General features: G+C 62.4%; 51 protein-coding genes (2 of these 51 only partly in view). 38 read left to right on the top strand and 13 right to left on the bottom strand.

What is annotated here, in order from left to right; genetic code table 11:
* Both ACTNB1_RS10310 and ACTNB1_RS10305 read left to right on the top strand, forming a co-directional pair.
* Positions 1-1,143: the 3' portion of a DNA topoisomerase III gene (locus ACTNB1_RS10310; protein WP_441169255.1), read on the top strand. It extends 1,041 nt beyond the left edge of the window; the window shows 1,143 of its 2,184 coding nt (coding positions 1,042-2,184); its start codon lies off the left edge, out of view; its stop codon occupies positions 1,141-1,143.
* A gap of 24 nt (positions 1,144-1,167) precedes the next feature.
* Positions 1,168-2,553, top strand: a complete 1,386-nt coding sequence (locus tag ACTNB1_RS10305) for an alanine/glycine:cation symporter family protein (protein ID WP_441169253.1) — start codon at positions 1,168-1,170, stop codon at positions 2,551-2,553.
* A gap of 47 nt (positions 2,554-2,600) precedes the next feature.
* Here the strand turns inward: ACTNB1_RS10305 and clpB are convergent, their stop codons facing one another.
* Both clpB and ACTNB1_RS10295 read right to left on the bottom strand, forming a co-directional pair.
* A complete protein-coding gene (gene clpB, locus ACTNB1_RS10300; RefSeq protein ID WP_441169251.1) occupies positions 2,601-5,231 on the bottom strand; it encodes an ATP-dependent chaperone ClpB in 2,631 nt (876 codons plus the stop codon).
* 79 nt (positions 5,232-5,310) lie between these two features.
* Positions 5,311-5,739, bottom strand: a complete 429-nt coding sequence (locus tag ACTNB1_RS10295; RefSeq protein WP_441169250.1) for an Hsp20/alpha crystallin family protein — start codon at positions 5,737-5,739, stop codon at positions 5,311-5,313.
* A 299-nt stretch (positions 5,740-6,038) separates the two neighbouring features.
* On the opposite strand from ACTNB1_RS10295, the gene ACTNB1_RS10290 reads away from it, so the two are divergent.
* Positions 6,039-7,406, top strand: a complete 1,368-nt coding sequence (locus tag ACTNB1_RS10290; RefSeq protein WP_441169248.1) for an MATE family efflux transporter — start codon at positions 6,039-6,041, stop codon at positions 7,404-7,406.
* 52 nt (positions 7,407-7,458) lie between these two features.
* Here ACTNB1_RS10290 and ACTNB1_RS10285 read toward each other — a convergent pair whose 3' ends face one another.
* The 5 genes from ACTNB1_RS10285 to ACTNB1_RS10265 all read right to left on the bottom strand — a co-directional run bounded on the left by ACTNB1_RS10285 (position 7,459) and on the right by ACTNB1_RS10265 (position 13,881).
* Complete coding sequence (locus tag ACTNB1_RS10285; protein ID WP_087343764.1) at positions 7,459-7,860, bottom strand: hotdog fold domain-containing protein; 402 nt, start codon at positions 7,858-7,860, stop codon at positions 7,459-7,461.
* 160 nt (positions 7,861-8,020) lie between these two features.
* Complete coding sequence (locus ACTNB1_RS10280; RefSeq protein WP_441169247.1) at positions 8,021-9,748, bottom strand: thiamine pyrophosphate-binding protein; 1,728 nt, start codon at positions 9,746-9,748, stop codon at positions 8,021-8,023.
* A gap of 53 nt (positions 9,749-9,801) precedes the next feature.
* Positions 9,802-11,286, bottom strand: a complete 1,485-nt coding sequence (locus ACTNB1_RS10275) for a sodium:solute symporter family protein (RefSeq protein WP_441169246.1) — start codon at positions 11,284-11,286, stop codon at positions 9,802-9,804.
* A 45-nt stretch (positions 11,287-11,331) separates the two neighbouring features.
* Entirely contained in the window at positions 11,332-12,081 is a 750-nt protein-coding gene (locus ACTNB1_RS10270; RefSeq protein WP_441169244.1) for an SDR family NAD(P)-dependent oxidoreductase, read from the bottom strand.
* Positions 12,082-12,159: 78 nt separating this feature from the next.
* Positions 12,160-13,881 (bottom strand): acetolactate synthase catalytic subunit, encoded by a 1,722-nt coding sequence (locus tag ACTNB1_RS10265; protein ID WP_441169242.1) that lies wholly within the window; start codon positions 13,879-13,881, stop codon positions 12,160-12,162.
* A gap of 315 nt (positions 13,882-14,196) precedes the next feature.
* Between ACTNB1_RS10265 and ACTNB1_RS10260 the strand changes: the two genes are divergently transcribed.
* Positions 14,197-16,203: a sigma 54-interacting transcriptional regulator gene (locus ACTNB1_RS10260; protein WP_441169241.1), complete on the top strand. Its 2,007-nt coding sequence runs from the start codon at positions 14,197-14,199 to the stop codon at positions 16,201-16,203.
* 65 nt (positions 16,204-16,268) lie between these two features.
* Here ACTNB1_RS10260 and murC read toward each other — a convergent pair whose 3' ends face one another.
* Positions 16,269-17,639, bottom strand: a complete 1,371-nt coding sequence (gene murC / locus ACTNB1_RS10255) for a UDP-N-acetylmuramate--L-alanine ligase (protein WP_441169240.1) — start codon at positions 17,637-17,639, stop codon at positions 16,269-16,271.
* Between the two features lie 113 nt (positions 17,640-17,752).
* Between murC and ACTNB1_RS10250 the strand changes: the two genes are divergently transcribed.
* The 33 genes from ACTNB1_RS10250 to ACTNB1_RS10090 all read left to right on the top strand — a co-directional run bounded on the left by ACTNB1_RS10250 (position 17,753) and on the right by ACTNB1_RS10090 (position 50,318).
* The gene (locus ACTNB1_RS10250; protein WP_441169238.1) at positions 17,753-18,754 is read left to right on the top strand and encodes a CCA tRNA nucleotidyltransferase; all 1,002 of its coding nucleotides are present in this window, start codon (positions 17,753-17,755) and stop codon (positions 18,752-18,754) included.
* A 42-nt stretch (positions 18,755-18,796) separates the two neighbouring features.
* Positions 18,797-19,072 carry a YabP/YqfC family sporulation protein gene (locus tag ACTNB1_RS10245; protein WP_441169236.1) on the top strand — a complete coding sequence of 92 codons (276 nt, stop codon included), beginning with the start codon at positions 18,797-18,799 and terminating at the stop codon, positions 19,070-19,072.
* A gap of 10 nt (positions 19,073-19,082) precedes the next feature.
* Positions 19,083-20,312 carry a sporulation protein YqfD gene (locus ACTNB1_RS10240; protein WP_441169235.1) on the top strand — a complete coding sequence of 410 codons (1,230 nt, stop codon included), beginning with the start codon at positions 19,083-19,085 and terminating at the stop codon, positions 20,310-20,312.
* Positions 20,309-21,274 (top strand): PhoH family protein, encoded by a 966-nt coding sequence (locus ACTNB1_RS10235; protein ID WP_441169233.1) that lies wholly within the window; start codon positions 20,309-20,311, stop codon positions 21,272-21,274. The genes ACTNB1_RS10240 and ACTNB1_RS10235 overlap by 4 nt, the downstream gene beginning before the upstream one ends.
* Complete coding sequence (locus ACTNB1_RS10230; RefSeq protein ID WP_441169232.1) at positions 21,271-21,753, top strand: hypothetical protein; 483 nt, start codon at positions 21,271-21,273, stop codon at positions 21,751-21,753. Before ACTNB1_RS10235 ends, ACTNB1_RS10230 begins: the two co-directional genes overlap by 4 nt.
* Positions 21,750-22,235, top strand: a complete 486-nt coding sequence (gene ybeY / locus ACTNB1_RS10225; RefSeq protein WP_441169231.1) for an rRNA maturation RNase YbeY — start codon at positions 21,750-21,752, stop codon at positions 22,233-22,235. The genes ACTNB1_RS10230 and ybeY overlap by 4 nt, the downstream gene beginning before the upstream one ends.
* Before the next feature lie 34 nt (positions 22,236-22,269).
* Entirely contained in the window at positions 22,270-23,163 is an 894-nt protein-coding gene (era, locus tag ACTNB1_RS10220; RefSeq protein ID WP_441169229.1) for a GTPase Era, read from the top strand.
* A gap of 65 nt (positions 23,164-23,228) precedes the next feature.
* Entirely contained in the window at positions 23,229-23,354 is a 126-nt protein-coding gene (locus ACTNB1_RS10215) for a hypothetical protein (RefSeq protein ID WP_441169228.1), read from the top strand.
* Positions 23,355-23,384: 30 nt separating this feature from the next.
* Positions 23,385-24,140, top strand: a complete 756-nt coding sequence (gene recO, locus ACTNB1_RS10210; RefSeq protein WP_441169226.1) for a DNA repair protein RecO — start codon at positions 23,385-23,387, stop codon at positions 24,138-24,140.
* A 1-nt stretch (position 24,141) separates the two neighbouring features.
* Positions 24,142-25,017, top strand: a complete 876-nt coding sequence (locus tag ACTNB1_RS10205) for a PhzF family phenazine biosynthesis protein (RefSeq protein ID WP_441169225.1) — start codon at positions 24,142-24,144, stop codon at positions 25,015-25,017.
* Positions 25,014-27,386 (top strand): endonuclease MutS2, encoded by a 2,373-nt coding sequence (locus tag ACTNB1_RS10200; RefSeq protein ID WP_441169223.1) that lies wholly within the window; start codon positions 25,014-25,016, stop codon positions 27,384-27,386. The genes ACTNB1_RS10205 and ACTNB1_RS10200 overlap by 4 nt, the downstream gene beginning before the upstream one ends.
* Positions 27,387-27,508: 122 nt before the next feature.
* On the top strand, positions 27,509-27,772 hold the full coding sequence (locus ACTNB1_RS10195; RefSeq protein ID WP_007495691.1) for an HPr family phosphocarrier protein: 264 nt from the start codon (positions 27,509-27,511) through the stop codon (positions 27,770-27,772).
* 70 nt (positions 27,773-27,842) lie between these two features.
* A complete protein-coding gene (gene uvrC, locus ACTNB1_RS10190; RefSeq protein WP_441169221.1) occupies positions 27,843-29,681 on the top strand; it encodes an excinuclease ABC subunit UvrC in 1,839 nt (612 codons plus the stop codon).
* Positions 29,678-30,841 (top strand): DUF4358 domain-containing protein, encoded by a 1,164-nt coding sequence (locus ACTNB1_RS10185; RefSeq protein WP_441169220.1) that lies wholly within the window; start codon positions 29,678-29,680, stop codon positions 30,839-30,841. The genes uvrC and ACTNB1_RS10185 overlap by 4 nt, the downstream gene beginning before the upstream one ends.
* 22 nt (positions 30,842-30,863) lie before the next feature.
* A complete protein-coding gene (gene rsmD / locus ACTNB1_RS10180) occupies positions 30,864-31,409 on the top strand; it encodes a 16S rRNA (guanine(966)-N(2))-methyltransferase RsmD (protein ID WP_441169219.1) in 546 nt (181 codons plus the stop codon).
* A 33-nt stretch (positions 31,410-31,442) separates the two neighbouring features.
* On the top strand, positions 31,443-31,940 hold the full coding sequence (coaD, locus tag ACTNB1_RS10175) for a pantetheine-phosphate adenylyltransferase (protein WP_441169218.1): 498 nt from the start codon (positions 31,443-31,445) through the stop codon (positions 31,938-31,940).
* A complete protein-coding gene (locus ACTNB1_RS10170; protein WP_441169216.1) occupies positions 31,940-32,446 on the top strand; it encodes a hypothetical protein in 507 nt (168 codons plus the stop codon). The genes coaD and ACTNB1_RS10170 overlap by 1 nt, the downstream gene beginning before the upstream one ends.
* Positions 32,447-32,723: 277 nt before the next feature.
* Positions 32,724-33,140, top strand: coding sequence for a division/cell wall cluster transcriptional repressor MraZ (gene mraZ / locus ACTNB1_RS10165; protein ID WP_441169214.1), 417 nt, complete (start codon positions 32,724-32,726; stop codon positions 33,138-33,140).
* A 1-nt stretch (position 33,141) separates the two neighbouring features.
* Positions 33,142-34,083: a 16S rRNA (cytosine(1402)-N(4))-methyltransferase RsmH gene (rsmH, locus tag ACTNB1_RS10160; RefSeq protein WP_441169213.1), complete on the top strand. Its 942-nt coding sequence runs from the start codon at positions 33,142-33,144 to the stop codon at positions 34,081-34,083.
* 31 nt (positions 34,084-34,114) lie between these two features.
* Positions 34,115-34,672 carry a hypothetical protein gene (locus ACTNB1_RS10155; protein ID WP_441169211.1) on the top strand — a complete coding sequence of 186 codons (558 nt, stop codon included), beginning with the start codon at positions 34,115-34,117 and terminating at the stop codon, positions 34,670-34,672.
* 177 nt (positions 34,673-34,849) lie between these two features.
* The gene (locus tag ACTNB1_RS10150; RefSeq protein WP_441169209.1) at positions 34,850-37,300 is read left to right on the top strand and encodes a penicillin-binding transpeptidase domain-containing protein; all 2,451 of its coding nucleotides are present in this window, start codon (positions 34,850-34,852) and stop codon (positions 37,298-37,300) included.
* 153 nt (positions 37,301-37,453) lie between these two features.
* Positions 37,454-38,893 carry a UDP-N-acetylmuramoyl-L-alanyl-D-glutamate--2,6-diaminopimelate ligase gene (locus ACTNB1_RS10145; protein WP_441169207.1) on the top strand — a complete coding sequence of 480 codons (1,440 nt, stop codon included), beginning with the start codon at positions 37,454-37,456 and terminating at the stop codon, positions 38,891-38,893.
* A gap of 120 nt (positions 38,894-39,013) precedes the next feature.
* Complete coding sequence (gene mraY, locus ACTNB1_RS10140; RefSeq protein ID WP_441169206.1) at positions 39,014-40,000, top strand: phospho-N-acetylmuramoyl-pentapeptide-transferase; 987 nt, start codon at positions 39,014-39,016, stop codon at positions 39,998-40,000.
* Positions 40,001-40,088: 88 nt separating this feature from the next.
* A complete protein-coding gene (gene ftsW, locus ACTNB1_RS10135) occupies positions 40,089-41,234 on the top strand; it encodes a putative lipid II flippase FtsW (RefSeq protein ID WP_441169260.1) in 1,146 nt (381 codons plus the stop codon).
* A 25-nt stretch (positions 41,235-41,259) separates the two neighbouring features.
* The gene (gene murG / locus ACTNB1_RS10130) at positions 41,260-42,384 is read left to right on the top strand and encodes an undecaprenyldiphospho-muramoylpentapeptide beta-N-acetylglucosaminyltransferase (protein WP_441169205.1); all 1,125 of its coding nucleotides are present in this window, start codon (positions 41,260-41,262) and stop codon (positions 42,382-42,384) included.
* A 66-nt stretch (positions 42,385-42,450) separates the two neighbouring features.
* Positions 42,451-43,713, top strand: a complete 1,263-nt coding sequence (gene murA, locus ACTNB1_RS10125; protein WP_441169204.1) for a UDP-N-acetylglucosamine 1-carboxyvinyltransferase — start codon at positions 42,451-42,453, stop codon at positions 43,711-43,713.
* A gap of 78 nt (positions 43,714-43,791) precedes the next feature.
* Positions 43,792-44,685, top strand: coding sequence for a cell division protein FtsQ/DivIB (locus tag ACTNB1_RS10120; RefSeq protein ID WP_441169203.1), 894 nt, complete (start codon positions 43,792-43,794; stop codon positions 44,683-44,685).
* Positions 44,678-45,427: a DUF881 domain-containing protein gene (locus ACTNB1_RS10115; RefSeq protein WP_441169201.1), complete on the top strand. Its 750-nt coding sequence runs from the start codon at positions 44,678-44,680 to the stop codon at positions 45,425-45,427. The genes ACTNB1_RS10120 and ACTNB1_RS10115 overlap by 8 nt, the downstream gene beginning before the upstream one ends.
* Positions 45,427-45,813 carry a small basic family protein gene (locus ACTNB1_RS10110; RefSeq protein ID WP_441169200.1) on the top strand — a complete coding sequence of 129 codons (387 nt, stop codon included), beginning with the start codon at positions 45,427-45,429 and terminating at the stop codon, positions 45,811-45,813. The genes ACTNB1_RS10115 and ACTNB1_RS10110 overlap by 1 nt, the downstream gene beginning before the upstream one ends.
* A 60-nt stretch (positions 45,814-45,873) precedes the next feature.
* On the top strand, positions 45,874-46,983 hold the full coding sequence (ftsZ, locus tag ACTNB1_RS10105) for a cell division protein FtsZ (protein WP_441169198.1): 1,110 nt from the start codon (positions 45,874-45,876) through the stop codon (positions 46,981-46,983).
* Positions 46,984-47,316: 333 nt separating this feature from the next.
* On the top strand, positions 47,317-48,243 hold the full coding sequence (locus ACTNB1_RS10100; RefSeq protein ID WP_441169197.1) for a magnesium transporter CorA family protein: 927 nt from the start codon (positions 47,317-47,319) through the stop codon (positions 48,241-48,243).
* Between the two features lie 154 nt (positions 48,244-48,397).
* Positions 48,398-49,762 (top strand): citrate/2-methylcitrate synthase, encoded by a 1,365-nt coding sequence (locus tag ACTNB1_RS10095; protein ID WP_441169196.1) that lies wholly within the window; start codon positions 48,398-48,400, stop codon positions 49,760-49,762.
* Positions 49,763-49,838: 76 nt separating this feature from the next.
* Positions 49,839-50,318, top strand: coding sequence for a GNAT family N-acetyltransferase (locus ACTNB1_RS10090; RefSeq protein WP_441169195.1), 480 nt, complete (start codon positions 49,839-49,841; stop codon positions 50,316-50,318).
* Positions 50,319-50,361: 43 nt separating this feature from the next.
* Here the strand turns inward: ACTNB1_RS10090 and ACTNB1_RS10085 are convergent, their stop codons facing one another.
* From ACTNB1_RS10085 to gdhA, 4 genes are all read right to left on the bottom strand, one after another.
* Entirely contained in the window at positions 50,362-51,960 is a 1,599-nt protein-coding gene (locus ACTNB1_RS10085; RefSeq protein ID WP_441169194.1) for a hypothetical protein, read from the bottom strand.
* Positions 51,953-52,438 carry an RNA polymerase sigma factor gene (locus tag ACTNB1_RS10080; RefSeq protein ID WP_441169192.1) on the bottom strand — a complete coding sequence of 162 codons (486 nt, stop codon included), beginning with the start codon at positions 52,436-52,438 and terminating at the stop codon, positions 51,953-51,955. The genes ACTNB1_RS10085 and ACTNB1_RS10080 overlap by 8 nt, the downstream gene beginning before the upstream one ends.
* A gap of 99 nt (positions 52,439-52,537) precedes the next feature.
* Complete coding sequence (locus ACTNB1_RS10075) at positions 52,538-54,121, bottom strand: NAD(P)/FAD-dependent oxidoreductase (RefSeq protein ID WP_441169190.1); 1,584 nt, start codon at positions 54,119-54,121, stop codon at positions 52,538-52,540.
* A 595-nt stretch (positions 54,122-54,716) separates the two neighbouring features.
* A complete protein-coding gene (gene gdhA / locus ACTNB1_RS10070) occupies positions 54,717-56,072 on the bottom strand; it encodes an NADP-specific glutamate dehydrogenase (protein ID WP_441169189.1) in 1,356 nt (451 codons plus the stop codon).
* Positions 56,073-56,356: 284 nt separating this feature from the next.
* Here gdhA and ACTNB1_RS10065 point away from each other — a divergent pair, with 284 nt between their 5' ends.
* Complete coding sequence (locus ACTNB1_RS10065; RefSeq protein WP_441169187.1) at positions 56,357-56,953, top strand: AAA family ATPase; 597 nt, start codon at positions 56,357-56,359, stop codon at positions 56,951-56,953.
* Between the two features lie 63 nt (positions 56,954-57,016).
* Here ACTNB1_RS10065 and alaS read toward each other — a convergent pair whose 3' ends face one another.
* Positions 57,017-57,289, bottom strand: partial view of an alanine--tRNA ligase gene (gene alaS, locus ACTNB1_RS10060; RefSeq protein WP_441169185.1) — the final stretch only. It continues 2,397 nt past the right edge of the window; only the last 273 of its 2,670 coding nucleotides appear in the window; its start codon lies off the right edge, out of view — the gene reads right to left on this strand; the stop codon is at positions 57,017-57,019.

Here is a 57,289-nt window from a genome sequence, read left to right as displayed (position 1 = left end):
CGGCCCCTCCAGACCCGCTACCTGGTGAACAACGCCAAGGTCAGCGACCACCACGCCATCATCCCCACCGAGGAGCAGCCCGAGCTGTGGCGGCTGTCCGGTCCGGAGCGGAACATCTACGACCTGGTGGTCCGCCGCTTCCTGGCGGTGCTGCTGCCCCCCTTCCAGTATGAGGAGGTCACCCTGAAGGTGAAGGTGGGGGACGAGGTCCTCCACGCCAAGGGGAAGATCGTGAAGGAGCAGGGCTGGAAGGCGGCCTATGACCGCTCCTTTGCCCTGGACGAGGAGGACGCCGACGAGGACGAGAAGGAGCAGACCCTCCCCGAGCTACGCCAGGGCGATAAGCTGCCCGTCCGGTGGGCCAAGACCCAGCAGGGCCAGACGGCCCCGCCCAAGCGGTACACCGAGGCCACCCTGCTCACCGCCATGGAGCATCCGGCGGCCCAGGTGAAGGATAAGGATCAGAGCCGCATCCTGGAGGAGACAGGCGGCCTGGGCACTCCCGCCACACGGGCGGATATCATCGAAAAGCTGTTCTCCGCCTTCTATATCGAGCGGCGTGGCAAGGAGCTGTGGCCCACCTCCAAGGGTATCCAGGTGGTGGGGCTGGCTCCATCTGACCTGCGGTCGGCTTCCCTCACCGCCCAGTGGGAGAAACGGCTGGGAGATATCGCCCAGGGAAAGGAGCAGGAGAACGCCTTCGTGTCGGAGATGCGGGACTTTGCCTCCCGGCTGGTGAGCCAGGTGAAGGCCAGCGACGCATCCTACCGCCACGACAACCAGACCCGCTCCCCCTGTCCCGACTGCGGCAAGTATCTGCTGCGGGTCAAGACCAAACGGGGAGAGATGCTGGTCTGTCCCGACCGGGAATGCGGTTACCGCCGCAGCGTAAAGCAGGTGACCAACGCCCGCTGCCCCAACTGCCACAAGAAGATGGAGCTGCGGGGCGAAGGGGAGAAGCAGATGTTCGCCTGCGTCTGCGGCTACCGGGAGAAGCTCAGCGACTTCAAGAAGCGCCGCTCGGAGAAATCGGCGGGCAAGGGGGATGTGCGTCGGTATCTCCAGCAGCAGGCTCAGCAGGAGGAGAAGGGGAACTCCGCCATGGCCGAGCAGCTGAAAAAGTGGCTGGAGCAGAACCAATAAACCAGAGAGAAAAGAGGAGAGCGTGTGGAGATCATCATCAATTTCATCAACTGGCTGGACGATTTCATCTGGGGCCTGCCCATGATCGTCCTGCTCTTCGGCACCCACGTGTTCATGACCGTGCGTACCGGCGTCATCCAGCGCAAGACCTGGACGGGCATCAAGCTGTCCATCACCCGCGACCCTGAGGCGCCCGGCGATGTGAGCCAGTTCCAGGCCCTCACCACCGCACTGGCCTCCACCATCGGCACCGGCAACATCGTGGGCGTGGGCACCGCCATCTTCCTGGGCGGCCCCGGCGCCGTGTTCTGGTGCTGGATCGCCGGCGTGTTCGGCATCGCCACCAAGTACGCCGAGTCCCTCATTGCCGTCAAGTACCGGGTGCGCACCCCCGACGGCAAGATGCAGGGCGGCGCCATGTACGCCCTGGAGCGCGGCCTCAATATGAAGTGGCTGGGCGTCCTCTTCGCCGCCCTGGCCGCCCTGGCCTCCTTCGGTATCGGCTGCGGCACCCAGATCAACGCCATCGCCGAGGTCATTGAGAACAACATCCCCATCGGCATCCCGCCCATCGTCATCGGCATCGTGGGCGGTATCCTCACCGGTATCGTCATCATCGGCGGCATCAGCGCCATTGCCAGCGTGTGTGAGAAGCTGGTGCCCTTCATGGCTATCTTCTATGTCCTGGGCTGCTTCATCATCCTGGGCATCAACTACGACTTCATCGGCCCCGCCGTCTCCGCCATCCTGTCCCTGGCCTTCAAGCCCGGCGCGGTGGCCGGCGGCCTGGTGGGACAGGGCCTGATGGTGGCCATGCGCTTCGGCGTGGCCCGGGGCCTCTTCTCCAACGAGTCCGGCCTGGGCTCCGCACCCCTGGTGGCCTCCGCCGCCCAGACCCGCAACCCGGTGCGTCAGGCCCTGGTGTCCGCCACCGGCACCTTCTGGGACACTGTGGTGGTGTGCCTCATGACCGGCCTGGTGCTGGTGTCCACCATCATGAAGAACCCCGATATCAATATGGACACCATTGCCGACGGCGGCCAGCTCACCACCCTGGCTTTCTCCCAGATCCCCGTGCTGGGCCCCGTCATCCTGGTGGTGGGCATCATCACCTTCGCCTGGTCCACCATCCTGGGCTGGTCCTACTACGGAGAGCGGTGCGCCCAGTACCTGTGGGGCAAGAAGGCTATCCTGCCCTATAAGATCATCTTCGTGGCCGTGGTGGTGGTGGGCCCGGTGCTGGCCCTGGATCTGGTGTGGACCATCGCCGACATCCTCAACGCCTTCATGGCCGTCCCCAACCTCATCGCCGTGCTCCTGCTGTCCGGAACCATTGCCAAAGATACCAAGCACTATCTGAGAAATCTGGACGAGGTGGACAAGACCGAGATCCCCATGGTGAATAAGTAAAAAAACAGCGCCTGCCGCGGCTGCGGCAGGCGCTGTTTCCTTATAGCTTACTGGTCCACGATCTCGCCGGTGAGGACGGTCTTGGCATCCACCGTCAGCTCGCCATTGACGCAGTCCACGGTGAGGGTGTCGCCGGGCTGGACCTGGTCGCCGATGATCTTGCGGCTGATGAGGGTCTCCACCCCGTGCTGCACGAACCGGCGCAGAGGCCGGGCACCGAAGGCGGGGTCATAGGCGCTGTCGATGATATAGCGCTTGGCGGCGTCGGTGAGTACCACCTTCAGCTGCTTCTCGCTCAAACGCTGGTTCAGCTCGTTCACCAGCAGGTCGATGATGTGGGTGATGTTGTCCTTGGTCAGGGGCTTGTAGAACACGATCTCGTCCAGACGGTTGAGGAACTCCGGTCGGAAGGAGTGGCGCAGCAGCTCCTGCACCTGGCTCTTGGCCTCCTCAGTGATCTCGCCGTTCTGGTCAATGCCGTCCAGCAGGTACTGGGAGCCCAGGTTGGAGGTGAGGATGATGATGGTGTTCTTGAAGTCCACCGTGCGGCCCTGGCTGTCGGTGATCCGGCCGTCGTCCAGCACCTGAAGCAGGATGTTGAACACGTCGGGATGGGCCTTCTCCACCTCGTCGAACAGCACCACGGAGTAGGGGTGGCGGCGGACGGCCTCGGTGAGCTGGCCGCCCTCCTCATAGCCCACATATCCCGGAGGTGCGCCAATCAGGCGGGACACGGAGAATTTCTCCATATACTCGCTCATGTCGATACGGACCATGTTCTTCTCGCTGTCGAACAGAGCTTCCGCCAGGGTCTTGGCCAGCTCCGTCTTGCCCACGCCGGTGGGGCCCAGGAACAGGAAGGAGCCAATGGGCCGGTCGGGGTCGGCAATGCCGGCCCGGCTGCGGAGGATGGCCTCGGACACAAGGCGCACGGCCTCGTCCTGGCCCACCACCCGCTGGTGGAGGATGTCCTCCAGATGGAGCAGCTTCTCACGCTCGCCCTCCATCAGCTTGGCCACGGGAATGCCGGTCCAGCGCTCGATGATGCGGGCGATCTCCTCCTCGGTGACCTTGTCCCGCAGCAGGGAACGGGCCTTGCCCTCGTTGGCGATGGCCTCCTCGGCCTCTAGCTGCTTGCGCAGCTCGGGGATCTTGCCGTACTGCAGCTCGGCGGCACGGTTCAGGTCGTACTCCCGCTGGGCCTTCTCCAGCTGGGCGTTGGCGGCCTCCAGATCCTCACGCAGCTTCTGCACCTTGCCGATGGCGTTCTTCTCGTTCTCCCACTGGGCTTTCTTGGCGTTGAACTCGTCCCGCATCTCGGCCAGCTCCTTCTGGATCTCGGCCAGATGCTCCTTGGAGATGGCGTCGTCCTCCTTCTTCAGGGCGGCCTCCTCGATCTCGTGCTGGATGATCTTCCGCTGGATGACGTCCAGCTCGGTGGGCATGGAGTCGATCTCGGTGCGGATCATGGCGCAGGCCTCGTCGATCAGGTCGATGGCCTTGTCGGGCAGGAACCGGTCGGTGATATAGCGGTCGGACAGGGTGGCGGCGGCAATGATGGCGCCGTCCTGGATCTTCACGCCGTGGAACACCTCGTAGCGCTCCTTCAGGCCACGGAGGATGGCGATGGTGTCCTCCACCGTGGGCTCGTTCACCATCACGGGCTGGAACCGCCGCTCCAGAGCGGCGTCCTTTTCGATATACTGGCGGTACTCGTTGAGGGTGGTGGCGCCGATGCAGTGGAGCTCGCCACGGGCCAGCATGGGCTTCAGCAGGTTGCCGGCGTCCATGGCGCCCTCGGTCTTGCCGGCGCCCACGATGGTGTGCAGCTCGTCGATGAAGAGGATGATGCGGCCTTCGGACTTCTTCACCTCGTTGAGGACGGCCTTTAACCGCTCCTCAAACTCGCCCCGGTACTTGGCGCCCGCGATCAGGGAGCCCATATCCAGGGCGAAGATGGTCTTGTCCTTCAGGGAGCCGGGCACGTCGCCCTTCACGATCCGCTGGGCCAGACCCTCGGCAATGGCGGTCTTGCCCACGCCGGGCTCGCCAATCAAAACGGGGTTGTTCTTGCTCTTGCGGCTCAGGATACGGATCACGTTGCGGATCTCGTCGTCACGGCCGATGACCGGGTCCAGCTTGTTCTGACGGGCCCGCTCCACCAGGTCGGAGCCGTACTTCTTCAGGGCGTTGTAGGTCTCCTCCGGGTTGTCGGAGGTCACCCGCTGGTTGCCCCGGACGCCGGTGAGGGCCTGGAGCACCCCTTCCTTAGTGATGTTGTAGGTGCGGAAGAGCTCCTTCAGGGCGCTGTTGGCCGTGTCAATCAGGGAGAGCAGCAGGTGCTCCACCGACACATACTCGTCCTTCATGGAGGAAGCGATGGACTCGGCGGTGTTCAGGCACTTGTCCACGTCCTGAGCCACGTAGATCTTGCCCTGCTCCCGGCCGGAGCCGGACACACGGGGCAGCTTTTCCACCTCCGCCTTGGCGGCGGCGGCGAAGGAGGGCACGGTGATGCCCATGTTCCCCAGCAGCTGGGGGATCAGGCCGGCCTCGTCGCTCAGCAGGGCCAGCAGCAGGTGGGGCTGCTCGATCTGCTGGTTGCCGTACTCGGTGGCCAGGCTCTGGGCGGTCTGCACCGCCTCAAGGGATTTCTGCGTATATTTCTGCGCGTTCATATCGCGTCACATCTCCTTTCATGGGGAAAAACGACAGGGAGCCGGTCAGCCACGGCTGACCGGCTCCCGGATATCCAGGTCAATCAATGGCGATCCGACGGGTCTCAGGAACCACGGGGACGGCCTTGGGCAGATTCAGCTCCAGAATGCCGTTCTGGTAGGCGGCGGTGATGCCGCTCTCATCAATGCCGGTGATGTCGAAGGAACGGGTGAAGGAGCCGTATCTCCGCTCCCGGCGGATGTAAGAGCCCTTGTCGTCCTTCTGCTCCTTGTTCTCCTTGTGCTCAGCGGAGATGGTCAGGATGCCGTCCTTCACGTCCAGCTTGATGTCCTCTTTGTTAAAGCCGGGCAGCTCAGCTTCTAAAACAAACTTGTCGCCGGCGTCCCGGATGTCGGTCCGGAAGGCGGGCAGGTTGGCGTTGCTGCTCTGGAAGAAGTTGCGGGTAAAGTTATCAAACGTATCGAACACGTTGTCGTTATTGCGCTCAAAAGGAAGCATACCAAACATAATGATCTCTCCTTAGTCTGTTGGATTTGGTGGATGAAATGCGTTAGCAGTCAAGAAAATGAATTGCTAATTTCTCCGATTTTCCATGGCGCTCATCCTCTTTCTGCCCCATTGATCCGGGGCTTATCTCGTTTTCTGATTGAGATTATAGGGCGAGACTGTGAACAAATATACATCAAATTATGTCCAAATTGTAAACATTAGCACTCTTAGGCCGAGAGTGCTAAAACGGCGCGGAGGGGTTTACGCGCCCTGGAAAAAGAGGTATAATGCCCAGGATACCGTGAAGGAGGATGGATATGCGACGGACCAACGACCTGGGCAAAGACCCGGTATTTCCCCTGGTGTGCCGCCTGGCGATCCCCACCATGCTGGCTCAGATGGTCAGTGTATTATATAGTATCGTGGATCGCATGTATATTGGAAACATTCCGGAAATCGGGGACCTGGCCCTGGCAGGCGTAGGGGTGTGCGGCCCCATCGTCACCCTGCTGGGCTCCTTTGCCACCCTGGTGGGCCTGGGAGGCTCGCCCATCCTGGCTATGCGCATGGGAGAGGGGAACGAGAAGGAAGCCCGGAAGGTGCTGTCCAACAGCTTCCTCATGCTGCTGGTGCTCTCCGGCGTGCTGACCACTCTGTTTCTGCTGCTGAAGGAGCACCTGCTCATGTGGTTCGGCGCCAGCTCCGCCACCTTCGGCTATGCCGATACCTATCTTACCATTTACACCGCCGGTACCTTCTTCGCCCTGATGGCCACGGGCATGAACAGCTTCCTCATTGCCCAGGGCTTTTCCGGTCTGGGCATGGCCACGGTGATGCTGGGCGCGGTGCTGAATATCGCCCTGGACCCGGTGTTCATCTTCCTGCTGGACCTGGGGGTGGCGGGCGCGGCCATCGCCACAGTGATCTCCCAGATGGCCTCCTGCGCCTTCGTGCTGTGGGCCCTGCTGCGGAGAAGCATGCCGGTGCCCCTGCGCTGGGGCGGCTTTGAGCGGCGGATCATGAAGAATATCGTGGCCTTCGGCCTGTCGCCCTTCCTTATTATTGCCACCGACAGTATTCTGCTGATCGTCCTCAACACCGTACTCCAGCGGTACGGCGGCCCGAAGCTGGGCGATACCCTGGTGACCTGCGCCACCATCGTGCAGAGCTACCTGCTGCTTATCACCATGCCCATGGGCGGCCTGACCCTGGGCACCCAGCCGGTCATCAGCTTCAACTACGGCGCGGGGAATGGGAAGCGCATCAAGACTGCATTAAAATCCATTGTGGGGCTGTGCCTCACCTTCTGCGCCATTATGATGATCGTCACCCACACCCTCTCACCCCTGTTCGTCCGGCTGTTTACCCAGAACGCCGAGGTGCTGGAGCGGTCGGTGGGATACATCAAGGTGTTTACCGCCATGATCCTGCCTCTGGCGGTGCAGTACCCCCTGGTGGACGAGACCACCGCCCTGGGCCATGTGCGGCTGGCGCTGTTCTGCTCCCTGTTCCGCAAGAGCGTGTTCCTGGCCTGCCTGCTGCTGCTGCCCGCCCTGGTGTCGGCGGAGGCCACCTTCCTGTCCGAGCCCATTGCCGACGCGGTGGCCGCCACGGTGACCACCATTCTGTTTCTCCATTTCTTCCCCAAAATCCTGGCGGAACGTGCCGGCGGACCGGCTGTATGATAAAAAATGCCCCGGAGCATTGCTCCGGGGCGTTTTTTGTATCCGTATGGACTTAGTGCTCTTTCCGCTGGCACTTCTTGGGGGTGACGCAGGTGCCTTCGGCGATGGCCACAACGATGGGCTCATCCAGGAAATCGGCGGCGGAGTCGCTGATGTCGGGGCGGGGAATGGCGACCTTACGGGCCTCAAACCGCATCTTACGGGAGGTGTTGCCGATGTGGGTGATCTCGCCGTACGCCTCGATGAAATCACCGGCATAAACGGGAGCCTTGAACTCAATGTTGTTGTACGCGCAGAACAGACCCTCGTCGCCGTCACACTGGATCAGCAGCTCGGTGGCCACGTCACCGAACAGGTGCACCATGTGAGCGCCGTCCACCAGGTTTCCGCCGTAGTGAGCGTCCTTGGCAGACATACGCAGGCGGATCATCGAAGTATACTTTTTCTCGTCCATGTCGATTCCACTCCTCATTCTTATTGTGAATACGCACAAAAATGGAAACAGATAGGCTACAACCATTGTACGTCGCTTTGAGGGGCTTGTCAACAGCGGATATTTATGCTATAATTTCGCTTTTTTGCTTTACCGAGAAAAAGAGGTGTATGTCGGGGAATCAGGCTTCTTTCTGGATTTTCTGCCGGGCGCTTTCCTGTATGTAGGCTACAGCCTTGGGATCGTCGGTGAATTTGCAGGCCTCGGTCTCCACTGTGGTGATGTCGATCACCGCCGGACCCTCCAACTCCAGGGCTGCCTTCAGCTTCTCCCGCAGCGTTTTGGGATCACGGATGGAGACGCCGGTGCAGTTCAGGCCTCTGGCCACGGCGGCGTAATCGATGGTCTCGGTGTCCACATCGGTGAAGCGCCCGTCCCACATGGCCGCCTGGTACCACTTGATCCAGCCCAGGATGCTGTTGTTGATGACCACCACTTTCACGTTCATGTTCTGCTCGTGGAGTACGGCCATCTCACCCAGGCAGTAGTTCAGGCCGCCGTCGCCGGTGAGTACCACCACGCTGCAGTTAGGCCGCGCCGCCGCCGCGCCGATACCGGCGGGTAGTCCGTAGCCCAGTCCGCCGGCGCCCCGGGGCAGAATGGTCCGGCGGTCGCCGTATACGTCGAAGAAGCTCCCGGCCCAGCCGCAGGAAAAGCTGGCGTCGCAGGCCAGGATGGTGTCGTCGCCGCACAGCTCGTTGAGCAGGGAGACGATCTTCTGAGGGGTGATGCGGTCCTCAGCCTCCACCACCGGGCGATTCTTCTCCTGCCAGGCCTGGCGGCGCTGGGCGATCTCCTGCTCCACCGGGGCGGCGTCCCGGCTGCTGCTCAGTCGGTCCAGCAGCAGCTGGAGGGTGGCCTTGGCGTCGCCCACCAGTCCGATGTCGGTGGTGTGCATCTTGTTCATCTCCGCCTCGTCAATGTCGATGCGGATCTCCTTCTGGCCTGCCCTGGGGATGGACCAGCCGTAGGTGGAATTCTGGCTGAATTTGAAGCCGATGGCCAGAATCACGTCTGCCTCCTCCACCATGGCCTTGGAGACGTCGTTTCCGCCCAGGCTGCCCACCACGCCCAGGGAGAGAGGGTGGTTTTCCGGCAGCACGCCCTTGCCGGTGAGAGAGGCGGCCACGGGAATGGCCAGCCGCTGGGCCAGTGCCGTGATCTCTTCCCGGGCGCCGGAGCGCCACGCGCCGCCGCCCACCAGCATCACCGGGCGCCGGGCGCTCTCCAGCAGCCGGATGGCCTCATCCACCTCGTCCCGGGAGGGAGTGGGACGGTGGGCGGGCAGACTGGTCAGTTTCTTGTTGGCGGTATAGTCCGGGCCGGTGTACTCCTCCCGGAAGGGCCGCCAGGGACACTCAATGAACACCGGGCCGGGCCGGCCGCTGGTGGCCATCTGAGCGGCGGTCTGTACCAGCTCGGGCATTTTGTTGACGTGGGGCAGGCAGGCCTGCCACTTGGTGACCGGCTTGAGCACCTCCTTGGAGTCCACCACCTGGGAGCCGGTGCCCCGGTAGCGGGCGGCCAGCCAGTCTCCCTCCATCTCCGAGCCGATGGCAATGACCGGGATGGAGGTGTTGTAGGCTTCCGCCAGGCCGGAGATGAATTTGACGGCTCCGCAACCGGCGGTGGCGTCGCATACTCCGATGCCGCCGCTCACTCTGGCGTAGGCGTCGGCGGCGAAGGTGGCGTCGATCTCGTCCTTCATCAGAATGTGCCGGATGCGGGGGGCTTCGTCCAGAATTCCATAATAGAGCGGCAGCGTCTGTCCGCCGGGTACGCCGAATACCGCGGTCACTCCGTAGTCGGCCAGCAGTCCGGCCATTACATTTCCGCCATGCTTTTTCATCTTGTTCCTTCCTTCCTGCGCTGAGTTTTCAGCGGCGCTCCAAAATTTTCAGATTAAACCTTCTTGCCTTCGGCAATCGCCATCTTCATCTCCTTGCGGGCCTCGGTATAGAGCTGGTAGCTGTCCGAGCGCTCGCCCTGCTTTGTAGTGGCCAGGGTAACGATGATCTGAGTTGCGAGGGCCACAACGCCGCCGGCATAGGTGATCTGGATCCCAAAGGGGCTGCTGCCGAAAATATATCCGTAGACGATCCATACGACGCACACGATGATGCCCAGGACCATGCTGTAAAAGATGGACTTTTCGTTGGGACGCTTCCACAGCAGGAAGAGGGTGAAGGTCAGGCCGCATACGGCGCGCACGGTCAGGGCGTTGGAGAGGATATCCACCACGTCGCTGGAGAGCAGGCCCAGCAGCTGGAACGCGATTCCGAACACCACGATCAGCAGCTTGGTGAGGAACATTTTCCGTTTTTCACTCAGAGGCTCTTTGCACAGCGGGGTATAGAGTTCCATAGCGGTGCTGGACATAACCATGATGTAGGTGGGCGCAGTGGACATGCTGGCGGCCAGCACGCCGCAGCTGGCCAGAGCGGCCATAAAGGGACCGTAATGTCCGGCGATGGTGTACCAGGCAGTGCTGGCCTCCATGTCGGGCCACAGGAATTTGCCGCAGCAGGCGGCCATGATGACCAGACCGAAGAAGAAAATGGCGAAGATGGGCATGATGGACTGGGCCTTCTGGGCGGTTTTCGCGTCCTTTGCCCCGATTGCGGCGGAGATGGAGAGCGCGTTTACCACGGTGACAAACGGCTGGATGGCCAGTGTGCCGATGATATAGGAGTTGCTTCTGGAGCCGCCGAAGAGCTTAAAGGTCCCCTGAGGCTCCAGGGCGCGGTATACTTGTCCAAAATCCCAGCCCACGGAAGTCATGACGGCCAGGAAGATCGCCACAACAGAGATGCTGAGTACGATCACATGGACCATATTGATGCGTGCCAGGCCCTTCATGCCGCCCTGCAATGCCAGAAGGATCATGGCGGCGATCGTCACGGTCATGGTGATCTCGCTGCGGATGCCCAGCAGGGATTGCAGGAGGTTGGAGACAATGACGGTCTGGGCGCTGACGGCGCTGGCGAAGGAGACGAAGATCATAACGGAAACGCAGACGGAGACCCGCTTGCTGAAGAGCTTTCCGAATATTTCGCCCAGCGAGGAGCAGCCGTATTTGTAGCAGATGGAACGATAGATGGGGATATAGGCGCAGGTCAGAGCCCAGCCGATGATATAGCCGTAAAACGTCCACTGGTAGGCGATGTCGTGCTGGATCACAGCGGACGAGTTGCCGATGATGTAGCTGGAACTGATTAGGTTTCCGCACATCAGAGAAAAGGCCATGAACAATCCCATGCTGTTCTTGCCTGTGGAATAATCTACCGCCGTTTCGTTGGGTTTACACTTCTTTGTGCGGTAGTCCAGGAAAAAAGCCATGCCAACGCAGAAGAGAAAATATCCGACGACTAAAATAATGGTTAACATAGTACCCTCCTAACAAGTTGCTGTGACTTTTGTTTGACAAACAGCTCAGGCAATATATCCGCCCAGCACATCCAGACAGGCTCCGGAAATATAGCTGGCCTGCTGAGAGGCCAGGAAAGCGATGGCGGAAGCGACCTCCGAGGGCTCTCCGATCCGCCCCAGGGGGATCTGGCTGCAGATCTCCTTCTGCACCGCTTCGGGAAGGACTCTGGTGAGCTCTGTATTGATCCGGCCCGGCGCCACACAATTCACCGTAATGTGATCCGGACCCAGTTTCTTTGCCAGGGTCATGGTCAGGCCGATGATGCCCGCCTTTGTTGCGGCGTAGTGGGCACCTGCCTTGTTTGCGCCGAACCGGCCGGCCATGGAGGCCAGGCTGATGATGCGGCCCCACTGCCGGGGCTTCATCTGTGCCACGGCCTCCTGGATGCAGAGGAACGTGCCCATGAGGTTTACCCGCATGACCTGCTCCAGCTGTTCAAACGGGATCTCCTCAAAAGGTACTTTGGGTGAAATGGCCGCGTTATTGACCAAAATATCCACAGGTCCCATTTGGGCCTTCGCTGTTTGGAACAAGTGCTTGATCTCCTGCTCTGAGCCCACGTCTGCGTGGATATAGAGCGCGGAGCCCCCTTGCCGGATGATCTCCTCCTTTGTCTCCTCGCCGCGTGCGTCGTTGATGTCGCAGACGCAGACGACGGCCCCTTCCTGTGCCAAGGCCAGGGCGGTGGCTTTGCCGATCCCCTGTCCGGCCCCGGTCACGAGGGCTCGCTTTCCCTGGATTCCTAGGTCCATAGTCTCCTCTCCTCTTCCGTGTGTTTTGGTGTGTTTGGCTGAATGTGGCGGCGCTGCATATCCCCCAACCCCCCGCGCTCAAATTTGCGGTGCGGCGGTCTGGAGCAGGGACACCGGCGGTACGCAGCGGTCGTCGGTGTGCATGTCGATGACCACGGTGCCCTCCGCGGCAAAGGCCTGCTGCAGGACTGTATCGATCTCGGCGGGATCCCGCAGGGTCAGCCCGGTCAGCCCGCAGGCCTGAGCCAGCTTGGCGTAATCCACCGGGTGGATGTAGCAGGCGTTGGTGTTGGCGCCGAACTTGGCGTGCTCCGCGTAGTACTGATAGCCCAGCAGCTCATTGTTCAGCACCACGCACACCACGTCGATGCCCTCCCGCTTGCAGGTCTCCAGCTCGCTCCACACGTGGGCGAAGCCGCCGTCTCCCGACAGGCAGAACACCTTCCGGCCCGGCTGGGCCACCTTGATGCCCATGGCCATGGGCAGCCCCCAGCCCAGACCGGCCAGCCCCCGGGGCAGATAGAATTCCCGCTTCTTTTCCGCCCGGATGTAATTGGCGATCCAGATGGAAGAGAAGCTGGCGTCGGCCACCAGAATGTGGTCGTCCTCCAGATAAGGCTCCAGCGCCGTCATCAGCCGCTCGGGCATGACGGGGGCACGGGTGTTCCCCTCGGTGACGTCCCGGATCTCCTCCAGATGCCTGGCCCGGCCCTGGGCGATCTGCTGCTCCAGCTCCGCCCGGCGGCTGCGCCGCAGGGTGGGGTCCAGCGCGGCCATTTCCCGGCTCAGGGCAGCCAGGGTTAGCTTGGCGTCCCCCAGCAGCCGGACGGAGGCCTCATAATTGCGCCCGATCTCCATGGAGTCCACGTCGATGTGGATGTAGACGGCGTTTTTGGGGAGCAGGGTCCAGCTGTCCGTGCCGTTTTGGTTGGTGCGGTTGCCTACCAGCAGCACCACGTCGGCCTCGGAGAGCATGGGCTTGAGGAACTTTGCCATGCCCCGTTTTCCGGTGATATAGCCGCTCACGCCGATGGAGAGAGGGTGGGTCTCGTCCACGCTGCCCTTGCCCATCATGGTGGTGGCCACGGGAATGTGATAGCTCTCCTGAATCTCCCGCAGTTCCGCCTGGGCTCCGGAGGAGATCACGCCGCCGCCGGCGTAGATCACCGGGGCTTTGGCCTCCATCAGCAGCCTGGCGGCCCGGCGGACCTGTTCCGGGTCTGCCGCCGTCCGGTCCAGCGGATACCGGCCCAGGGATTCCTGGCGGTACAGCGTGTGTGCATAGGCGGTGTCGTCGTTGAACAGGTCCACCGGGAACAGAAGCACCGCCGGGCCGGGCCGCCCGCCTGCGGCGGCGGTGAAGGCCATGTCGATATAGTCCTCGATCCGGTCGGCAGTCAGCACGGTCTTGACCCACTTGGCGCAGCCGGAAAAGAGGGCCTCGTGGTCCATCTCCTGAAAGGCGTTCTTTTCGTAGTCGTGGCGGGAGATCTGCTGCACGATGGCCACCACAGGATGGGACGCCTTCAGACACTCCGCCAGACCGGGTACCAGCAGGGTGGCCGCCGGCCCGTTCTGGGCGGTGACCACCGGGACCTTTCCGCTGGCCATGCCATAGCCCTGCGCCATGTACGCGCCGGAATTTTCCTGCCGGTAGCCCACCTGCCGGATGCCGGCCTCGATGCAGGCCAGCGTGATTTTGGTGGGATTGCTCTGCCCAAACAGCTCCGTTACCCCGTGCCGCTTCAGGCAGCGGGCGACGATCTGTGCATTTGTGCCCTGAACAGGGGTTCCTTTCATATCGCGCATCTCCTTTTTGGTTCATGGGGCTGCTGTCTGATAGCCGGGTGAAGTAACGGCCCTATTTTAATGCAAAGGAGATTCCAACTCGCTTTCGACCGGTGGCGGACGCCGAATTTGTGATATCCGCCCAAAAGCCCACCCGGATTTTCGCCTGATTGCATAATTTTTCGCCTGGCTGGGTGGGGGCAAAACACAAATTAGGATATCCTGAATACAATTAAAATGGACCTGATCCAATTGACTTTTTCCAAAGACCTGATATCCTGAAGAGGAAGGGCCTGTCTGAGCGGCCGGAAAGGAGACTGTCAGCCCATGCGAAAACGCGCCATCGCCGTATTTACCGAAAGCGACGTGGACCGAAACTATTTGTGTCAGACCCTCTCCCAGATCTTTTCTTCTTACCTGGATATTCTGCCTGTCACGCTGGCTACGGTCCACACCCTGCCGGAGGAGCCGGCCGCCGTGCTGGTCAATATTACTTCCTTGGCGTATGCCGGAAAGTATTTTCCCAACAGCAAGATCATATTTGTTAAGCGCTTTATCGACCAGAGCGGGCTGCAAAAACTGTTTGAGATCCCGGACGGCACGTCGGTGCTGGTGGTCAACAAGCCCCGGAAGATCGCGGAGGACCTGGTGGAGAACCTGTATCTGCTGGGTATCCACCACCTGAAATACGTGCCCTATTGGCCCGGCTGCGATCTGGATACCACGCCCTATGACATTGTGGTGTACAGCGGCTTCCGCAGCTACTGTCCGGACAATAAAAAACTGTACATTGACCTGGGCTACCGGAACATCCAGCCCTCTACCCTGACGGAGATCGTCAAGATCTATGATCTGCCCTCGGAGTTTCTGGATCAGATTCAGATCTCCATGATGAAGCAGCACGTCAATGAGTTCTATCATTTGCAGACCTCCTATGCTCAGGCTGCGTGGGGGCGCTATGCGCTGGACCGGGCGCTGGACATTTCGGATACGGTGCTTTTTCATCTGGACGAAAACCAGAACATTCTGGAGCTCAGCGGCCGGTCAGAGGGGCTGATCCGGGGCGGAAAGTCCGATGTTGTAGGCCATCCGCTGTCCAGCTGCTTCGCCGGCATGTCCTGCGCCGCGGAGCTGGAGGCGTGTCTGGCCCGAAGGGAGCCGGTGGAGCAGCAGGTCCTGTTTATCCGCAAGCGGGCCTATGTGCTGAGCATCCGCTATGAGACCTTCCGCCAGCATCAGCATTGCTTCCTCACCCTTACCCCCGCCCGCAGCCGCCCTGCCCTGGGGGAGGCGGGCTCCCATCCGGCAAAATACAGCTTTCAGGATATTCGGGGGGATTCGCCTGCCATTCAGAAGGCGATCCGGCTGGGCCGGTATTACGCGGGGGCCAACGAAACAGTCCTGATCTACGGAGAGAGCGGTACGGGCAAGGAGCTCTTTGCCCAGTCCATCCACAACGCCTCCCATCGGAAAAGCGGTCCTTTTATTGCGGTCAACTGTGCCGCCATTCCCGATACGCTCATTGAAAGCGAGCTCTTCGGCTACGAGGAGGGAGCCTTTACCGGCGCCCGGCGGGGCGGAAAGCAGGGCCTGTTCCAGAGCGCCCACCGGGGCACCATCTTTCTGGACGAGATCGGCGATGTCTCCCTCCAGGTGCAGAGCCGCCTGCTGCGGGTGCTGGAGGAGCGGGAGATCATGCCGGTGGGCTCCACACAGGTGATCCCGGTGGATGTGCGGGTCATCTGTGCAACCAACAAGGACCTGAAGCAAATGGTGCGGGAAGGCGCGTTTCGGGAGGACCTCTACTACCGCTTGAAGATCCTCTCCCTCACGCTTCCGCCGCTGCGGGAGCGCAGGGGGGATATTCCGGACATTCTGGAGGCTGTGCTGGGTCCTGCTCAGCTGCCGGAGCGAGTGACGGAGTGGGCACTGCGCTATTCCTGGCCGGGCAATGTGCGGGAGCTTCGGGCCTTTGCCAGCAATTTGTCCATTTTTTTACAGCAGAATACGCCGGAGGAACGCTCCGCTCCTCTTTTGGACGAGCTGATGGAGACGTTTTTCGGCGAGGAGGCACAGGGCCCTGTACCTGTCTGCCCGGCCTCTGCGGATCAGCTGCTGCTCCTGCGGAGCATCGACGAGCTGACCGCAGCCGGTAAGACTGCCGGGCGAGGCTCCCTGCTGCGCCTGCCTCAGGTGGCAGAGCGGGGGCTCACCGAGGCCCGGCTCAAAAAGGAGCTCCACCGGCTTTCAGAAGACGGGCTGATCGTCGTCGGGAAAACCCGTCAGGGGATAAGGCTCACCGACGCCGGACTTGCCGCGCTGACCGGAGCATAAAAAAGGCCCGTGGGAGCCCGTTTTAACGGGTTCCCACGGGTCCTGTTTGTGTTACAGGAAGGGGTTCAGCCTTTCACCAGCGCTTCGCCTGCGGTGTAGATGTCGCCGGCGCCCACCGTGAGGATGAGGTCGCCGGGCTTGGCCAGCTCCCGCAGCCGCTGAGTGACCTCCGGCAGGGTGGCGTAATACTCGCTGCCGGGGATCTGATCCGCCAGGTCCTTGGAGGAGATGCCGATGTCGTTGACCTCACGGGCGGGGAAGATCTCCGCCAGGATGGTCAGGTCGGGCTGGCGCAGCACCTGAACGAAGTCGTCAAAGAGAGCCTTGGTGCGGGTGTAGGTGTGGGGCTGGAAGGCACAGATGATCCGCTCATACCCCAGGGTGCGGGCGGCGGACAGCAGAGCCTGGAGCTCGCCGGGGTGGTGGGCATAGTCGTCATACACCTCCGCGCCGTGGAAGGTGCCCTTGTGCTCGAACCGGCGGCCGGCGCCCAGGAAGGCGTTCAGACCCTCGCTCACCGCCTGGGGAGATACCGCCAGGGCGATGGAGGCCGCGGCGGCGGCCAGGGCGTTTTTCACATTGTGCTCGCCGGGCACCTGGAGCTCCACGTGGGTGAACACCTCTCCCCGGTAGATCACGTCAAAGGCGGGCAGGCCGTTGTGCCAGGTCAGGTTGGCGGCGTGTACGTCGCCCTGCTCCAGACCGAAGGTGAGGATGGGACGCTTTTCCCCCTCCAGGGTGTGCATGGTGTTGGCGTCGTCGGCGTTGGCCACGATGAGGCCGTTCTCCGGCACACGGTCGGCGAAGGCCCGGAAGGAGTGCTCCACATCCTCCAGATCCTTGAAGAAGTCCAGGTGGTCGGCCTCAATGTTCAGAATCACCGCCACCGTGGGGAAGAAGGACAGGAAGGAGTTGCAGTACTCGCAGCTCTCCAGGATGATGGTGTCACCGTGGCCCACCCGGTAGCCGGAGCCCAGCAGAGGCAGGGTGCCGCCGATCATCACCGTGGGGTCCAGCTGGGCGGCCATGATGATGTGGGTGCACATGGAGGTGGTAGTGGTCTTGCCGTGGGTGCCCGAGATGCACAGGGCGTTCTTGTAGCCCCGCATGATGGAGCCCCAGGCCTGAGCCCGCTCAAACACCGGGATGCCCTTTGCCCGGGCGGCGGCGATCTCGGGGTTCTCGTCGTGGATGGCGGCGGTGCGGATCACCAGCTCCGCCCCTTCGATATTCTCCGCCCGGTGGCCGATGGACACCGGGATGCCCAGGGAGCGCAGATGCTCCACCGTGGCGCTCTCGTGCATGTCGGAGCCGGTGATGACCATGCCCATCTTGTGGAGCACCTCCGCCAGAGGGGACATGGATACCCCGCCGATGCCCGCCAGGTGGGCATGGCGTCCGGGAACGATGTAGTCATGTATATTGGCGTTTGCCATGGGGTTTACACACCCTTTTCTACAGATTATAATAAGTTACTGAAACAGTAACACTATATTATAAACCATTATAGGCAAATGGCAAGGGAAAAATACCGTTGGAGGTGTAGAAAATGAACCTGTGGACCCTGCCGGCGGGGGTTGTCCGCTGCCTGGACACCCTCCGGCGGGCGGGACATGCCGCCCATCCGGTGGGAGGCTGCGTCCGGGATCTGCTGCTGGGCCGGGTTCCGGGGGATTTTGATGTGTGCACCTCCGCCCGGCCGGAGGAGACCATGGCCCTCTTTGACCGCACCGTGCCCACCGGTCTGAAGCACGGCACCGTTACCGTACTGACGGAGGAGGGACCGGTGGAGGTGACCACCTTCCGCCGGGAGGGAGGCTACGCCGACGGCCGCCACCCGGACGGGGTATCCTTTGATGTGGGGCTTACCGAGGACCTGGCCCGCCGGGACTTTACCATCAACGCCATGGCCCTGGGGCCGGACGGGGAAGTCATCGACCCCTTCGGTGGCCGGGCCGACCTGGCTGCCGGGGTGGTCCGCTGCGTAGGCGACCCGGACACCCGCTTTGCCGAGGACGCCCTGCGGATGTTCCGCGCCCTCCGGTTTGCCGCCCAGCTGGGCTTTGCCATTGAGGATAACACCCTGGCCGCCATCGGGCGCAATGCCCACCGGGCCGCCCTGGTGTCGGGGGAACGGATCAAGATCGAGCTGGAAAAGACCCTCCTGTCACCCCGGCCGGAGTGGGCGGGAGAGGCCATCCGCCTGGGTCTGCTGGCCCACCTGTACCCGGTAAAAAACTGCCCCGACCTGACGGAGCTGCGGGAACTGCCGGCGGAGGTTATCCCCCGCTGGCGGGGTTTTTGTGGAAAAACCGGCTTCCCGCTGGAGCGTCTGCCGGTGGAGCGGGCGCTGAGACAGGGGGTGCTCCACCCGGAGCGGGAGGTTATCAAAACCCTGGCCCTGTCCGGCGGGGAGCTGGCCGCCCTGGGGCTGAAAGGGAAGGAGATCGGAGCCGTCCAGAAAGCCCTGGCGGAGCACATTCTGGCCCACCCGGAGGATAACCGGCGGGAAAAACTGCTGGCGCTGATCCCCTTTGGACAGGCAAAATAAGCCCCTCTCCCGCATAAGCATGGGAGACAAGGGGGCGAGACCATGGAGGAAAACCGCAGAGGATTGCTGGAAAAGACGGCGGAGGCCCTGGATCTGCCGGGAGAGATCGTGGCCGGGCTGCCCCACATCGAGCTGACGGGCAGCCATGAGCTGCGCATGGAGAACCACAAGGGTATCCTGGCCTACGGCAGCGAGGAGATCCACATCTCCGGCGGCAAGCTGATCGTGAAGGTGCGGGGGAAAAACCTGGAGCTGCGGGCCATGAACGCCGGACACCTGCTGATCACCGGCACCATCCAGGGCCTGGACCTGACCTGAGGAGGGCGCCATGCTGAAATGGGTGACCAACGCCCTGCGGGGCAAAGTATGCCTGGAGGTGGAGGGGGCCTTTCCTGAGCGGTTCCTCAACCTGTGCGCCCAGCGTGGGATCTTGTTCTGGAATGTGGAGTGGCTGGAGAGCACCCGGCTGCGGCTGACGGTCACCCGCCAGGGTGCGGGTGAGGCCGTGGAGCTGGGGGAGCGGGTGATGTGCACCGTCACCAAGGCGGGTCAAACCGGCATGCTGGCCTTTCTGGAGCGGTTCCGCCGCCGGTACGCTCTGCTGATCGGCCTGGCGCTGTCCCTGACGGCGGTGTGCGTCCTGTCCCAGTTCGTGCTGACCATCCAGGTGGCGGGCAACGAGACCGTGCCCACCGCCGTCATTCTGGCGGAGCTGCGGAGGCAGGGCCTGCGGCCTGGGGTGTTCGGGCCGGGGCTGGACGAAAAGACCATCCGCACCAAGACCCTGCTCCAGATCCCCGAGCTGTCCTGGATGAGCATCAACCTCTACGGCACCCGGGCCCAGGTGCTGGTGCGGGAGGCCACCCCGGAGCCGGAGGTGGTGGACCTGAGCCAGACGGGCAGCGTGGTGGCCCGTGCCTCGGGGATCATCACCAAAATGGACGCCCTATCCGGGGAGGCTCTGGTGGATGTGGGGGATACCGTGCTGGCGGGGGAGACCCTGATCTCCGGCACCGTCCATCTGGAAGCCCCCATGTACAGCGAGGTCCCCGACCTGGGGACCATCCAGGTCCGGGCGGAGGGAAAGGTCCATGCCCGCACCTGGCGCACCCTGGAGGCGGAGATCCCCCTGGAGGCTCAGGTGAAGACCTACACCGGTGAGGAGGAGACCTGCTGGTCGGCCACGATTCTGGGCCGGCGGATTGTTTTTTTCAGAAACAGTGGAATTCACTTCGACCAGTATGATAAAATAAGCAAAGTCTGGGAGCTGACTCTCCCCGGCGGCCAGGAGATGCCCCTGACCGTCCAGAAGGAGACCTGCCGGGCCTATACCACCGCCGCTGTGGAGATCGATGCCGATGCCGCCCGGTCTCTGCTGGAGGAGCGCCTGCTGGAGGCGCTGGAGGAGGCGGTGGGGTCGGGCGAGATCGTCAGCACTGACTATACCGCCAAAGAGGAGGACGGCGTGCTCCATGTCACCCTCCAGGCGGAGTGTACCGAGGAGATCGGGCGGTTCGTGCCCGACCAGAACACACAAGAAAACGAGGCCGATCCATGATAGAACAGACCATCAATATCGAGCGGATGGAGGACGTCATCGACGTCTTCGGGTCCTTTGACGAGAATATCAAGCTCATTGAGAGCGAGCTGGGCGTGTCGGTGGTGAGCCGGGGCGACCAGCTGAAGATCTCCGGCGAGGCGGAAAACGTCATGTACGCCGTGAAGGCCGTCCAGGGCCTGCTGGGCCTGGCGGGCCGGAAGGAGAGCATCACCGAGCAGAACGTCCGCTATATCATCAACCTGGTGCGGGCGGGCAATGAGGAGCACATCAACGACATCGCCCGGGATGTGCTGTGCGTCACCGCCAAGGGCAAGCCCATCAAGGCCAAGACCCTGGGCCAGAAGCGGTATGTGGACGCCATCAAGAAAAATACCATCACCCTGGGCATCGGCCCGGCGGGCACCGGCAAGACCTACCTTGCGGTGGCCGCCGCCGTGGCCGCGTTCCGGGACAAGCAGGTCAACCGGATCATCCTGACCCGGCCCGCCGTGGAGGCGGGGGAGCGGCTGGGCTTTTTGCCCGGCGACCTCCAGAGCAAGGTTGACCCCTACCTTCGGCCCCTGTATGACGCTCTCTTCGAGATGCTGGGCGCCGAGACCTATCAGAAGTATGTGGAGCGGGGCAACATCGAGGTGGCGCCCCTGGCCTATATGCGGGGCCGCACCCTGGACGACAGCTTTATCATCCTGGACGAGGCCCAGAACACCAGCCGGGAGCAGATGAAGATGTTCCTCACCCGCCTGGGCTTCGGCTCCAAGATCGTCATCACCGGCGACGTCACCCAGATCGACCTGCCCCGGGACACCGTGTCCGGCCTGAAGGAGGCCATGCGGGTGCTGGACGGGGTGGAGGACATCGCCATCTGCAAGCTGAACGAGGCCGACGTGGTGCGCCATGTCATCGTCCAGCGGATCATCAAGGCCTACGAGGCCGACGAGAACCGGAGGAACAAAAAATGAAACGCCTGAGCTGGTACGGGTATACGGTGGAGGTGGACGAGGAAGCCACCCGAACCTGGTATGCCCGGGCAGAGGAGTGGAGCTGCACCTGCGGCCACTGCCGGAATTTCGTGGCTCTGGCGAAGGAGCGGAAGCTGCCGCAGGAGATCCTGAGCATCCTGGACAGCCTGTCCATCCCGCCGGAGAAGGCCACCTATGTGTGCGAGCTCTACCACGACGAGAGCTGGCGGGAGAAGGGGCTGCTCTACGAGATCAGCTGGCGCGTGGCGGGCGCGGTGACCGGGCAGCCGGGGGAAAATCAGGGCAATTCCGACTGGGGGGCACCGGCAAAATTCCCTGCCTTCCAGATGATGCTGGGCTATGAGAATTACAATATCGAGCCGGAGTTTCCCGAGCCCTGCTTTGACCTGGATATCAGTTTGTACCTGCCCTGGGTGCTGGACGAGCCCGTGGAAGGGCCTGAGGAGGAAGAACCGTGAACCATGAAATTCTCATTGAGACCGAGGTAGACGGAACGGAGGAGTACGCCGACCTGCTGCGGCAGGTGATCCCCGCCGCCCTGGCTGCGGAGGGGGTAGAGGTGCCCTGCGAGGTGGACGTGCTGTTCACCGACGACGAGGGCATCCACCAGATCAACCTGGAGCAGCGGGAGGTGGACCGGCCCACCGACGTGCTCAGTTTTCCCATGTTCGACCTTCAGCCCGGGGAGCACCCCGCAGAGGAGGACGCCGACCCGGGCACCGGCCTGGTGCCTCTGGGGGATATGGTGATCTCCCTGGAGCGGGCCCGCGCCCAGGGTGAGGAGTTCGGCCACGGCACCCGCCGGGAGGTGGCCTATCTGGCCGTCCACTCGGTGCTCCACCTGCTGGGCTACGATCACATGGACGAGGGGCCGCAGAAGGCTCAAATGCGGGAACGTGAGGAGGCCATCCTGGGTCAATTGGGTATTGGCCGGGATTAAACAATAAAAAGCTCAAGAAAGTTGAGGATCACCTATGGAAATCAAAAAATCTGGTATGATAAGCATTGTGGGCCGGCCCAACGTGGGCAAGTCCACCCTGACCAACGCATTGGTAGGGGAGAAGATCGCCATCGTCTCCAATAAGCCCCAGACCACCCGCAACCGCATCTGCGCGGTGGTGAACCGCAACGACTGCCAGTATGTCTTCCTGGACACCCCGGGCCTCCACAAGGCCCGCACCAAGTTGGGCGACTACATGGTGAACGTGGTCAAGCAGAGCGTGGCCGACGTGGACGCCATCCTGCTGCTGGTGGAGCCCATTCCCCACATCGGCGGCCCCGAGGCTGAGCTCATTGCCCGCATCAAGCAGCTGGGCGTGCCCTCCGTGCTGGTCATCAACAAGATCGACACGGTGGAGAAGGCCGACCTGCTGGCGGTCATGCAGACCTACGGCCAGGCCCATGATTTTAGCGCCATCCTGCCCATCTCCGCCAAAAACGGCGAGGGTGTGGACGAGCTGCTGGACATGCTGGCGGAGTTTTTGCCGGAAGGCCCCCAGCTCTTCCCCGAGGACATGGTCACCGACCAGCCCGAGCGGCAGGTGTGCGCCGAGATCATCCGGGAGAAGCTGCTGCTCTGCCTGGACAAGGAGATCCCCCACGGCACCGCCGTGGAGGTCACCCGCTTCTCCGAGCGGGACAACGAGATCATCGATCTGGACGCCACCATCTACTGCGAGAAGGCCAGCCACAAGGGCATCATCATCGGCAAGGGCGGCGCCATGCTGAAGAAGATCTCCACCCTGGCCCGCACCGATATCGAGGCCTTCATGGGCACCAAGGTCTTTTTGCAGACCTGGGTGAAGGTGAAGGAGAACTGGAGAGACAACATCAATTTGATCCATAATTTCGGATATAAGGACGAATGAGCACATTTTACCGCTGATAAATGTTGTCCATCCGGCCAAGCTAAGTCCGGAAGGAGTGGCTGGACGTGGATCGGACGGAGCTTCTTTGGCGGCTTTTTGTACGCACCGGCCTGCCGGAGGCGTACACCCTGTACCGGCGGACGTCCCTGCAGCAGCGGGGAAAGAAACCGGAACACCCGGCGGGCGGCTGACCGCCCGCCTACATAACAGGAGGGGGAACCATGCACATCACCACCCAGGGGCTGGTGCTGCGGGAGGTCAACTACAAGGAGTCGGACAAGATCCTCACAGTGCTCACCGCCGAGGGGGGCAAGCGGACGGTGAAGGCCAGGGGCTGCCGGAGAAAGAACAGCCCTCTGGCGGCCTCCGCCCAGCTGCTGGTCTACTCCGACATGACCCTCTTCGAGTATCAGGAGCGGTTCACCCTCAACGAGGCGGAGTCCATCCGCCAGTTCTGGCACATGAAATCGGACGTGGAGCTGCTGGCTCTGGGGTCCTACTTTGCTGAGGTGATGGAGGCGGTGTCGGTGGAGGGCCGGCCCGACCCCGCCGCCCTGTCCCTGATTTTGAATTCCCTCCACGCCCTGGATAAGCTGAACAAGCCCCAGGCCCTGATCAAGGCGGCCTTTGAGCTGAAGCTCATGTGCCTGGAGGGGTACGAGCCCCTGCTGGACGCCTGCGCCGCCTGCGGCCTGCCCGACCCGGAGAAACCCCGGCTGGACCTGGTCCAGGGGGTGCTTCACTGCGCCGCCTGCAAGGACGAGGTGGGAGAGGGCGCCTCTCTTGCCCTGGAGGGGAGCACCCTGGCCGCCATGCGGCACATCGTCTACGGCGACCCCAAGCGTCTGTTTTCCTTCCAGCTGGACCCAAAGGGGCTGGACTGCCTGAGCCGGGTGTGCGAGCGATTCCTGCTCACCCAGCTGGACCGGGGGTTCAACACCCTGGACTTTTATAAACAACTGAAAGCGGGGATGTAAGATGGAACTGTACGTAGCCGACGCGTTTACCACCACGCGTTTTTCCGGCAACCAGGCCGGTGTGGCTCTGCTGGGGTCGGAGGATTTTCCTGCGGAAACCCTCATGCGTGCCCTGGCCGGTGAGCTGAAGCACTCCGAGACCGCCTTCGTGAAGCAGACCGGGGAGAAAGCCTTCCATATCCGCTATTTCACCCCGGCGGAGGAGGTGGACCTGTGCGGTCACGCCACCATCGCCGCCTTTACCGTCCTGCGGGACACCGGGGCCATTGCGCCCGGTGACTACGCCCTCCACACCCGCTCCGGCGACCTGGAGATCGAGGTGGGGAAGGACGCTGTGTGGATGGACATGGCTGCTCCCAAGGACGGGCGGACCTTTAGCGAGGCGGAGCAGGAAGAACTGTACGCCGCCTACGGCCTGACCCTGGCGGACCGTCCGGCGGGGCTGGAGCCCCAGGCGGTGAGCACCGGCCTCATGGATATCCTGCTGCCGGTGCAGACCCTGGAGACCCTGGACAAGGCGGTGCAGAACGAGGCTGAGGTCACCCGTTTGTCGGAGCATTATGACGTGGTGGGCGTCCACATGTTCTGCCCCAACACCCCCGACGCCGCCGCCCACTGCCGCAACTTCGCTCCCCTGTACGCCATCCCCGAGGAGGCGGCCACCGGCACCTCCAACGGAGCCCTGACCTATTATCTGTACCGCCGGGGCCTCATTCAGGCCGGGGCGGACAACCGCTTTGTGCAGGGGGAGAAGATGGGCAAGCCCTCCGAGATTTTGAGCCGCATCACCGAGGACGGCAGCGGCGTCAAGGTCCGGGTGGGGGGCCGTGCCCTTATTACCCTGAAATGTGAATTGATTACGGGAGAACCTACATGACCGATTTGTTTGAAAAATCCATACAAACCCTGGAGCTGCCCCGGGTGCTGGAGAAGCTGGCCGAGCAGGCGGTGACGGCGGAGGGCAAGGACCGCTGCCTGGCCCTGCGGCCCTTCACCGATGTGGACGACGTCCAGCGCGCCTTGGACGAGACCACTGCCGCGGTGAATATGACCGCCCTGCGGGGTTCGCCCTCCTTCTCCGGCGTGCGGCCCGTTCGGGCTTCCCTCCAGCGGGCCGACATGGGCGGCGCGCTGAATACCCGGGAGCTGCTGGATATCGCCGCTGTCCTCCGCTCCGCCCGCTCTGCCAAGGAGTACGGCGAGGGAGAGGGAGACCGGACCAAAACCTGCATCGACCACCTGTTCCGCTCCCTGACGGCCAACCGGTTCCTGGAGGACAAGATCACCGGGGCCATCGTGGGTGAGGACGAGATCGCCGACGCCGCCAGCCCTGAGCTGGCTGCCATCCGGCGGCACATCCGGGCCACCGCCTCCAAGGTGCGGGACATCCTCAATAAGCTGATCTCTTCCAGCCAGGCCCGCTACCTCCAGGATGCCATCATCACCCAGCGCAACGACCGCTTCGTGGTGCCGGTAAAGTCGGAGCACAAGAACGACGTGCCCGGTCTGGTCCACGACGTGTCCTCCTCCGGCTCCACCTTCTTCATCGAGCCTATGGGCGTGGTGAAGGCCAACAACGAGCTGAAGGAGCTCCAGTCCCGGGAGGAGAAGGAGATCGAGCGCATTCTGGCGGAGCTGTCCGCCGAGTGCGCCCAGTTCAAGGAGGACATTGCCCAGGACTATGATCTGCTGATCATCCTGGACGTGATCTTTGCCAAGGCCCGGCTGGCCTACCGCATGCGGGGCGCCGCTCCCCGTCTGGACCCCAAGGGCCTCTACCTGCGGAAAGCCCGCCACCCCCTGCTGGACCCCAACAAGGCGGTGTCCAACGACCTGATGCTGGGGGAGAACTTCGATACTCTGGTCATCACAGGCCCCAATACCGGCGGCAAGACGGTGACCCTGAAAACCATCGGCCTTTTGACCCTGATGGCCCAGTGCGGCCTCCACATTCCCGTGGGAGACGGCAGCTGTGTAAAAGTATTCAGCCGGGTGCTGTCCGATATCGGCGACGAGCAGTCCATTGCCCAGAATCTTTCCACATTTTCCTCCCACATGGTGAATATCGTGGGCATTCTGGAGCAGGCCGACGACGAGACCCTGATCCTGTTCGACGAGCTGGGCGCGGGCACCGACCCCGTTGAGGGCGCGGCTCTGGCCGCCGCCATCATCGAGAGCGCCCGGGAGATGGGGGCTCTGGTGGCCGCCACTACCCACTACGCCGAGCTGAAGGTGTACGCCATGACCACCAAGGGGGTGGAAAACGCCTCCTGCGAGTTCGATGTGGACTCCCTGGCGCCCACCTACCGGCTGCTCATCGGCATCCCCGGAAAATCCAACGCCTTCGCCATCTCCCAGCGGCTGGGCCTGCCCAAGGAGATCATCCAAAAGGCCGCCGCCCGCATCGACGCGGAGAACGTGCGGTTTGAGGACGTGCTCACTCAGCTGGACGAGCAGCGCCAGGAGATGGAGCGGGAGAAAGAAGCCGCTGCCAAGCTCCGCCGGGAGATGGAGGAGACCGCCAAGGCCTCCCGGGAGTACAAGGCCCAGATGGAGGCCGAGCGGCAGAAAGCGGTGGAGAAGGCCCAGGCGGAGGCCCGGGCTATCCTGGACGAGGCCAGAGATACCGCCGACCAGGTGTTCAAGGAGCTCAACGACATGCGCCGCCGCCAGAGGAAGGAAGAGGACTGGCAGCGGGTGAATGACGAGCGGGCAGCTCTGCGCCACCGCCTCAACGAGGCCGAGGGCAAGCTGGGCCAGCGGCCGGAGGAGCCGGTTCCGCCGCCCACCCGGCCCGCCAAGGCAGGGGACACGGTGGAGCTGGTGAAGATGGGCACCCAGGCCACGGTGCTCGCCGTCAACAAGGACGGCTCCCTCCAGCTCCAGGCCGGTATTTTGAAGATCACCGCCAAGCAGGACGAGGTGCGGGTGGTGGAGGGCGAGAGCATCAAATCCGCCAAGAAGGTGGTCCAGCGGGCCGAGCACAAGCTGCGCTCCCTGGGCGCCTCCCCGGAGGTGGACCTGCGTGGCATGATGACCGACGAGGCCATCGGCGCCCTGGACCTGTTCCTGGACAACGCGGTGCTTGGCAAGCTCAACGAGGTGCGCATCATCCACGGCAAGGGCACCGGCGCCGTGCGCAAGGCGGTGCGGGATCACCTGAAGCGCAGCCGGTACGTGAAGTCCTTCCGCCCCGGGCGCTACGGCGAGGGTGAGGACGGCGTGACCATCGCGGAACTGAAATAGCGCGTCTTCGTCAATCAATCCAGTTTCGTGTGCGGAATTTGTGTATTTTGTCATTGACGGTTTGGGATAAATTTGCTATCCTATTATACGAAGTATGCGAATGCATCTTGGGGGGAAACGCTATGTATATGAAAGAGGCAGTCGTGAATAATCAGGTTGGCCTGCACGCCAGACCGGCCACGTTCTTTATCCAGAAGGCCAATGAATTCAAGAGCTCCATCTGGGTGGAGAAGGACGAGCGGAGAGTGAATGCCAAGAGTCTGCTGGGCGTCCTTTCTCTGGGGATCGTCAAGGGGACTTCCATCAACCTCATTGCAGACGGCCCCGATGAGAAGGAAGCTGTGGAGGCTCTGATCGAGCTGATCTCCTCCAATTTCTCCGAGTAAGTCAACAGCGAAAGAAAAAAGCGCCGCATTGCGGCGCTTTTTTTGACCCCGGCGGAAAGGAGGGCGGGTAATGACATTTGACGAACTAAAGGAAAAGGCTCATGCCCTGCCGCTGAAGCCGGGCGTGTATATCATGCAGGATAAAAAGAATACGGTCATCTACGTGGGCAAGGCCAAGGCGCTGAAGAACCGGGTGAGCCAGTACTTTGCCAATCTGGCCACCCACACGGAGAAGACCCGTGCCATGGTGAGCCAGATCGACCACTTTGACGTGATCGTGGCCGATTCGGAGTTCGAGGCCCTGGTGCTGGAGAACTCCCTCATCAAGCGCCACCAGCCCCGGTATAATATCCTGCTGAAGGACGACAAGGGGTATCCCTATATCCGCCTGACGGTGAAGGAGGAGTACCCCAGATTTTCTCTGGCCAACAAGGCCGCCGAGGACGGCGCCCGGTATTTCGGGCCCTACGGCAGCCGTGGCAATACGCAAAATATCATCGACGCTCTGCGCATCGCCCTAAAACTGCCCTCCTGCAATCGGAAGTTCCCACGGGATATCGGGAAGGAGCGTCCCTGCCTCAACTACCACATGGGTCAGTGCGACGGCTACTGCCGGAAGGAGATGGACCAGAGCCGCTACCGGGAGGCCATCGACCAGGCCATCCGCCTGCTGGAGGGCAAGTTCCAGGAGGTAGGGGACGAGCTGAAGACGGAGATGGAACAGGCGGCGGAGGAGCTGCGGTTCGAGAAGGCCGCCGAGCTGCGGGACCGGTACAAGGCCATCGAGCTGCTGGGCAAGCGGCAGAAGGTGGTGGCGGGCTCCCTGGCGGACACCGACGTGGTGGGCTTCCACAAGGGGGAGGCCACCCGCAGCTGCTTTGTGGTGCTCCACTTTGTGGAGGGTGAGCTGGCCGCCAAGGACTGGGACCTCATTGAGACCCCCATGGAGGAAGAGACGGCGGACATCCTGTCCGCCCTGGTGCGGCAGTACTACGGCGGCCGTGGGAACCTGCCCCGGCAGATCCTGCTGCCCTGTGAGCTGGAGGACGAGGTGCCCCTGATGCGCATGTTCTCCGAGACGGCGGGGCGGAAGGTTGAGCTGGTGACTCCTCAGCGGGGCGCCAAAATGGACCTGATCCGCCTGGCCAACACCAACGCGGTGGAGGAAGTGGAGCGCTGGACCACCCGGGAGGAACGGCAGAACAAGCTGCTGGAGCTGCTGGGGAACATGCTGAACCTGCCTGCCCCGCCCCGGCGGATGGAGTCCTACGACATCTCCAACCAGGGCGCCGACGATATCGTGGCCTCCATGGTGGTGTATGTCAACGGCAAGCCCCTAAAGCGGGACTACCGCCGCTTCAAGCTGAAGGACATGGACGGCCCCGACGACTACGCCTCCATGGACCAGGTGCTGCGGCGCCGGTTCCAGCGGTATCTGGACGGGGACGAGAAGTTTGCCGACAAGCCCGACCTGCTGCTCATTGACGGCGGCGAGAACCACGCCAAGGTGGCGGTGGGGGTTCTGCATGATTTGGGTCTCAGTATCCCGGTGTTCGGCATGGTGAAGGACGACCGCCACCGCACCCGTGCCCTGGTGACCCCCGACGGCCGGGAGATCGGCATTCAGGGCAACCAGGCTATCTTTTCTCTGATCGGCCAGATCCAGGAGGAGACCCACCGCTTCGCTATCGAGTTCCACCGCCAGCAGCAGAACCAGCGGGTGAAGGGCTCGGTGCTGGACCAGATCCCCGGAGTGGGAGAGAAGCGGCGGAGCGAACTGCTCAAGCACTTCAAGAGCATCAAGAACATCAAGGCCGCCACCCTGGAGCAGCTCCAGGCGGCGGTGCCCAGAAATACCGCCCAGGCGGTGTACGACTTTTTCCGGGAGAAAGAGGGGCAGGGCGGATGAGACGGACGCTGCCTTTGGTCCTGGCCCTGCTGGTCCTGCTGACCGCCTGCGGCAAAACGGACAGCGGACAGGCCGCCCCGGCCATTGCCCCCGGCGCGGCGGAGATCGCTGAGGCGGTGCTGAACAGCCAGCCGGATACGGCGGGGCTGACGCCCCTCACCGGGGACGAGCTGACCGACTATCTCACCGCCGTGTGCGGCATCGAAACGGCCTGGTGGACCGAGGCGGCGGCCTATACCGCCTCCGGTGTGGACGCCCGGGAGATCATCGTCCTCCGGCTGAGCCGGGTGGAGGACGCGAGGAATGTGACCGCCGCTCTGGAAGCCCACCGGCAGGCCCGGCTGGGGGATTTTACCGGCTACGCGCCGGACCAGGCCGACCTGCTGGAGGACGGGACGGTGACCAGTCTGGACGGATATGCCGCCCTGCTGGTCTGTGAGGAGCCGAAGAAGGCCCAGTCCGCCCTGGAGGCGGCCGTGGGCGGGGAAGCGGTCCTGGCGGAGTCCACCCCGGACACGGCCGGTTTTGTCCCCTTCGATCCGCCCAATGAGCACGACATGACCCTCTATGATACCTCCGTCATCCTGGCGGCCTGGGAGAGCGGGGAGGAGGAGGGCCTCAGCGAGAAGGACGCCGCCATCCTGGCCCGGTGCCGGGAGCTGTTTGCGGAGCATATCACCGACGGTATGACCGACTTTGAGAAGGAGCTGGCCCTCCACGACGCACTGGTGCGCCTGGGAGAGTATGACGTGACGGTGTATGCCGACGGCAAGGGCTGGCCCGATAATACTAACCCCTACGGCCTGCTGGTGGAGGGGTACGGCATCTGCCTGGCCTACGCCACCAGCTTCCAGCTGCTGATGGACCTGGCGGGGATCGAGTGCATCACCGTAGTGGGAGCGTCGGCCGCCTCCACCACCGACCACGCCTGGAATATGGTGCGGCTGGAGGGGGAATGGTACTGTGTGGACCCCACCTGGGACGACCCCATCGGCGGTGAGAGCGTGTCGCCCAACCAGTGGGATGCGGTCCACCACGAGTATTTCAATGTGACCAGCGACTATATGCGCCAAACCGACCACCAGTGGGACTATGCCAATGTGCCCGAGGCCGACACCGTCCGGTTCTGCTGGAACGGCACCGGCCGTCTGCCCAACTGACCATAGAAAGGAAGGAATCGCCATGCGCGTCATTACAGGAATTGCCCGGGGCCGGAAGCTGAAGGAGCTGCCCGGTCTGGAGACCCGGCCCACCACCGATAAGGTGAAGGAGTCGGTGTTCAACATCGTACAGTTTGACATTGAGGGCCGGCGGGTGCTGGACCTGTTCGGCGGCACCGGCCAGATGGGCATCGAGGCCCTGTCCCGGGGCGCGGCCCACTGCACCTTCGTGGACCTGCGGAAGGAGGCCGCCGCCGTCATCCGGGAGAACCTTGCCCACACCAAGCTGGCAGAGCAGGGCAAGGTGATCCAGGGGGACTATCTGGCCTTCCTCACCGGCTGCCGGGAGAAATTCGACCTGGTGTTCCTGGATCCCCCCTACGGCACCGGAATGTTGGAAAAAGCCCTGTCGGCTATCGCCAAGATTGACATCGTGACGGAAAATGGTATAATAGTCTGCGAAAGTGCCGCCGAGGCGGCGCTGCCGGAGCTGCCCGCGCCCTATCGGATGGGACGGGATTACCGCTACGGCAAGATCAAGATCACGCTGTACCACCGGGACGCCTGAACCCCTTTCCCCGGCATGAGGATGTGAGCCCACATGAAAACCGCCATCTACCCCGGCAGCTTTGACCCCATTACGCTGGGGCATTTGAATATCATCAAGCGCGCCGCTGTCTGCTTCGACAAGCTGATCGTCTGTGTGCTGGTGAACTCGGAAAAGGTAAACCGGGGCCTGTTTACCCCGGAGGAACGGGTGGAGCTCATCCGTAAGGTAGTGGCCAAGCTGCCCAACGTGGAGGTGGACTGCTCCTCCACTCTGCTGGCAGAGTATGCCCGGCAGCGGAAGGCCTGCACCCTGGTAAAGGGCCTGCGGGCGGTGTCCGACTATGAGAACGAATTGCAGATGGCCCTCATCAACCGCAAGCTCAATCCCCGTCTGGAGACCATGTTTCTGCCTTCCAGCACGAAATACACCTACATCAGCTCCAGCGTGGTGAAGGAGATGGCCCGCTACGGGGCCGACCTGACGGATTTTCTCCCCCGGGAGATCATCGAGGACGTACAGCGGAAAATGGACAGCAGGAGGGATAGCTGATGGCTACCGGCGTAGACGAATTACTGGACATGCTCTTCGAGATGATCGACGAGGCCAAGAGCATGCCTTTGAGCAGCGATAAATGCATTCTGGAGCGGGACAAGGCTCTGGATCTGCTGGACGAGATCCGCGCCCAGTTCCCCATGGAGCTGGCGGAGGCCAAGAAGCTCATTGCCGCCCGGACGGAGTACATCAACTCCGCCAAGCGGGAGGGTGAGCTGATCCGCAAGCAGGCGGAGGACCAGGCCCGGCAGATGGTGTCCGAGGACGAGGTACTGGCCCAGGCCAAGCAGAAGGCCAACGAGATGCTCCGCACCGCCGAGGAGCGCAGCCGCGACCTGCGCAAGGCGGCCAACGACTACTGTGAGGACGCCCTCCGCCGCACTGAGGAGGCGGTGGCCGAGGCCTATGACGAGATCAAAAAGTCCCGGGCCCGGTTCCGTGCCCTGGCGGGCGGCTCCGCCCCTGCCGGCCGGCAGCCCTATGACGCCGCCGCCGACGAGTAAATCCTGTTTACGTAATATCGAAATATGGTACTTTTTCGCCACCATACCGTAAGGTATGGTGGCTTTTTTGTTTCCATTTGTAACGATGGAAAGTCGAACGCATGTTTTTCATGCTGAAAAGAAGGCGTTTACCTAGGAAAACAGGCATTTTTCTACTTAAAAAAGAAGAAAAAACTATTGCAATTCTGTTACAGAGCATTTATACTAGAGAAGAAAGTGGGGCGAAGTGGAGGAAAAACCCGCCGGATTTCAGTAAAGTGGAGGGAGAGTGAAGGGCGTGACCGGGACTTACGAGCATAGCATCGACTCCAAAGGCCGCCTGTTCATTCCCGCCAAGCTCCGGGAGGAGCTGGGCGTCACCTTCTACCTGGCCATGGGCGTGGACGCCTGCCTGGCCATTTACCCCCAGTCCACCTGGGACCGGTTTACAGAAAAGTTTGCCTCCCTGCCCATGAGTCAGTCCAAGGCCATGCGCCCGCTGTTCGCCAACGCCGCCAAGTGTGAGCTGGACAGCCAGGGCCGTATCGTCATTCCCCAGAAGCTGCGCAAGTACGCGGGTCTGGACAAGGATGTGGTCATCATCGGCGTCCACGACCGGGCGGAGATCTGGAGTGCCGACGCCTGGCTGGCTCAGGAAGAGGAAGAGATGACGCCGGAGAAAATGTCGGCTTGCATGGAGGCTTTGGGATTCTGATATGAGTGAACCGATCTATTCCCACAAGCCGGTGCTGCTGGACGAGTGCATCGAGGGGCTGGACATCAAGCCGGAGGGGATCTACCTGGACGGCACCCTGGGCCGGGCGGGCCACAGCCGGGAGATCGCCAAGCGGCTGACCACCGGCAGACTGATCTGCGTGGACCGGGACCAGGCGGCCCTGGACGCGGCCCAGGAGCGGCTGGCTTCCTGGATGGACAAGGTAACCCTGGTGCACAGCAACTTCTGCGAGCTGGACGCCATTCTGGACGGCCTGGGTCTGGAGGGCGTGGACGGCATGCTGTTTGACCTGGGGGTGTCTTCCCCCCAGCTGGACGACCCGTCCCGGGGGTTCTCCTACATGGCGGACGCCCCCCTGGACATGAGAATGGACAAGACCGATACCCTGACGGCCCGGACGGTGGTCAATGAGTGGCCCCAGGAGGAGCTGCGGCGCATCCTCTGGCAGTACGGGGAGGAGCGGTATGCCCCCGCCATCGCGGGAGCCATCGTCCGGGCCAGGGACAAGGCGCCTATTGAGACCACCCTGCAGCTGGTGGAGGTCATCCGGTCGGCCATGCCGGCCGCCGCCCTGCGGGAGAAGCAGCACCCGGCCAAGCGGAGCTTCCAGGCCATCCGCATCGCGGTGAATGACGAGCTCTCGTCGGTAGACAAGATGGTGCGCGCCGCGGTGCCCCGTCTGAACCAGGGCGGGCGGCTGGCGGTGATCTCCTTCCACTCGCTGGAGGACCGGATCGTGAAAAACGCCCTGGCGGAGTTTGCCAAGGGCTGTACCTGCCCGCCGGACTTCCCGGTGTGTGTGTGCGGGAAAAAGCCGCAGATCAAACTGGTGAATAAAAAACCCATCGTTTCCGGAGCGGCGGAGCTGGAGGAAAACCCCAGAGCCCGCAGTGCCAAGCTCCGGGTGGCAGAAAAGCTGTGAGTTTACCAAGGAGAATGGAGTGGACGCAGGAATGGCGACTGCCGTAAAGCACAGAGCACGATACAACCGATACAACGACATCCCCTATGACGCCTATGACGGCTCGGCGGTACGGCAGCTTCCCGGCGAGGAAGTGCTCCAGCCCCGTCCCATGGTGCGGCCCAAGGAGCGGGTGGTGGCCCGTCCCAAGGTCCGTGTGCGGGAGGCGGGCCGGGTGGCGCCCTTCGCTGTGGTGGGCTTTCTGGCCATCGGCGTGTTTGCCATCCTGCTGCTGTACAGCTATGTGAACCTGACGGTGATCTCCCAGCAGGTGGTGGACCTGAAGAGCGAGATGACCGAGCTGCGCTCCGAGGAGGCCAAGCTGCGGGCTCAGTACGAGCTGGCCTATGACCTGGAGGGCATCGAAGCGGCAATGACGGCCGACGGCTCCATGGTCAAGCCCCAGAGCGGACAGACCATCTATGTGGACCTCTCCGAGCCCGACTCCGTGACCCTGTTCCAGCAGGAGGATACCGCCGCCGAGGGCGCTCAGGGCTTTGTAGACAGCGTGAAATCCATCGTGAATGAGATCGTGGAATATTTCCAGTGACCCCAGCCATATATTGATTTGCAGACCCCATAAAGAGAGAACCGGGCTGCCGCCGGGCGGCCCACCCGTATGAAACGAAAACGGACGAAAGAGGGCGTAAGAAAAGAAATTTTCTTACGCCCTCCACTGTAACTATCCGTCGATTTCGGCGGAGCGACCCAAGCGAGGTGACCAGTCATGGCGTACAGAAAGAAAGACCGAGTGATCCGGCAGCAGCCGGACCGGCGGGCCAACCGCACCATCCTGATCCGCACCCTGGTTCTGATGGCGATTTTTGGCGTAGCGGTATTCGTACCGTTGTTTTTCCGGCTCTGGCAGATCCAGATCAGCGAATACGACAAGTATAAGGAACTGGTGGCGGATCAGCAGACCAAGGACAGCACGGTGGAGGCCAACCGGGGCACCATTTATGACAGCACCGGCACCCCGCTGGCCCTCAGCGCCACGGTGTACAACGTGCAGCTCTCTCCCAAGGAGATCATCGCCTGTCAGGAGGCCTATCAGGAGAAAGTGAAGGAGGCCAAGGAGAAGGGAAAGGACCCTCCGGACTATCCCGAACCCACCAACCAGTTCATCGCCGAAAATCTGGCGGCCATCCTGGACCTGGAGGTGGACGACATCCTGGCCCGGCTGGCCAAGGAGAACTCCCTGTATGAGATGATCAAATGGCGGGTAGAGCCGGAAGAGTCGGAGGCGGTGGAGCAGTTCATCACCGAAAACCATATCAGCGGCATCTACCTGATGCCCACCAGCAAGCGGTACTATCCCAAGGGCAGCCTGGCCGCCCAGGTCATCGGCTTTGTCAACCCCAACGTGGACAATACCGGCGCCTACGGCGTGGAGGCGCTGTATGAGGAGGAGCTGTCCGGCGAGAGCGGCCGTGTGGTCACCGCCAAGAACGGCGTGGGCACCGAGATGCTCTACTGGTTTGAGGACTACTATGACGCCACCGACGGCGACGACCTGACCCTGACCATCGACGCCACCATCCAGTCCTTCTGCGAGAGCATCCTGAAAAAGGGCATCGAGCAGTTTGAGGTCCAGGACGGCGGCTTCTGCATCGCCATGGACCCCAACACCGGCGAGATCCTGGCCTGGGCCAACTCTCCCACCTATGATCTGAACAACTACCGTGAGGTCTCCGATCCGGTGCTGCTGCAGTACATCGAGGATGTGAAAAACGGCGGCTACACCAAGGAGGAGGCCTATCTGAAGGCCCTGGAGGAGGGCGCCTCCTCCCAGGAGGCCTATGATAAGGCAGTGGCCGCGGCAGAAACCAACGCCCTGTACACCCAGTGGCGCAACAAGGCTATCAACGACACCTACGAGCCCGGTTCCACCTTCAAGTCCCTGGTGCTGGCCGCCGCCCTGGAGGAGGGCGTGGTCAGCGAGAGCGACCACTTCTACTGCTCCGGCAGCGTGCAGGTGGCCGACCACACCATCCACTGCTCCGACCGTGACGGCCACGGAGACCAGGACCTGGCCAAGGCGGTGGCCAACTCCTGTAACCCGGCCTTCATTGCCATTGGTCAGAAGCTGGGTGCGGATAAATTCTACGACTATCTGGAGAGCTTCGGCCTGCTGGAACCCACCGGCATCGATATGCAGGGCGAGCCCAAGAACGATCCGGTGAGTGCCGGCCTGATCTGGAGCCGGGACTACTTCACCAGCGCGGAGGGCATCTCCTCCCTGGCCACCGCTTCCTTCGGCCAGCGCCTGAAGATCACCCCCATCCAGATGCTCACCGCCGCCGCGGCGGTGGTCAACGGCGGCCACCTGATGAAGCCCTACGTGGTCAGCCAGGTCACCGACCCCAACGGCAACGTGGTCCAGTCCAACCAGCCCACCGAGGTGCGCCAGGTGGTCAGCGAGCAGACCAGCGAGCGCTGCCGGGAGATCCTGGAGAAGGTAGTGGACGGCGGCACCGGTAAGAACGCCCGGGTAGAGGGCTACCGCATCGGCGGCAAGACCGGTTCCTCCGAGACCGGCGAGACCGACCACACCATCGTCTCCTTCCTGGGCTTTGCCCCGGCGGACGATCCCCAGGTCATCATCCTGCTGGCCTACGACAACCCCAAGCCCGCCTTCCCCGGCGCCAAGTCCACCGCCGGCGGCTGGTACATCAGCGGCGGCAACATGGCCGCACCCATGGCCGGCGAGCTGCTGGAGAACATTCTGGACTACCTGGGCGTGCAGAAGACCTACTCGGCCACCGCTGACGTGCTGGTGCCCAACGTCACTGGCATGAACCTGGCCACCGCTACCTCCACCCTGAAGAAGAACAACCTGACCCTGCGGACTGTGGGCGACGGCGACACCGTCACCGGTCAGATCCCCGCCAAGGGTGCATCCATCCCCGGCGGCAGCGAGGTTGTGCTCTATATGGGCACGGAGGTGCCCACCGATCAGGTGCAGGTGCCCAACGTGGTGGGCCTCACTCTGGAGCAGGCCCAGAAGAAGATGGAGGACGCCGGCCTGTATCTGAAGGCCATCGGCGCCGCCGATTACAGCGCCAGCACCGCCTACGAGCAGGAGACTGCCGCCGGTACCCTGGTGGACCGGGGCACTGCCATCGAGGTGCGCTTCAGCGACTCCACCGCCAGCGGCGGTGGCGGCTCCGGCCTGTGATCAAAAAAACGATGAAGCAGTTTTCACACCATGGCAAAGCCCAGTGAAACGGGTTTGCCATGGAGAGGAGCCGCAAGGAAGCGAAGCGCGGTTTGGGCGTCAGCCCGAACAAAGCGATGCGGACTTTGCGGCGACGATTTGGAGGGTGCATGCATGAAGCTAAACCAACTGCTCAAGTCGGTCCCCATCACGGACCGGCGGGTTGGGGATGTGGATGTATCGGCAATCAGCTATGACACCCGTACCATGACCCCCGGCTGCCTCTTTGTGGCGCTGCCGGGATACAAGACAGACGGCCACCGGTACATTGCCCAGGCCCTGGAACAGGGGGCGGCGGCGGTGCTCTGCCAAAGCCCCCCGGCCGGGGAGGGCCCCTGGCTGGTGACTCCCGATCCCCGGGCGGCTCTGGCCGCCGTCTCCGCCAACTGGTTCGGCCATCCGGCGGAGGAGCTGACGGTGCTGGCGGTGACCGGCACCAACGGCAAAACCACGACCACCTATCTGCTGAAAGCCATGCTGGAAGGGGTGCTGGGGGCCAAGGTTGGCCTCATCGGCACCAATCAGAACATGATCGGGGAGGAGATCCTCCCCGCCCACCGCACCACCCCGGAGTCCTGGGAGGTGCAGAAGCTGCTGCGGGACATGGCGGACGCCGGCTGCACCCACGTGGTGATGGAGGCCTCCTCCCACGCCCTGGTGCTCCACCGGCTGGACGGTATTCGCTTCAAAGCGGGCATCTTCACCAACCTGACCCAGGATCACCTGGACTTCCACCGGACCATGGAGGCCTACCGGGACGCAAAAGGTCTGCTGTTCCGCCAGTGCGAGAGGGCGGTGCTCAACCTGGACGACGAGGCGGGGCGCTACTATGCCTCCACCGCCCCCTGCCCGGTGTTCACCTACTCCGAGCGGCGGGACGAGGCGGACCTCACCGCCAAAAACCTGCGGCTCTTTCCCCAGCGGGTGGAGTTTGAGGCGGTGACCATGGACGCCATCGCCCGGGTGCGGCTGGCCATCCCCGGCGGCTTCACCGTGTACAACGCTCTGGGCGTCCTGGCCTGCGGCGTGACCCTGGGCCTGCCTCTGACCGACTGCGCCCGCGCCCTGGCTTCGGCACGGGGCGTGAAGGGCAGGGTGGAGGTGGTGCCGGTGCCGGCGGACTTTACCGTCATCATCGACTACGCCCATACCCCCGACGCCCTGGAAAACATCCTCACCACCGTACGGGACTTTACCCCCGGCCGGGTCATCTGCCTGTTCGGCTGCGGCGGCGACCGGGACCGCTCCAAGCGGCCCAAAATGGGCGCCATCGCCGGCACCCTGGCCGACGTGGCGGTGGTTACCTCCGACAACCCCCGCACCGAGGAACCGGAGACCATCATCCGGGACATTCTGGCGGGGATGGAGGACACCCCGGCCCGACGGCATGTGGAGCCCGACCGGCGGAAAGCCATCCCTCTGGCCCTGTCCCTGGCCCGGCCCGGCGACACCGTGGTGCTGGCGGGAAAAGGCCACGAAACTTATCAGGAGATAAACGGCGTGCAGCATCACCTGGACGAACGGGAGGAAATCGCCGCCTGGTTTGCCAAATAGACAAGGAAGTTTGTTACTATTTCAAGTAGAAAGCGCCGGGCGTTTGTGATAAAATACCTACCCGGTCTGAATGGAACGGATCAAATCGAGCTGTGAGAGGCTTTGGAGGTTGCAAAAGAGATGTTGAGGATCGTCATCAGTATCGTGGCGTCGTTTGTGGTGACCGCCCTGGCGGGGCGGTGGCTGATCCCCGTGCTGCGCCGGATGAAGGCGGGCCAGTCCATCAAGGAAATCGGACCCACCTGGCACATGACCAAGCAGGGCACCCCTACCATGGGCGGGCTCATGTTCATTTTCGGCACTGCCGTTATGGTAGCGGCGCTGAGCTGGCCGGATTTTGAAAACGGGATCCTGGGCGGGGCCTTCGTGTTCCTGTTTGCCCTGGTGTTCGGTATCATCGGCTATATCGACGACTATTTTAAGGTAAAGAAGCATGAGAACACCGGCCTCACCGCCCCTCAGAAGTTCCTGCTTCAGCTGGCGGCCGCCGTGCTGTTTACCGTGCTGCTGCGGAATTTCGGGTATCTGACGCCTGATCTCTACATCCCCTTCGTCAATGTGACGTTCCCTGTGCCCTGGCCTCTGTACATGATCTTTGCCGCCTTTGTGATGGTGGGCTGCGTCAACGCCGTCAACATCACCGACGGCATCGACGGCCTGGCCGCCGGCGTGACGGTGCCGGTGATGATCTTCTTCACCGCCGTGGCCGTGCTGTGGGAGCACTACGAGCTGGGCATCTTCTCCGGCGGCCTGCTGGGCGGCCTGCTGGCCTTCCTGATCTATAACTTCCACCCCGCCAAGGTGTTCATGGGCGATACCGGCTCCCTGTTCCTGGGCGGCGCGGTATGCGGCCTGGCTTTTGGGCTGGATATCCCCCTGGTGCTCATTCTGGTGGGCATCATCTACATTGCTGAGACCCTGTCCGATATCATTCAGGTGGGCTACTTCAAGCTCACCCACGGCAAGCGGATCTTCCGCATGGCGCCCCTCCACCACCATCTGGAGATGGGCGGCTGGAGCGAGGTGAAGCTGGTGACGGTGTTCACCGGCATCACCCTGCTGGCCTGCCTGGTGGCCTTCTGGGGCGTCATGGGCCGCTGGGCCTGAGTTTCATTTTTTCCGCTGAAGGAGGCGAAAGGCTTTGGCAAAACGCAAGCGCGATCTGACCATGGAACAGCAGCTGGCCAGAGGGCCTATGGATCTGCCCTTCCTCATGCTGGTGCTGCTGCTGACAGGCATCGGCACGGTCATGGTCTTTTCCGCCTCCTTCGCCACCGCCTATTATGAGGGCAGGGACCCCGCCTACTACTTCATGCGGCAGGCTTTGTTTGCCGCGGCGGGCCTGGCCATCATGTACGTGATCTCCAGGATCAATTACCAGACCTTTCGCTGGATGTCGGTGTTCGCCCTGGGCGTGGCCATCCTGCTGCTGATCGCGGTGCTGATCCCCGGCATCCACACCAACCGCGCCGACGGCGTCCGCCGGTGGATCGCGGTGCCTGGCCTGGGTACCTTCCAGCCCTCGGAGATCGCCAAGGTGGCGGTCATCATGTACTTTTCCGCCAGGCTAAGCAAGCGGAATACGGAAAAGCCCATCCGGCTCAACCCCCGGTCCAACCTCAGCGGCTTTGTGGGCTGGCTGGACAAAATCGGGTTCCTGGAGCTGGTACCCTACGGCGTCATCCTGCTGATCATCGTCTTTCTGATGAAGCTGGAGCCCCACATGTCGGGCACCATCCTCATTCTGGCCGGCGCGGCGTCGGTGCTCTTCGCCGCCGGCATCAAGTTCTATTGGTTCCTGCTGGGCGGCGGCGCCATGGGCGTGCTGCTGGCCCTGTCCATGCAGGGCTACCAGTCCACCCGCATCCTGGTGTGGAAGGACCCCTGGGCCTACAAGCAGGAGGGCGGCTATCAGATCATCCAGTCCCTGTACGCCATCGGCTCCGGTGGCCTGCTGGGCCTGGGACTGGGCAAGAGCCGTCAGAAATTCCTCTACCTGCCTGAGCCAGAAAACGACTTCATCTTCGCCATCGTCTGTGAGGAGCTGGGCTATATCGGCGCGGCCTTGGTCATCCTGCTGTTCGTGCTGCTTGTGGTCCGGGGCTACTGGCTGGCCGTCCACGCCAGAGACCGGTTCGGCGCCCTGCTGGTGGTGGGCGTCACCACCCTGCTGGCGGTGCAGGTCTTTTTGAATATCTCGGTGGTCACCAACCTGCTGCCCACCACCGGTATCTCGCTGCCCTTCTTCAGCTACGGCGGTACGGCCCTGCTGATCCAATTGGCGGAGATGGGCATGGTGCTGTCGGTATCCAGACAAATTCCGGCACCAAAACAAGAATAAGAATGTTTGAGAGGGAAGTGGAAGCATGAAGATCCTCTTTACCTGCGGCGGGACCGCAGGACATGTGAACCCTGCCGTGGCTCTGGCCCAGATGTTCCAGGCCCGGAACCCGGGCTGTGAGGTGCTGTTCGTGGGAGCCGACGGCGGCATGGAGACCCGTCTGGTGCCCAAGGAGGGCTATCCCATCGAGACGGTGACCATCACCAATTTCCGTCGGTCCTTTTCTCCGGTGGCCATCGGCCACAACTTCAAGACCCTGCTGAACATGAACAAGTCCAAGAAGCAGGCCAACGCCATTCTGGACCGATTCCAGCCCGACCTGGTGGTGGGCACCGGCGGCTACGCCTCCTACCCGGTGGTAAACGCCGCCGCCGCCCGGGGCATCCCCACCGCCGTCCATGAGTCCAACGCCGTCCCCGGCCTCACCACCAAGGCCCTGTCCAAGGTGGTGGACGTGGTGATGGTGGGCTTTGAGGAGAGCAGAAACCACTACGACGACCCCTCCAAGGTGGTGGTCACCGGCACCCCGGTGCGCAGTGACTTCTTCCAGTACACCTGGAAGGAGGCCCGTGCCAAGCTGGGCCTCACCGATGACCGGCCCCTGGTGCTCTCCGTGTGGGGCAGCCTGGGCGCCGAGGAGATGAACCGCCAGATCGTGGACTTTATTTCCCGGGAATGTGCCGACGGGGAGCCTTTCCACCACATCCACGGGGCGGGCCGGGACTACCAGACCGTGTGCCAGGCCCTGAAGGCCAAGGGCGTGAAGACCGGCGCCTCTATCGACGTGCGGGAGTACATCTACGACATGCCGGTGGTGATGGCCGCCGCCGACCTGGTGCTCTGCCGGGCGGGCGCCTCCACCATCTCCGAGCTCACCGCCATCGCCAAGCCCTCCATCCTGGTGCCGTCCCCCAATGTGGTAGCCGACCACCAGACCAAGAACGCCCGGGTGCTGGAGGGGGCCGGCGGCGCGGTGCTGCTGCCTGAGAGCGAAAGCTCCGGGGAGAAGCTGTATCAGGTGGCCGCTTCCATCCTGAATGACAAGGAGAAGCGGGAGGCCATGAGCGCCGCCCTCCGGGCCATGGCTGTGGCCGACGCGGCGGAGCAGATCTACAACACCCTTTCCGGCCTGCTGGGGCGGAAAAAGTAAAAACGAACCCCCATTCTATCCCCCGCATAGGATAGCGTACCAAAACCGAAGTGCGGAGGATGGCATATGAATACATATCTGGTGGAGGGAGGCTTCCCTCTGGAGGGCTCCGTGGAGATCCACGGGGCAAAAAACAGTGTGCTCCCCATTCTGGCGGCGGCTTTGCTGGCGCCGGGGGAGTGCATCATCCACAATTGTCCCAGGCTGTCCGACGTGGAGGCCTCCCTGGCCATCCTGCGGCACCTGGGCTGCTCCGCCCGCAGGGAGGGAGACGCTGTGGTGGTGGACGCCTCTGCGCCCACCCGGTGCGACGTGCCCGACGCCCTAATGCGGGAGATGCGCTCCTCAGTGATCTTCCTGGGCGCAGTGCTGGGCCGGATGGGACGGGCCAGAATGTGCGCCCCCGGCGGCTGCGAGCTGGGTCCCCGGCCCATCGACCTCCACCTGGCGGCCATCCGGTCTCTGGGCGGACAGATCACCGAGGCGGACGGCGGCCTGCTGTGTGAGGGAAAGCTCCACGGGGCGGACATCGTCCTGTCCCTCCCCAGCGTGGGAGCCACCGAGAACGCCATGCTGGCGGCGGTGTGCGCTGACGGCGTCACCACCATCACCAACGCCGCCCGGGAGCCGGAGATCGTGGATCTCCAGAACTTCCTGCTGGCCCTGGGAGCCAGGGTGCGGGGTGCGGGCAGCTCGGTCATCACCGTTGAGGGGGGCGTGCCCCTCCACGGCGGGTCCTATACCGTCATGGGGGACCGGATCGTGGCCTGTACCTATCTGGCGGCGGCGGCCGCCGCGGGAGGACATGTGGAGGTCACCGGTGTGGACTGGCGCAACCTGTCCACCGTCACCGCGGTGCTTACCGAGGCCGGCTGCACGGTGCGCAGCCAGCCGGGGAGGATCACCCTGGCCTGCACCAAGCCCCTGAAGGGAGTGCGGCCCATCCGCACCGCGCCCTATCCCGGCTTTCCCACCGACGCCCAGGCGCCCCTGATGGCGGCCCTGTGCAAGGGCAGCGGCTGCACGGTGTTCGTGGAGAACATGTTTGACAGCCGGTACCGCCATGTGGATGAGCTCATCCGCATGGGTGCGGATATCCGTGTGGAGGGCCGTGTGGCGGTGGTGTACGGTGTGCCCAGGCTCCACGGAGCCCGGGTCCGGGCCTCCGATCTGCGGGGCGGAGCCGCCCTGGTGGTGGCCGCTCTGGGAGCGGAGGGCGAGACCCGCGTGGAGGACCTGCACCACATCGACCGGGGCTACCAGAGCCTGGAGGGAGACCTGAGCGCCCTGGGCGCCCACATTGTTCGGGAAAAAGCGGGAAAATCGTAAGAGCTTCTTTAGACTTTTTTATCCTTTTTGTGGGATAGTATAAAGAGAACTAAGATCAAAAGACAGGAGACCAGTGGAATGGCGGCAAGACGGAACAGAAAGGGACGGCGGCGCAACCGGGGACGCTTCGGCTTCCTCTATAAGCTGCTGTCCACTCTGATCATCTTCGCCGCCATTTTGATGGGCTGCGTGGTCTTTTTTCGGGTCAACACCATGGTGGTGGAGGGGAACAGCCGCTATCCCGCGGAGGAGATCATCGCCGCCTCCGGCGTACAGCAGGGGGACAACCTGTTCACGCTGAACAAGAGTAAAATGGTGTCCCAGATCCTGACCCGCCTGCCCTATGTGGACGATCTGTCCATCGAGCGGAAGCTGCCCGACACCCTGATCTTCTACGTGACGGAGAGCGTGCCTGTTGCCTGGATCGAGAGCGACGGCACCTACTGGCTGCTGGACCACCGGTGCAAGATCCTGGAGGCGGGAGATTCCTCCCTCACCGAAGGGCTGCCTGAGGTGCTGGGCCTGACGCCGGTGGACGCCACAGTGGGCAACCGCCTGACGGTGAGCCCGGAGGAGCAGAACAAGCTGGACCGGCTGCGGGAATTCTTTACCGCCATTGCCGGGCGGCAGATGACGGGCAGCCTCACCAGCTTCATCGACCTGAGCAGTGAGAACGAGATCCGGTTCGGCTACGGCGACAACCTGACGGTGATCTTCCCGCTGAACGGGGACTTTGACCAGGAGACCTATGAGCTGAAGCGGGCGCTGGAGAGCATGGACGAGCGGGGCATTCCCCGCACCGGCACCCTGGACCAGAACTATGAGGGTCGGGAGACCCACCTGCTGCCGGAGCGCTGGCTGCCCGGCCAGACGGTGGAGGAGCCCGCCCAGACAGATACCGACAGTGAGACAGAGGAGACGGCCGCGCCGGAAGTGAGCCAGACTCCCCAGGGAGAAGATGCAAATGAGTAAAAAAGGACGCAAACGGGGCCAGCTGGCCGTGATGGTGGTGTGTGCCGTGGTAGGCTTTCTGCTGGCGGCCCAGCTGCGCAGCGTGAAGCTCAGCGGTGCGGCGGACGCCACCAACGCCGCGCGGCTGGAGACCTTACAGAGCCTGTACAACGAGCTGATGGACCAGAAGGACGGCCTGGAGGACCAGGTGAAGCAGCTCCAGAGCGAGCTGTCCCTCTACCGGGAGCAGGCCGCCTCCGGCGAGGCGGGCAGCGAGGCTCTGAAGGCTGAGGTGGACAAGCTGGAGATCACCGCCGGTCTCACCGACGTGGAGGGGCCGGGAGTTACCGTTATTCTGGAGGACTCCACCTCCTCCAACGTCACCGGGGACGAGGCCGACTATCTGATCCATGACAGCGACCTTCTCTCCGTCATCAACGAGCTGCGCTCCGCCGGGGCGGAGGCCATCTCCCTCAACGGAGAGCGCATTCTGGCCACCAGCGAGGTGCGCTGCACCGGCGCCGTGGTGACGGTGAACGGCCGGCGGTACGCCGCCCCTTACATCATTTTCGCCATCGGCGACCCGGACACCCTGTACAACGCCATGACCATGCGCAACGGCGTGGCCGACGTACTGGGTCAGTGGGGGATCACCGTGAAGGTCACCGCCAGTGACCTGCTGCTGATCCCCAAGTACAACGGAACGGTAGATTATCAATACGCCCACAGCGTGACGCCGGGCGAAGAGGAGGGTGAGGGCTGATGCTGGAGATCGTGGGCCTGCTGGTGGGTCTGGCCGTGGGACTGGTGTTCCCCTGGACCATTCCCAGTCAATACTCCCTTTACGCCGCCACCGGCCTGCTGGCCGCTCTGGATTCCGCCCTGGGCGGGTTCCGGGCCCGGGTGGTAGGAGACTTCAAGCTGGATATGTTTCTGTCGGGCACCATCGGCAACGCGGTCATCGCGGTTTTTCTCACCTGGCTGGGCCAGAGTCTGGGCCTGCCGCTGTACCTTGCGGCGGTGGTGGTGTTCGGAACGAGAATGTTCCAAAACTTTGCGGAAATCCGGCGGGAACTATTGACCTCCAGGCAAAAGAGCGCTAAAATAAATCAAGATATGGTTACTTCCGAGGAGGAGCATACAAGATAGCTCTTTTTTCCCTCTTTTTAAACAAAAATCACGAATTCGTTTCACATAGGAGGAGCAGTTATGGCGTTTGGGCTGGATACCGGTCCCGATAATGTCGTTACCATTAAGGTCATCGGCGTTGGCGGAGGCGGCAACAACGTGGTCAACCGGATGGTGAAGTCCGGGACCAAGGGCGTAGACTTTATTGCGGTTAATACGGACAAGCAGGCGCTTGCCGTTTCCAGTGCTACTTTTAAGATTCAGATCGGTGAGAAGCTCACCGGCGGCCAGGGCGCGGGCAGCGATCCCGAGGTGGGACGCAAGTCCGCCGAGGAGAGCCGCAGCGCCATCTCCAAGGCTCTGGAGGATGCCGACATGGTGTTCATCACCGCCGGTATGGGCGGCGGCACCGGCACCGGCGCGGCTCCCATCGTGGCGGATATCGCCAAGGAAATGGGCCTGCTCACCGTGGGCGTGGTCACCAAGCCCTTCAACTTTGAAGGCCGCCGCCGGATGGTCCAGGCGGAGAAGGGCATCGAGGAGCTGCGTACCCGGGTGGACAGCCTGGTCATCATCCCCAACGAGCGGCTGAAGTTCGCCACCGACCAGAAGATCACCTTTGCCAACGCGTTTGAGATCGCCGACGATGTGCTGCGCCAGGCGGTGCAGTCCATCTCCGACCTCATTAAGAACACCGGCTTCATCAACCTGGACTTCGCCGACGTGACTGCCGTCATGCAGAACGCGGGCATGGCTCACATGGGCGTGGGCCGGGCCGCCGGCAAGAACAAGGCCGAGGAGGCCGCCAAGATGGCCATTTCCAGCCCCCTGCTGGAGACCTCCATCAACGGCGCCAAGGGCGTGCTGGTCAACGTCACCGGCTCCATGGACATCGGCCTGGAGGAAGTGGAGACCGCTGCCAACCTGGTGCAGCAGGCCGCTCACCCCGACGCCCTTATCATCTTCGGTGCCGCCTTCGACGACACCCTGGAGGACGAGATCCGGGTCACCGTCATCGCCACCGGCTTCGAGGAGCGGGAGGGCACCATGCCCAGTAAGCCCTTCTCCGCCGCGGCGGAAAAGAAGGCCGAGACCCAGCAGCAGCCTCAGGAGCAGAAGCAGGAGGCTCCCGCTTCTGCCGAGGACGATCCCTTTGAGGATATCTTTAAGATCTTCAACCGGGGCCGCTGAGCAGCGCAGCAGGAAACGCCGCGCGGCAAACAGCCGCGCGGCGTTTTAGCCGGAAGCCTTGCAATCCGGCGGGAAAAGGCATATAATCAAGTTTGGACTAAGATTAGAAACAAGGGAGTGATATGCGCCGTGAGCGGTGACCCTCTGAGTCGAGCATACATTGTACGTAACACGGCGCACAGGCGACCTGTCCTGCCGGTCTGCTGACCGGCCAGGCCCCCGCGTCTGAAGCGCCGTGTGTCCGCCGGGCTTTGCCCGTCCGGACGGCAAGAAACAGGCGGCGGGGGATTTTTGTGCCCTTTTTTCCTCCGCGCCCAGAAAGGCGTGAGCGGATTGCTTTCTATTTATAAAACCATCAACGGGAAAATGACCAAGCTGGACTCCGTGCAGGACGGCTGCTGGGTCAACCTGACTTACCCCAGCGAGGACGAGCTGAATACCGTGGCGGTGACCCTGGGTGTGGAGCCCTCCTTCCTGCGGGCCGCCCTGGACGAGGAGGAGACCTCCCGTATCGACACCGAGGACGGCCAGACCCTGATCATCATCGACGTCCCCTCGGTGGAAAAGGACGACGCGGTGGTGTACTCCACCCTGCCTCTGGGCATCATCGTCACCCAAAAGCACATTATCACCGTCTGCCTGAAGGAGACCTCCATTCTGAAGGACTTTCAGGACGGTTTGGTGCGCAACGCCGAGACCCAGAAGCGCACCAGCTTCATCCTCTATATGCTGCTGCAGGTGGCCAAGCGCTTCCTGCAATACCTGAAGCAGATCGACAAGATCTACAACTACATGGAGCGGCAGCTGTACAAGTCCCAGCGTAACAAGGAGCTCATCCAGCTGCTGGACCTGGAGAAGTCGCTGGTCTACTTCAATACCTCCCTGAAGGCCAATGAGGTGACCCTGGAAAAGATCCTCCGGGGCCGCATCATTACCCTTTATGAGGAGGACCACGATCTGCTGGAGGACGTGCTGATCGAGGTGCGTCAGGCCATCGAGATGGCCAACATCTACTCCTCCATCATTTCGGGCATGATGGACGCCTTCGCCAGCGTGATCTCCAACAACCTGAACGTGATCATGAAGGTGCTGACCTCCATCACCATTCTGCTGACCATCCCCAATATCATTTTCGGCTTCTACGGCATGAATATCACCACCGGCCTGCCTCTGGACCACTTCTGGTGGATCCCCCTGGTAGTGGCGGCGGTGGTCATTGTGATCGCCGGTGTTCTGCTGAAGAAAAAGGACCTGTTCTGACCCAAGGGCCCGCTGCGGTGCAGCGGGTCCTTTTTTTGAAGGAAAGATTGCAAATTGATTCATAAAATGGTAACAAATTTGTGATATCATTTCATTTACAAAATGTCGCGGCTGACAAAGACCGCGTTGGCACGGATGAGAATGGAGGTTTTCTATGGCGAGCAATCCGAATTATTGTGATATTACCCCTGAGATCGAGGCGCTGGCGGCCCAGACCCTGCAAAACAGCAGTATCGATCCGGATGACTTTGTGAAATATGATGTGAAACGGGGTCTGCGGGACCTGAACGGCAAGGGTGTGCTGGCCGGACTGACCGAAGTCTCCGATATTGTGGCCAAGAAGATCGTCAACGGGGAAGAAGTGCCCTGTGACGGCAAGTTATATTACCGCGGCATCGATGTGGAGCAGCTGGTGGAGGGCGCCCTCAGCGAAGGCCGCTTCGGCTTTGAGGAGACTGCCTACCTGCTGCTGCTGGGGCACCTGCCCAACCAGGAGGAGCTGGACAGCTTCACCAAGCAGCTGTCCTACTACCGGTCCCTGCCCAATAACTTCGTGCGGGACGTGATCCTGAAGGCGCCCAGCCACGACATTATGAACTCCCTGGCCCGGAGCGTGCTCAACCTGGCCTCCTATGACGACCAGTGTGACGACATCTCCCTGCCCAACGTTATGCGCCAGTGCGTCCAGCTCATTTCCCTCTTCCCCATGCTCAGCGTCTACGGCTACCAGGCCTGGAACTACAAGAGCGGCAGCAGCCTGTACATCCATGCACCCCGGCCGGAGCTGTCCACCGCGGAGAACATCCTCTCCCTGCTGCGAGCGGACTCCTCCTACTCCTTCTGGGAGGCCCACGTGCTGGACATCTGCCTGACCCTCCATGCTGAGCACGGCGGCGGCAACAACTCCACCTTCACCACCCACGTGGTCACCTCCTCCGGCACCGATACCTACTCCTGCATGGCGGCCGCGCTGGCCTCCCTGAAGGGTCCCAAGCACGGCGGCGCCAACATCAAGGTGGTGCGCATGTTTGAGGACATGAAGGAGCACGTGAAGGACTGGAAGGACGAGGACGAGGTCCGGGCCTACCTCCAGGCTCTGCTGGACAAGAAGGCCTTCGACAAGGCCGGCCTCATTTACGGTATGGGCCACGCCGTCTACTCCCTGTCCGATCCCCGTGCCAACCTGTTCCAGAAATTTGTGGAGAAGCTCTCCCGCGAGAAGGGCCGGGACGAGGAGTACGAGCTCTACTCCCTGGTGGCCCGACTGGGTCCCGAGGTCATCGCCGGGGAGCGGAAGATGTACAAGGGCGTGTCCGCCAACGTGGACTTCTACTCCGGCTTTGTGTATCACATGCTGGACCTGCCTCTGGAGCTGTATACCCCCCTGTTCGCCATGGCCCGCGTGGCTGGCTGGTCCGCCCACCGCATGGAAGAGCTCATCAACATGGGCAAGATCATCCGCCCGGCCTATAAGTATGTGGGCGCGCACTCCGATTATGTGCCCATGGGCCAGCGGTAAGAAAATCCATTGAGGGCTTGACAAGCACGTTCGGCTGCCTTACCATACAGACAGAGAGAATTTGGGAGGGAACAGCATGGATTTCACCCTAGTGAAAGGCGACCCCAGCCGCCTGGAGGAATACTGCCAGGTGTTTTATGACTCCAAGCTGTACGACGCCTATTTCGCCGACAGCGATCGGCTGCCCACAGTGTTGACGGACGCGATGAATAAGGGTGAGCTCTATGTGGCCATGAGCTCCAAGAACGAGCCGGTGGGCGTCATGCATATGACCCGGGACGGTCTGGCCGGCCTGCCCTATCTGAGCCTGCTGGGCGTTAAGAAGCGCTATCGGGGCATGGGTATCGGCACCGCGCTGGTGAAGATCTTCATCGGCGTCATGGAGGCCGGGGAGGCCCCCAACATGTTTATCATGACCAGCAAATTCAACGTGCGGGCCAAGAAGCTCTATCAGTCCCTGGGGTTCGAGCCCCAGTGTCTGCTCCACGACGTGATGCGCCGCGGTGTGTCCGAGTGGCTATTCATGCGGCCCAACCGGAGATGCCCCGCCCATTAAACAAAAAAGAAAGCGCCGTTTCCTACGGGAAACGGCGCTTTTTTTATTCTGTGAGGCGCTTGACCTCCAGGTAGTAGTGCTCCTCCGCCGGGTCCAGGGTGACGGTGTTCACGCCCTTTTCCAGGTCGAAGCCGAAGTTCTGTCGAACGATGGTAATGAGCCCCCGGTCCTCCAGGGTGGCGGTCTGGGATGTGCAGGCCAGGTTGGAGCCCAGCTTCGTCACCAGGTCGTAGCCGTACACGCCCCGGTTTTTGGTGTGGGCGCAGGCGTAGTCAAAGCTGCCCGCCTTGGCAAAGGAGGCCTCCACCGTGACGCTCCCTCCGGCTGGAACGGTGACCTGAGCCGATACCCAGCTCACCCGGTCCATGGTGAAGCTCTCGCTGATAAAATCCTCGATGCAGCCGGTGCCGGTCCACTCCGACAGGTTTTCCGGCAGACCGCTCTGGTAGAACCGCTCCAGAATGACCCGATAGCAGGTCTCGAAGTCCAGGTCGGTGTACATGATGTCCTCCGTGTCCATCCGCCGGGCCAGGGCGTCCGCCAGGATGGTGCGGAAGATGGTGTCCAGATCGCTCTCGTACCGAGTCACGGTGACCCCGCTGTCCTCCAGAACAGGAGTGTCCGGATCGTTGCTACCGGAGACATAGCCTTTGGTGGTGAGGCCGGTCACGTCCTCACCCAGTACCACCAGACAGCGGGTACTGCCGTAGTCCGCTTCTCCGGGCTCCGGGATGGAGAAATCCTGCATCATAGTGCCCGCTTCCCGATCAAAGGAGCCGCCCTGGAAGCCGTAGGACAGCACGACTGTCTGATCGTAGTCCAGCTCCATGCTGGCCCGGATGGAGGGGTTGGGAGCATCCTCGCGCTCCGCCGGTCCGTAGGGGTCGGTAAACTCGTAGACGATCACCGGGATGGACGCGGGGTCCCGGAGCGGGTCCAGGGCCGTTCCCAGATAGTCCCCGCCGGAAAACAGGTCCTTATAGTCCTCCCAGCTCCCGGCGGAATACCCGCTCCAGGCGCTACCGACAGTCAGGGCGGTGTCCGCCTCCGCCCCGTCTACTGTCAGGGCGGGCCGGTACTTGGACAGATCTTCCAAAATGGAGGCGAAGGGGTAGTATACCGTCACCTCCTGGTCGGTGTCGCTGTCGTTGGTCAGGGTGTAGGAGTCGGTGACCAGAATGTGGTCATAGCTGCGGTAATAACCGCCGTCGGTGAACCACTCGTTGTACTGCTCCAGAGCCTCCTGCCGCTCGGCCTCGGTGACGCCCTCCAGAGCCGCCGCCTCTTCCTCGTTGGATACCCACTGTCGTTCCCAGGGGGCGAAGTCCAGGGTAATGTTGCGCTCCGCCGTGATGCTGTCGTTGGTTTCACCCAGCGTCAGGGGGAAGATGGGCCCGGCGTAGGACATGAAGGTGGAGGCCTCGTCGTGGCCGCCGCCTCCGGCATTGCCGCCCATCCGCACGTTGGTCACCAGCCAGGCGCCCCCCAGCACCACCACCGCCACAGCGGCGCATACCCCCATCCAGGGACGGAACCGCCGCCGGGGCCGCTTGGCCTCTCCGGCCAGAGCCGCGATCCGCGCCCGCAGCTCCGGGGAGGCGTGGAGGTCCTCCACCTGGACCATATAATCCAATCTATTCATCTTCAAACCCTCCGATCATCCGCGCCCGCAGGGCCTGCCGTCCCCGGGACAGCCAGGACAGGACGGTGTTCCGCTTGGTGCCAAGGATCTCTCCGATCTCCTTGGCGGTGTAGCCCTCAAAATAGTGCAGGTAGATGGCGTTGCGGTAGGGCTCCGGCAGAGCACGCACCTCGTCCAGCACCGAGCCGTCCAGCTCCGCCGGGGCGGGGAACTGGGGCGGCAGGGGTACCTCCTCCGACCGCTTGGCCCGGTGGAGGTTTTTGCACTTGTTGATGGCCACCCGCAGCAGCCACGCCTTCAGATGCTCCCCGTCGGCAAAGGCCTTGCCGCTGCGCAGCAGGGCCTCAAAGACCTCCTGGGTCACATCCTCCGCGTCCTGCACCGTAGGGGCGTTGTGGCAGGCCGCCCGGTAAACCGTATCCAGATAATGCTCCATTGCGTAGGAGAAGGGGGCGTCCCCCCGGAGCTGCATGGCCATGGCTCTCTCTCCTTTCTGCCCATAACACACCTGGGACGGGCGGATGATTGCATCGCAACCGAAAAAAGTGGCGCCGCAGATGCGGCAGCACTTCTGTACTTATGGCTGACCGGCTACCGCCTCGGCCACCCGGATGCCGTCTACGGCGGCGGAGGTGATGCCTCCCGCATAACCAGCGCCCTCGCCGCAGGGGTAGAGGCCCCGGACGGCAGACTGGAAGTCCTCCCCACGCAGAATGCGGACAGGGGAGGAGGAGCGGGTCTCCACGCCGGTGAGCAGGCTGTCCGGCGCGGCAAAGCCGTGGAGCTTCCGGTCAAATACCGGCAGAGCGCCCCGGAGAGTGTCCGTCACATAGTCGGGCAGACAGCGGCCCAGATCGGTGGGAGTAACGCCGGGCCGGTAGGTGGGCTCCACCGAGCCCAGAGCCCTGGAGGCCTGCCGGGCCAGGAAGTCTTTCACCGTCTGGGCGGGAGCCAGGTAACCGCCGCCGCCCAGCTGGAAGGCGGCCTCCTCCCAGTGCCGCTGGAAGGACACGCCCGCTAGCGGGTGGTCGGAGCCGAAGTCGGCGGGGTTGACCCCCACCAGGAAGCCGCCGTTGATGTTCCGGCCGTCTCTGGCCCGGCAGCTCATGCCGTTGGTCACCAGCCGCCCCTCCTCCGAGGCGGCGGCCACCACCTGGCCGCCGGGGCAGACGCAGAAGGTGAAGGCGGAGCGGCCGTTAGGCAGGTGGCAGGCCAGCTTGTAATCGGCGGCGGGGAGCGTCTCCCAGGCCGGGCCAAACTGAGCCAGGGAAATGGCGCTCTGGGGATGCTCGATGCGCACCCCGATGGCAAAGGCCTTCTGCTCCATGGGCACGCCCGCCTCGTGGAGCATCTGGAAGGTGTCCCGGGCGGAGTGGCCGGGGGAGAGCACCAGTGCGTCGCAGGGCAGGTCGTAGGCCCCCTGAGGGCCCTCCACCGTCAGTCCCGCCACCGCTCCGTCCCGGAGGGTGAGGCCGGTGAGCTGATGGCCGAAGCGCACGTCGCAGCCCAGCCGGATCAGCTCCAGCCGGATGTTTTTCACTACGTCCCGCAGCACGTCGGTGCCGATGTGGGGCTTGTGCTGGTACAGAATATCCGCCGGAGCCCCCGACGCCACCAGTTCCCGGAATACAGTGGAGATCCGGGCATCGTGGGTGCCGGTGTTCAGCTTGCCGTCGGAGAAGGTGCCCGCGCCGCCCTCGCCGAACTGCACGTTGGAGGTTGGGTCCAGCACACCGGTGGACCAGAATTTCTCTACATCGGCAGTGCGCTCCTCCACCGGGCGGCCCCGCTCCAGCACGATGGGAGTCAGACCGTTCCGGGCCAGGAACAGCGCGGCGAACAGTCCCGCCGGGCCCATGCCCACCACCACCGGCGGCAGGGAGGAGCTCCGCCGCACCGGAGGAAAGACGTAGGGGGTGCTCTGGTGCAGGCTCACGTGCTTGTCCCGGCACCGGGCCATGACTTTTTCCTCGTCGGCCACAGCCACGTCGATGGTGCAGACGTAATGGACGTCGTTCTTTTTCCGGGCGTCGATGGACTGCCGGGCCAGAGTGAGACTGGTGATGACATCCGGTTTGATCCCCAGAATACGGGCGGCCTTCTTTTTCAGTTGAGCCTCGCCCCCGTCCAGGGGGAGGGCGATATTTTGAATACGGAGCATACTGTCACCTCAAGAAAACGGCTTGTTCAATAGATATTATGATACAGGAAAGGTTCGAAAAGTACAAGCGGAAAGGTGACGGAGGTTCGCATTGGTCTGTACCCCAGGGGGTACATCCAATAGGGGGGCCGCAGCCCCCCTGATTGGCCGTTTTTAAGGGGTGGGGTGTTGGGGCGGGGGAAATTCGGAATCCCCCGCCCTGACCCTTTCTTTCCCACCGCTTTCTTTGGAAAGAAAGCGGTGCCGCCGGAGGCACTTTGATGGGGTCCCGGTGGCCGACGAAAAAGGGGCTGCGGCAATGCCGCAGCCCCCTAAAACGGTTATATTGCTGTAGACGTTTTGCTTAGTAAGAAACGCCCTGCCAGATCGTAGCGTCGGCCAGCCCCAGCCTGCGGGGCGGGCTGGGGACCCCAATAATTGAATCTGCTCGGGCGGAGTGAATCCGCCCGGCATCAAGGTTTTGCCTGGCGGCAAAACACTTGGACGGCGCTTATCGCGCCGCCCCATCTGCGATGGGGCCCCGGTGGCCGACGAAAAAGGGGCTGCGGCAATGCCGCAGCCCCCTAAAACGGTTATATTGCTGTAGACGTTCTGCTTAGTAAGAAACACCCTGCCAGATCATGGCGTCGGCCACCTTCATGAAGCCGGCGATGTTGGCGCCCGCCACGAAGTTGCCGGGCATGCCATACTCCTCGGCAAACTTGGCGGCATTGTGATAGATGTTGGTCATGATGCCGTGGAGCTTCTGGTCCACTTCCTCAAAGGTCCAGCTCAGACGCATGGAGTTCTGGCTCATTTCCAGACCGGAGGTAGCCACGCCGCCGGCGTTGGCAGCCTTGGCAGGCCCAAACAGTACGCCGTGCTCCTGGAAGTAGGCCACGGCCTCGGGAGTGGAGGGCATGTTGGCACCCTCAGCCACGGCGAAGCAGCCGTGCTCTACCAGAGCCTTGGCGCCCTCCAGAGGCAGCTCGTTCTGAGTGGCGCAGGGCAGGGCGATGTCGCAGGGGACAGTCCAGATGCCCTGGCAGCCCTCGAAATACTTGGCGGTGGGCACATAGTCCAGATAGGTCTTGATACGAGCCCGCTTGACCTCCTTGATCTCCTGGATGACCTTGTAGTCGATACCGTTCTCGTCCACGATGTAGCCGTTGGAGTCGCTCATGGCGATGACCTTGCCGCCCAGCTCGCTGGCCTTCTGGTTGGCGTAGATAGCCACGTTGCCGGAGCCGGAGATGACCACGCTGTGGCCCTGGAAGGACTTGCCGGCGGCCTTCAGCATCTCGTCGGTGAAGTAGCACAGGCCGTAGCCGGTGGCCTCGGTACGGGCCAGGGAGCCGCCGTAGGTCAGGCCCTTGCCGGTGAGGACACCGTTGAACTCGTTGCGGATGCGCTTGTACTGGCCGAACATGTAGCCGATCTCACGGGCGCCCACGCCGATATCGCCGGCGGGCACGTCGGTGTCGGGGCCGATGTGGCGCTGCAGCTCAGTCATGAAGGACTGGCAGAAACGCATGACCTCGTTGTTGCTCTTGCCCTTGGGATCAAAGTCCGCGCCGCCCTTGCCGCCGCCCATGGGCAGACCGGTCAGGGAGTTCTTGAACACCTGCTCGAAGCCCAGGAACTTGATGATGGACAGGTTGACGGAGGGATGGAACCGCAGGCCGCCCTTGGAGGGGCCGATAGCGGTGGAGAACTGCACCCGGTAGCCGCGGTTCACCTGCACCTGGCCCTTGTCGTCCACCCAGGAAACGCGGAACAGCAGGCTGCGCTCAGGCTCCACCATACGGTCGATGATGCCCATCTTGGCCAGCTCGGGCTTCTGGTTGAACACAGGCTGGAGGGTCTCCAGCACCTCACCGACGGCCTGAAGGAACTCGGGCTCATGGGCGTTCTTCTTGCATACGCCTTCGTACACATTCTGAAGGTAAGAATTGGTGATCGTAAATGCCATATTGCCAAACCCCTTTGTATGGCGGCCTCAGCAGACCCGCCGAATTTTTCCGGTGTGACCCGGGAAGCAGCGCTTGCTTTTTCAAGATGAAGTTATTATAATTCAAGGCTTTTGGAATTGCAAGAGAAAAATAAAAAATTGCAAAATTGACGAAAACGGCCGGGACAGGCCGGAGGGAAGTGCACCAATATTACATATGGGTTGCAAATCCAAACCCAGACAAAATCACCTTTGACGGGGGGGCCAAAATGCTTTATACTAAAAACAGGATAGGAGGTGTCCTTATGAAGCACATCGTTATTACCATTGGCCGGGAGTACGGATCCGGTGGGCGGCTGATCGCCAAACGGCTGTCGGAGGAGATGGGGATCACCTTTTACGACAAGCAGCTGATCACCGAAGTGGCAAAAAAGACCGGTTTTTCTGAGAATTTTATTCGGGATACCGAGCATCAGCGTCCTACCAACAGCTTTTTGTACGACCTGTATACTTCGGTCGCCACACCCTCTGTGCCTGACCAGGTGTTCATTGCCCAGGCCAAGGTCATCAAGGCCGCGGCTGCCCGGGAGTCCTGCGTGATCGTGGGACGCTGTGCCGATTATATCCTCCGGGAGGAGCCCCATGTGCTGAAGGTGTTTGTCAACGCCCCTCTGGACCAGCGGGTACGCCGGGCCAGGGAGGAATACGGCGTGACGGAGCCCAATCTGGAGAGCTACGTGATCCGGCAGGATAAGTCCAGGGCGTCCTATTACAATTACTTTGCCACCGGCCGCTGGGGACAGAGCCGGGAGTATGACCTGTGCATCAACAGCCGTATCGGCATCGATGCGGCGGTGAAGGTCATCAAGGCGGCCGCCCAGACCATGCTGGACGGGGAATAAGGAAATAAGAAGAAGGCCCGCGGAACATTCGTTCCGCGGGCCTTCTTCTTTTATCCGTTGCGTTTACACGCCCAGCTTCTCGGCTACGAAGTTGTCGACCTTGGCAAGTGCATCGTCCAGCTTGAGAACGTCGGAACCGCCGCCCATGGCGCTGTCCGGCTTGCCGCCGCCCTTGCCGCCGCAGCAGCAGCACACCTGCTTCACCAGGTCGCCGGCCTTGATGCCGTGAGCCACGGCATCCTTGCCGCACACGGCCAGGAAGGTGATCTTGCCGTCGTTGACGGCGGAGAGTACCGCTACCACGTTGGGCTGCTTGTCACGCAGCATATCGCCCAT

The organism is Flavonifractor sp. HCP28S3_F3 (assembly GCF_052065355.1).
In the GTDB taxonomy this organism is placed as follows: Bacteria; Bacillota; Clostridia; order Oscillospirales; family Oscillospiraceae; genus Flavonifractor.
The sequence above is the reverse complement of the archived record's forward strand: the minus strand, read 5'-3'. Positions and strand labels throughout refer to the sequence as shown.

What these genes read in the sequence shown, in the direction of transcription:
- clpB (WP_441169251.1), bottom strand. Translation starts at nt 5,231, where the DNA reads ATGAACGCGCAGAAATATACGCAGAAATCCCTTGAGGCGGTGCAGACC.
- ACTNB1_RS10295 (WP_441169250.1), bottom strand. Translation starts at nt 5,739, where the DNA reads ATGTTTGGTATGCTTCCTTTTGAGCGCAATAACGACAACGTGTTCGAT.
- ACTNB1_RS10290 (WP_441169248.1), top strand. Translation starts at nt 6,039, where the DNA reads ATGCGACGGACCAACGACCTGGGCAAAGACCCGGTATTTCCCCTGGTG.
- ACTNB1_RS10285 (WP_087343764.1), bottom strand. Translation starts at nt 7,860, where the DNA reads ATGGACGAGAAAAAGTATACTTCGATGATCCGCCTGCGTATGTCTGCC.
- ACTNB1_RS10280 (WP_441169247.1), bottom strand. Translation starts at nt 9,748, where the DNA reads ATGAAAAAGCATGGCGGAAATGTAATGGCCGGACTGCTGGCCGACTAC.
- ACTNB1_RS10275 (WP_441169246.1), bottom strand. Translation starts at nt 11,286, where the DNA reads ATGTTAACCATTATTTTAGTCGTCGGATATTTTCTCTTCTGCGTTGGC.
- ACTNB1_RS10270 (WP_441169244.1), bottom strand. Translation starts at nt 12,081, where the DNA reads ATGGACCTAGGAATCCAGGGAAAGCGAGCCCTCGTGACCGGGGCCGGA.
- ACTNB1_RS10265 (WP_441169242.1), bottom strand. Translation starts at nt 13,881, where the DNA reads ATGAAAGGAACCCCTGTTCAGGGCACAAATGCACAGATCGTCGCCCGC.
- ACTNB1_RS10260 (WP_441169241.1), top strand. Translation starts at nt 14,197, where the DNA reads ATGCGAAAACGCGCCATCGCCGTATTTACCGAAAGCGACGTGGACCGA.
- murC (WP_441169240.1), bottom strand. Translation starts at nt 17,639, where the DNA reads ATGGCAAACGCCAATATACATGACTACATCGTTCCCGGACGCCATGCC.
- ACTNB1_RS10250 (WP_441169238.1), top strand. Translation starts at nt 17,753, where the DNA reads ATGAACCTGTGGACCCTGCCGGCGGGGGTTGTCCGCTGCCTGGACACC.
- ACTNB1_RS10245 (WP_441169236.1), top strand. Translation starts at nt 18,797, where the DNA reads ATGGAGGAAAACCGCAGAGGATTGCTGGAAAAGACGGCGGAGGCCCTG.
- ACTNB1_RS10240 (WP_441169235.1), top strand. Translation starts at nt 19,083, where the DNA reads ATGCTGAAATGGGTGACCAACGCCCTGCGGGGCAAAGTATGCCTGGAG.
- ACTNB1_RS10235 (WP_441169233.1), top strand. Translation starts at nt 20,309, where the DNA reads ATGATAGAACAGACCATCAATATCGAGCGGATGGAGGACGTCATCGAC.
- ACTNB1_RS10230 (WP_441169232.1), top strand. Translation starts at nt 21,271, where the DNA reads ATGAAACGCCTGAGCTGGTACGGGTATACGGTGGAGGTGGACGAGGAA.
- era (WP_441169229.1), top strand. Translation starts at nt 22,270, where the DNA reads ATGGAAATCAAAAAATCTGGTATGATAAGCATTGTGGGCCGGCCCAAC.
- recO (WP_441169226.1), top strand. Translation starts at nt 23,385, where the DNA reads ATGCACATCACCACCCAGGGGCTGGTGCTGCGGGAGGTCAACTACAAG.
- ACTNB1_RS10205 (WP_441169225.1), top strand. Translation starts at nt 24,142, where the DNA reads ATGGAACTGTACGTAGCCGACGCGTTTACCACCACGCGTTTTTCCGGC.
- ACTNB1_RS10200 (WP_441169223.1), top strand. Translation starts at nt 25,014, where the DNA reads ATGACCGATTTGTTTGAAAAATCCATACAAACCCTGGAGCTGCCCCGG.
- ACTNB1_RS10195 (WP_007495691.1), top strand. Translation starts at nt 27,509, where the DNA reads ATGTATATGAAAGAGGCAGTCGTGAATAATCAGGTTGGCCTGCACGCC.
- uvrC (WP_441169221.1), top strand. Translation starts at nt 27,843, where the DNA reads ATGACATTTGACGAACTAAAGGAAAAGGCTCATGCCCTGCCGCTGAAG.
- ACTNB1_RS10185 (WP_441169220.1), top strand. Translation starts at nt 29,678, where the DNA reads ATGAGACGGACGCTGCCTTTGGTCCTGGCCCTGCTGGTCCTGCTGACC.
- rsmD (WP_441169219.1), top strand. Translation starts at nt 30,864, where the DNA reads ATGCGCGTCATTACAGGAATTGCCCGGGGCCGGAAGCTGAAGGAGCTG.
- coaD (WP_441169218.1), top strand. Translation starts at nt 31,443, where the DNA reads ATGAAAACCGCCATCTACCCCGGCAGCTTTGACCCCATTACGCTGGGG.
- ACTNB1_RS10170 (WP_441169216.1), top strand. Translation starts at nt 31,940, where the DNA reads ATGGCTACCGGCGTAGACGAATTACTGGACATGCTCTTCGAGATGATC.
- rsmH (WP_441169213.1), top strand. Translation starts at nt 33,142, where the DNA reads ATGAGTGAACCGATCTATTCCCACAAGCCGGTGCTGCTGGACGAGTGC.
- ACTNB1_RS10155 (WP_441169211.1), top strand. Translation starts at nt 34,115, where the DNA reads ATGGCGACTGCCGTAAAGCACAGAGCACGATACAACCGATACAACGAC.
- ACTNB1_RS10150 (WP_441169209.1), top strand. Translation starts at nt 34,850, where the DNA reads ATGGCGTACAGAAAGAAAGACCGAGTGATCCGGCAGCAGCCGGACCGG.
- ACTNB1_RS10145 (WP_441169207.1), top strand. Translation starts at nt 37,454, where the DNA reads ATGAAGCTAAACCAACTGCTCAAGTCGGTCCCCATCACGGACCGGCGG.
- mraY (WP_441169206.1), top strand. Translation starts at nt 39,014, where the DNA reads ATGTTGAGGATCGTCATCAGTATCGTGGCGTCGTTTGTGGTGACCGCC.
- ftsW (WP_441169260.1), top strand. Translation starts at nt 40,089, where the DNA reads ATGGATCTGCCCTTCCTCATGCTGGTGCTGCTGCTGACAGGCATCGGC.
- murG (WP_441169205.1), top strand. Translation starts at nt 41,260, where the DNA reads ATGAAGATCCTCTTTACCTGCGGCGGGACCGCAGGACATGTGAACCCT.
- murA (WP_441169204.1), top strand. Translation starts at nt 42,451, where the DNA reads ATGAATACATATCTGGTGGAGGGAGGCTTCCCTCTGGAGGGCTCCGTG.
- ACTNB1_RS10120 (WP_441169203.1), top strand. Translation starts at nt 43,792, where the DNA reads ATGGCGGCAAGACGGAACAGAAAGGGACGGCGGCGCAACCGGGGACGC.
- ACTNB1_RS10115 (WP_441169201.1), top strand. Translation starts at nt 44,678, where the DNA reads ATGAGTAAAAAAGGACGCAAACGGGGCCAGCTGGCCGTGATGGTGGTG.
- ACTNB1_RS10110 (WP_441169200.1), top strand. Translation starts at nt 45,427, where the DNA reads ATGCTGGAGATCGTGGGCCTGCTGGTGGGTCTGGCCGTGGGACTGGTG.
- ftsZ (WP_441169198.1), top strand. Translation starts at nt 45,874, where the DNA reads ATGGCGTTTGGGCTGGATACCGGTCCCGATAATGTCGTTACCATTAAG.
- ACTNB1_RS10095 (WP_441169196.1), top strand. Translation starts at nt 48,398, where the DNA reads ATGGCGAGCAATCCGAATTATTGTGATATTACCCCTGAGATCGAGGCG.
- ACTNB1_RS10090 (WP_441169195.1), top strand. Translation starts at nt 49,839, where the DNA reads ATGGATTTCACCCTAGTGAAAGGCGACCCCAGCCGCCTGGAGGAATAC.
- ACTNB1_RS10085 (WP_441169194.1), bottom strand. Translation starts at nt 51,960, where the DNA reads ATGAATAGATTGGATTATATGGTCCAGGTGGAGGACCTCCACGCCTCC.
- ACTNB1_RS10080 (WP_441169192.1), bottom strand. Translation starts at nt 52,438, where the DNA reads ATGGCCATGCAGCTCCGGGGGGACGCCCCCTTCTCCTACGCAATGGAG.
- ACTNB1_RS10075 (WP_441169190.1), bottom strand. Translation starts at nt 54,121, where the DNA reads ATGCTCCGTATTCAAAATATCGCCCTCCCCCTGGACGGGGGCGAGGCT.
- gdhA (WP_441169189.1), bottom strand. Translation starts at nt 56,072, where the DNA reads ATGGCATTTACGATCACCAATTCTTACCTTCAGAATGTGTACGAAGGC.
- ACTNB1_RS10065 (WP_441169187.1), top strand. Translation starts at nt 56,357, where the DNA reads ATGAAGCACATCGTTATTACCATTGGCCGGGAGTACGGATCCGGTGGG.